General features: G+C 75.6%; 37 protein-coding genes and 2 rRNA genes. 12 read left to right on the plus strand and 27 right to left on the minus strand.

Going from position 1 to position 44288, the window contains the following annotated elements; translation table 11 throughout:
* Positions 1–118 precede the first annotated feature (118 nt).
* The 3 genes from K353_RS37365 to K353_RS31785 all read left to right on the plus strand — a co-directional run bounded on the left by K353_RS37365 (position 119) and on the right by K353_RS31785 (position 2352).
* Positions 119–304: an acyl-CoA carboxylase subunit epsilon gene (locus tag K353_RS37365; protein WP_111556978.1), complete on the plus strand. Its 186-nt coding sequence runs from the start codon at positions 119–121 to the stop codon at positions 302–304.
* A 389-nt stretch (positions 305–693) separates the two neighbouring features.
* Positions 694–1527 (plus strand): MBL fold metallo-hydrolase, encoded by an 834-nt coding sequence (locus K353_RS31780; protein WP_111556952.1) that lies wholly within the window; start codon positions 694–696, stop codon positions 1525–1527.
* A gap of 195 nt (positions 1528–1722) precedes the next feature.
* Positions 1723–2352 carry a DUF4865 family protein gene (locus tag K353_RS31785; protein WP_111556953.1) on the plus strand — a complete coding sequence of 210 codons (630 nt, stop codon included), beginning with the start codon at positions 1723–1725 and terminating at the stop codon, positions 2350–2352.
* Between the two features lie 60 nt (positions 2353–2412).
* Here the strand turns inward: K353_RS31785 and K353_RS37035 are convergent, their stop codons facing one another.
* Together K353_RS37035 and K353_RS37040 are read right to left on the minus strand one after the other, a co-directional pair.
* Positions 2413–2784: a transglycosylase family protein gene (locus K353_RS37035; RefSeq protein WP_158585552.1), complete on the minus strand. Its 372-nt coding sequence runs from the start codon at positions 2782–2784 to the stop codon at positions 2413–2415.
* Between the two features lie 199 nt (positions 2785–2983).
* On the minus strand, positions 2984–3751 hold the full coding sequence (locus K353_RS37040) for a transglycosylase family protein (RefSeq protein ID WP_111556954.1): 768 nt from the start codon (positions 3749–3751) through the stop codon (positions 2984–2986).
* 646 nt (positions 3752–4397) lie between these two features.
* On the opposite strand from K353_RS37040, the gene K353_RS31800 reads away from it, so the two are divergent.
* Positions 4398–5258, plus strand: a complete 861-nt coding sequence (locus tag K353_RS31800) for a hypothetical protein (RefSeq protein WP_199528311.1) — start codon at positions 4398–4400, stop codon at positions 5256–5258.
* A gap of 16 nt (positions 5259–5274) precedes the next feature.
* On the plus strand, positions 5275–5961 hold the full coding sequence (locus K353_RS31805; protein ID WP_111556956.1) for a hypothetical protein: 687 nt from the start codon (positions 5275–5277) through the stop codon (positions 5959–5961).
* Between the two features lie 111 nt (positions 5962–6072).
* Here the strand turns inward: K353_RS31805 and der are convergent, their stop codons facing one another.
* The 3 genes from der to K353_RS31820 form a co-directional block, all read right to left on the minus strand.
* On the minus strand, positions 6073–7524 hold the full coding sequence (gene der / locus K353_RS31810; protein ID WP_111556957.1) for a ribosome biogenesis GTPase Der: 1452 nt from the start codon (positions 7522–7524) through the stop codon (positions 6073–6075).
* A gap of 124 nt (positions 7525–7648) precedes the next feature.
* The gene (gene cmk / locus K353_RS31815) at positions 7649–8365 is read right to left on the minus strand and encodes a (d)CMP kinase (protein WP_111556958.1); all 717 of its coding nucleotides are present in this window, start codon (positions 8363–8365) and stop codon (positions 7649–7651) included.
* Positions 8366–8651: 286 nt separating this feature from the next.
* Positions 8652–9737: a prephenate dehydrogenase gene (locus K353_RS31820; RefSeq protein WP_111556959.1), complete on the minus strand. Its 1086-nt coding sequence runs from the start codon at positions 9735–9737 to the stop codon at positions 8652–8654.
* A 193-nt stretch (positions 9738–9930) separates the two neighbouring features.
* On the opposite strand from K353_RS31820, the gene K353_RS31825 reads away from it, so the two are divergent.
* The 3 genes from K353_RS31825 to K353_RS31835 are packed head-to-tail and all read left to right on the plus strand — an operon-like array spanning position 9931 to position 14037.
* Positions 9931–12024, plus strand: coding sequence for a DUF4139 domain-containing protein (locus K353_RS31825; RefSeq protein WP_233533959.1), 2094 nt, complete (start codon positions 9931–9933; stop codon positions 12022–12024).
* Positions 12025–12026: 2 nt separating this feature from the next.
* Complete coding sequence (locus K353_RS31830; protein WP_233533960.1) at positions 12027–13625, plus strand: DUF4139 domain-containing protein; 1599 nt, start codon at positions 12027–12029, stop codon at positions 13623–13625.
* 49 nt (positions 13626–13674) lie between these two features.
* The gene (locus K353_RS31835; RefSeq protein WP_111556960.1) at positions 13675–14037 is read left to right on the plus strand and encodes a DUF952 domain-containing protein; all 363 of its coding nucleotides are present in this window, start codon (positions 13675–13677) and stop codon (positions 14035–14037) included.
* A gap of 138 nt (positions 14038–14175) precedes the next feature.
* Here the strand turns inward: K353_RS31835 and K353_RS31840 are convergent, their stop codons facing one another.
* The 10 genes from K353_RS31840 to K353_RS31885 form a co-directional block, all read right to left on the minus strand.
* The gene (locus tag K353_RS31840; protein ID WP_100840101.1) at positions 14176–15153 is read right to left on the minus strand and encodes a helix-turn-helix domain-containing protein; all 978 of its coding nucleotides are present in this window, start codon (positions 15151–15153) and stop codon (positions 14176–14178) included.
* A 219-nt stretch (positions 15154–15372) separates the two neighbouring features.
* Complete coding sequence (locus K353_RS31845; RefSeq protein ID WP_111556961.1) at positions 15373–16719, minus strand: pseudouridine synthase; 1347 nt, start codon at positions 16717–16719, stop codon at positions 15373–15375.
* Positions 16719–17570 (minus strand): SMC-Scp complex subunit ScpB, encoded by an 852-nt coding sequence (gene scpB, locus K353_RS31850; RefSeq protein ID WP_111556962.1) that lies wholly within the window; start codon positions 17568–17570, stop codon positions 16719–16721. The genes K353_RS31845 and scpB overlap by 1 nt, the downstream gene beginning before the upstream one ends.
* Complete coding sequence (locus K353_RS31855) at positions 17567–18370, minus strand: ScpA family protein (RefSeq protein WP_111556963.1); 804 nt, start codon at positions 18368–18370, stop codon at positions 17567–17569. The genes scpB and K353_RS31855 overlap by 4 nt, the downstream gene beginning before the upstream one ends.
* Before the next feature lie 112 nt (positions 18371–18482).
* Complete coding sequence (locus tag K353_RS31860; protein WP_111556964.1) at positions 18483–18962, minus strand: hypothetical protein; 480 nt, start codon at positions 18960–18962, stop codon at positions 18483–18485.
* Positions 18963–19003: 41 nt separating this feature from the next.
* The gene (locus K353_RS31865) at positions 19004–20065 is read right to left on the minus strand and encodes a ParA family protein (protein ID WP_199528312.1); all 1062 of its coding nucleotides are present in this window, start codon (positions 20063–20065) and stop codon (positions 19004–19006) included.
* 447 nt (positions 20066–20512) lie between these two features.
* On the minus strand, positions 20513–21628 hold the full coding sequence (gene ald, locus K353_RS31870) for an alanine dehydrogenase (protein ID WP_111556965.1): 1116 nt from the start codon (positions 21626–21628) through the stop codon (positions 20513–20515).
* Positions 21629–21868: 240 nt separating this feature from the next.
* Positions 21869–23764, minus strand: coding sequence for a tetratricopeptide repeat protein (locus K353_RS31875; RefSeq protein WP_146616635.1), 1896 nt, complete (start codon positions 23762–23764; stop codon positions 21869–21871).
* 377 nt (positions 23765–24141) lie between these two features.
* On the minus strand, positions 24142–24765 hold the full coding sequence (locus K353_RS31880; RefSeq protein ID WP_111556967.1) for an NUDIX hydrolase: 624 nt from the start codon (positions 24763–24765) through the stop codon (positions 24142–24144).
* A 113-nt stretch (positions 24766–24878) separates the two neighbouring features.
* Entirely contained in the window at positions 24879–26549 is a 1671-nt protein-coding gene (locus tag K353_RS31885) for a CTP synthase (RefSeq protein ID WP_305000343.1), read from the minus strand.
* A 335-nt stretch (positions 26550–26884) separates the two neighbouring features.
* Here K353_RS31885 and K353_RS31890 point away from each other — a divergent pair, with 335 nt between their 5' ends.
* Complete coding sequence (locus K353_RS31890; RefSeq protein ID WP_111556968.1) at positions 26885–28813, plus strand: glycoside hydrolase family 15 protein; 1929 nt, start codon at positions 26885–26887, stop codon at positions 28811–28813.
* A 49-nt stretch (positions 28814–28862) separates the two neighbouring features.
* Here K353_RS31890 and K353_RS31895 read toward each other — a convergent pair whose 3' ends face one another.
* From K353_RS31895 to K353_RS31905, 3 genes are all read right to left on the minus strand, one after another.
* Positions 28863–30023, minus strand: a complete 1161-nt coding sequence (locus K353_RS31895; protein WP_111556969.1) for a glycosyltransferase family 4 protein — start codon at positions 30021–30023, stop codon at positions 28863–28865.
* A 124-nt stretch (positions 30024–30147) separates the two neighbouring features.
* Positions 30148–31881: a DNA repair protein RecN gene (recN, locus tag K353_RS31900; protein WP_111556983.1), complete on the minus strand. Its 1734-nt coding sequence runs from the start codon at positions 31879–31881 to the stop codon at positions 30148–30150.
* Positions 31882–31944: 63 nt separating this feature from the next.
* Entirely contained in the window at positions 31945–32682 is a 738-nt protein-coding gene (locus tag K353_RS31905) for a YitT family protein (protein ID WP_111556970.1), read from the minus strand.
* Between the two features lie 113 nt (positions 32683–32795).
* On the opposite strand from K353_RS31905, the gene K353_RS31910 reads away from it, so the two are divergent.
* Entirely contained in the window at positions 32796–34268 is a 1473-nt protein-coding gene (locus K353_RS31910; RefSeq protein ID WP_111556971.1) for a PLP-dependent aminotransferase family protein, read from the plus strand.
* A 43-nt stretch (positions 34269–34311) separates the two neighbouring features.
* On the opposite strand, the gene K353_RS31915 is transcribed toward K353_RS31910, so the two are convergent.
* From K353_RS31915 to K353_RS34090, 4 genes are all read right to left on the minus strand, one after another.
* Entirely contained in the window at positions 34312–35211 is a 900-nt protein-coding gene (locus K353_RS31915) for an NAD kinase (RefSeq protein WP_111556972.1), read from the minus strand.
* A gap of 91 nt (positions 35212–35302) precedes the next feature.
* Positions 35303–36109, minus strand: a complete 807-nt coding sequence (locus K353_RS31920) for a TlyA family RNA methyltransferase (protein ID WP_111556973.1) — start codon at positions 36107–36109, stop codon at positions 35303–35305.
* A gap of 36 nt (positions 36110–36145) precedes the next feature.
* The gene (locus K353_RS34675) at positions 36146–36301 is read right to left on the minus strand and encodes a hypothetical protein (RefSeq protein ID WP_158585553.1); all 156 of its coding nucleotides are present in this window, start codon (positions 36299–36301) and stop codon (positions 36146–36148) included.
* Entirely contained in the window at positions 36294–37430 is a 1137-nt protein-coding gene (locus K353_RS34090; protein ID WP_146616636.1) for a hypothetical protein, read from the minus strand. Before K353_RS34090 ends, K353_RS34675 begins: the two co-directional genes overlap by 8 nt.
* A gap of 124 nt (positions 37431–37554) precedes the next feature.
* Here K353_RS34090 and K353_RS31930 point away from each other — a divergent pair, with 124 nt between their 5' ends.
* On the plus strand, positions 37555–37902 hold the full coding sequence (locus K353_RS31930) for an alkyl sulfatase C-terminal domain-containing protein (protein WP_111556974.1): 348 nt from the start codon (positions 37555–37557) through the stop codon (positions 37900–37902).
* A gap of 109 nt (positions 37903–38011) precedes the next feature.
* Here K353_RS31930 and K353_RS31935 read toward each other — a convergent pair whose 3' ends face one another.
* Together K353_RS31935 and K353_RS31940 are read right to left on the minus strand one after the other, a co-directional pair.
* Positions 38012–39058, minus strand: coding sequence for an HAD-IIA family hydrolase (locus K353_RS31935; protein WP_111556975.1), 1047 nt, complete (start codon positions 39056–39058; stop codon positions 38012–38014).
* Positions 39059–39132: 74 nt separating this feature from the next.
* On the minus strand, positions 39133–39723 hold the full coding sequence (locus K353_RS31940) for a tetratricopeptide repeat protein (RefSeq protein WP_111556984.1): 591 nt from the start codon (positions 39721–39723) through the stop codon (positions 39133–39135).
* A gap of 105 nt (positions 39724–39828) precedes the next feature.
* Between K353_RS31940 and K353_RS31945 the strand changes: the two genes are divergently transcribed.
* Positions 39829–41184 carry a DUF1015 family protein gene (locus K353_RS31945; protein WP_233533961.1) on the plus strand — a complete coding sequence of 452 codons (1356 nt, stop codon included), beginning with the start codon at positions 39829–39831 and terminating at the stop codon, positions 41182–41184.
* A gap of 122 nt (positions 41185–41306) precedes the next feature.
* Here the strand turns inward: K353_RS31945 and K353_RS31950 are convergent, their stop codons facing one another.
* From K353_RS31950 to K353_RS31965, 3 genes are all read right to left on the minus strand, one after another.
* On the minus strand, positions 41307–42191 hold the full coding sequence (locus K353_RS31950; RefSeq protein ID WP_111556976.1) for a tetratricopeptide repeat protein: 885 nt from the start codon (positions 42189–42191) through the stop codon (positions 41307–41309).
* Between the two features lie 1552 nt (positions 42192–43743).
* Positions 43744–43860 (minus strand): 5S ribosomal RNA (gene rrf / locus K353_RS31960).
* A 136-nt stretch (positions 43861–43996) separates the two neighbouring features.
* Positions 43997–44288, minus strand: a 23S ribosomal RNA gene (locus K353_RS31965); the annotation flags it as partial.

The raw sequence follows: 44288 nt of genomic DNA on the forward strand, positions 1-44288 counted from the left end.
GGCCGAGACCCGCGCCGTACTCGCCTCCTCACTCGCCATGCTCCGCACCAAGCACGCCGACCTGCCCAGCCGCAAGCACGGCAACCCGCCGATGTGAAGCAGCACCGGAAGGCAAGTGATGACGGGATTCGCCGTTCGGATCGTCAGGGGCGAACTGTCCGATGACGAACTCGCCGCCCTGACCGCCGTTCTGATGACCCGCGCGGCAGAGCCTCGCTCCATCCGTGACCACCGCCGCCCCAGGGCGCACTGGTGCCGTCGCGAGTGCCGGGCCTGCTACCGCAGCCCCGTCAGCTGGCGTTGAAACCGACGCCCGATCCGCCGCACGCAGAGTGACTCGTCGGTGGCGTGGCCGAAGCCCGCGCCGACGCCAGGACCGATCGCGGCCGGGGGCCGGACCCGGCCGCTCTCTCGGCCCGGATCCGCGCACGCGGTCTCCGGCGCCCGTCCCTCGGCAGCACCACCGGCCGCATCCCTGTCGGCGAACGCACCCGCTGCGCGGCCCGCTGCAGGTGTCTCCGCCCCTTCCCCCCATGCGCCCGGCCCCGCCCCTCTCGCAACACGCCGCAGCCCGCCGCAGCCCGCCGCAGCCCGCCGCAGCCCGCCGCAGGCGCTCCTCCCCTCCCCACATGCGCCCGCCGCCGTCCCGTCGGACCCTGGTGTGGGGGCTTCCCCCCCGGAGGAGGTGGCGCGATGCAGCCGTTGGAGTTCCGCGTGGTGGACCTTCCCGAGGCCTCGCTGCACAAGACCGCCGTGCTGGTGCTCGGGCAGCACCGGGCGGTGCTGGTCGGTGCGGGGCTGCGGCTCTCGGACGGGCGGCGGCTGGCCCGGGAGGTCGAGGACTCGGGGCGGCGGCTGAGCGCCGTCCTGGTGCCGCACTACGCGCCGGACTGCTGGCTGGCGGCGGAGGTGCTGCGCGACGCCTTCCCCGAGGCGCGGATGCTCGCCCCCGACCCGGTCCGCGCCCGGATCGAGCGCGACTACCCGGCGGTGCGTGCCGCCTGGGCCGGGCTGGGGGCCGAACTCCCCTCCCGCCTGGTCGCGTTGGAGCCGCTGGAGGGCGACGCCGTCGAGCTGGAGGACCACCGGCTGGAGCTGCGCGGGGCGTCCCTGGGGCTGCCCGAGCACCACTACCTGTGGGAGCACCGGAGCCGGACGCTGCTCGGCGGCCCGCTGCTCTGGCTGAACGTGCACCCGTGGCTGGCCGACACCCCGGACGCCGCGCAGCGCGAGGCGTGGATCGGCCTGCTCGACGAGATGGCGGCGCTGGAACCGCTGCGCACCGTCCCGGGCCACCGCCACCCGACCGCCCCCGGCCCCGCCGCTCCCCCCGCCGACCCGACCGACCCGACCGACCCGATCGGCTGGACCGGCGACTACCTGCGCGCGTTCGCCACCGAACTCGGCAAGCCCGTCGCCGCGGACGCCGTCGTGGCCGCCCTGCTGCACCGCTACCCGTCCGCCGCGCTGCCCGCCTCCGTCGGCCCGGCCGTCCGGACCGCCCGGGAGCGGAGCGCCACCGCCTGAACCGGGCTGCCCCGCACCGCACCGTCAACCGGCCGCCGCCCACGCTCACCCCCGGCCCCGGGCGCGTTCCCGCGACCCCACCCCACAACCGCGACATATTGGACACCCAGCACCGCCGCACCGCTTCGCACCACCCCGCGCCACCGAACCACCGCGCCGCCGAACCGCCGCTCGACCGACGACAGGAACACCGCCGTGCTCGCCAAGCAGTACGAGATCACCCTGCCCGCCGACTACGACCTCGACATCATCCGCCGCCGGATCAAGGCCGGCGCCCCGCTGCTGGACGACCGGCCGGGGCTCGGCTTCAAGGCGTGGCTGATCCGCGAGCGCGGGACGGACGGCTCGCCGGTCAACCAGTACGCGCCGCTGTACGTGTGGCGCTCGGACGGGGAGGCGGCCCGGTTCCTGGTCGGCGGCGGGGGCTTCGAGAACATCGTCCGGGACTTCGGGCGCCCGACCGTCCGCCACTGGACCGTCCTCGCCCACTTCTCCGGCCCGGCCCGCACCGCCGTCGCCGAGCCCGGCACCGCCACCCGCCGGCTGACCACCGTCCCGGCCGGCCCGGACCCGCTGGCGCTCGCCGCGCACGTCGGGCAGGAGGTGGAGCAGCTGCGCGAACTGGCCCGCGACCCCGGCGTGCACACCGCCGTGCTGGCCCTCGACCCGTCCGGCTGGGAGCTGCTGCGCTTCGTCCTCCGCTCGGACGAACTCGCCGACGTCCCGTCCGCCGACCCCACGGCCGACCCGGCGACGACGCTCTTCCGGCTCCCCCACCTGTCCGCCCCGGAGCTGTCCGCCTTCCCCGAGGGCCGCGTCTGGTAGCCCCCGGCCCCGGCGACCCGCCCCGCTCCCGCCCGGCCGCCCGCCCGACCGCCCGACCGCCTACTCCAGCACCCCGATCTTCCGCGCGCACCAGCCCCAGGCGTTCCAGCCCTGGCGGCGCAGGATCTCCTCGCCCACGGTGATCTGCTGCCGCCGGCTCGCGCGGTCGGGGCGGTCGGCGTAGCGCAGGCCGCCCGCCTCCCGCCAGGTGGGCGGCCAGATCTGCAGGCCGCCGTAGTAGCCGTTGCCGGTGTCGGCCTGCCAGTCGCCGCTGCTCTCGCAGTCGGCGAGCCGGTCCCACACCGCGTCGGACACCGCCTGGCGGGCGGCGGCGGGCGTACCGGCCGTCGTGGCGGCAGCGGCGGGGAGCAGCAGGCCGAGCGCGATCAGCGCCCGGCCGGACGAGTAGGGCATCCGCAGAGGTATTCGCATCCCCCGACGCTACGCACCGCACCCGCCGCACCACTCTCCGGACACCGCCGAGCGGGTGGCCCCGCCCCGGACCCGGCCCCCGCCGCGCGCCCCGCGAACGGCGGAAGCCGCCACCCCCGGGGTACGGGGTGGCGGCTTCACGCCGACGGGGTGGGGCCGACGGGCGGCCCCGGAGGAAGCGGTGCTTCCACGGGGTGGGTCAGACGGACAGGACCTGGCCCGGGTAGATCAGGTCCGGGTTGCCGCCCACGACACCGGAGTTGCTGGTGTACAGGGTGTGCCAGTCGACGCCCAGGCTGTCCGCGATCTTGGACAGGGTGTCGCCGGCCTGCACGGTGTAGCTGTTGCCGGACTTGGCGGTGTTGGTGTCGGTGGTCGCCGCGGCGGACTTGTTCTTCCAGGTCTGCTTCGGGGCCTCCTGCGCGGCGGCCTTGGGGGCCTGGGCGCGGGACTCGGAGCGGGAGGCCTTGGCGGAGTCGCCCGAGGCGGCGCTGTTCGACTTCGCGGAGGAGGTCGACTTCGAGGACGAAGCGGACGAGGAGGAGCTGCCGGACGAGGTGTCGACCTGGGCCGGGGCGCCGCCCTTGGTCAGGCCGGCCTTCACCGAGCAGACGGGCCAGGCGCCCGGGCCCTGCGAGGCCAGGACCTTCTCGGCGACGGCGATCTGCTGCGCCTTGCTGGCCTGGTTGGCCTGCGGGGCGTAGGCGGTGCCGCCGAAGGCGGCCCAGGTGGAGGAGGTGAACTGCAGGCCGCCGTAGAAGCCGTTGCCGGTGTTGATCGACCAGTTGCCGGTCGACTCGCACTGCGCGACCTTGTCCCAGGTGGAGACGTCCGCGGCGGAGGCCGTGTTGGCCGTGACGAGGCCGGCCACCGGGGCGGCGAGCAGGGCGCCGCCGACGACCGCCGCGCGAACGCGGTTGCGCTTGGGGGCGGTGGTGGCAGCGGCGGTCTCGTTACGGAAGGTCATGAGATTCCTCTCAACATCCCCGGGATAGGGCAGGCGGAACCAGGCCCCGGCGGGGCCGTGCTCGCTCGCCAAGTCCGTTGGGCGACCGGTCACGTGTCGGACGTGCCGTTGCCGCCCCGGCCACCTGTCCGCATCCCCGGCGGCGGCTGGCTGCCGTCGCGCCGGTGGGCGCAGGGCCCGGGTTCCGGGGTGAGCCGGAGGGGGGCCGTGCGTCGGGGGTGAACCCGGGAGGTGCTCGTTGCACCGGGCAAAAACCTACGATTCGGACTCCGCGGTGCCAAACAGTTTCGGGTCGCCCCAGGTCAAAGCAGTGTTACCGGCGGTATCGATCATGGCCGTCGCGGGTAAATGTCCATTTCATCCGCTTTTTCCAAGATCAAACCATATGTGGATATGGCCCCGGTCACACCGGAACCCGTGTGAGGTCGAGCACAGCGTCGACGGAAGGTGGTCCTCCGCACACGCGGAGCGATCAGAAACCGTGCAAATTCCGTCGCCCGGCCGTCCACCCGTGACCCCAGCCACAACCTCCCGTTGGTAATGGCGGTCGGCGCTCCCCGCGCCGCGCGCCCGGGAGGTCCCGCCCGGGGCACCCGAACGAGCACCTGGAACGTCAGGGCGAACGAGGAGTCTGCTAGTGCCGCGCATGCTTGAGGTGAGCGAGGACGTACGCGCCGAGATCGGCGACGACGAGACCGAGAGCCTGCTCGCGGGCGCCCACGCCCCCGACGCGTACGACTGCACCTCCTGCCGACAACCGGGCGACTCGCTGTACGAGCCCACCAGCACCGTCCTGTTCGTCGGCGAGGAGACCGCGGTGCTGGCCTTCGCGCACGCCCGCTGCGTCCCGTCCCAGGTGGTGCCGGTGGACGAGCAGCAGCTGCGCGGCGCGGTCGAGTCGATCGGCCAGGGCGGCGCCGCCGCCGTCGACCCGGCGGCCCCGCCCGCCGGGCCCGCCGCGCCGCAGCCCGCGCTCCGGGTGGACATCCCGGAGCCGATCACCGCCCCGCCGACCGCGCCGCCCGGCCAGCCGCAGCCCGCGGTGCTCGGCGTGACCTGCGGCATCGTGCTGTGCGGCGACACCCAGCACGCCGCGCTGGTGGTCGAGCCGACCGGGCCGGTGGGCCGCCCGGGCAGCGTGCACGGCGAGGACGAGTTCCTCTCGCTGCTCACCGAGCACGGCTTCCAGATCGTCCAGGACGTCAACCAGGCGCCGGCCCGGCCGCGGGCCGGCTGGTCGGTGCTGATGGCGATGGGGCAGCTGCACGCGATCCTCCAGCCCTCGGCGAACGGCGGCTCGGCCGCCTGGTGGCAGGCCCACCAGCCGCTCCAGGTCACCCCGGGGTGGCGGGCCGCGGCGGCCCGCAAGTCCGAGGTGATCATGTACGCGGTGCCGGCCGGCACCATCGGCCGCCAGCCCCGCGAGGACCTGCTGCGGATCGCCATGGACCGGGCCGCCGCCGGCGGCCTGCTCGCCGCCGGCATGCTCCCGCTGGCCGGCACCTGAGAGCGGGGACGCGCCGATGACCGACCCCGTGAACGACCCGGCCACCACCCCGGACGGCCCCGACGCCCCGGCGGTCCCGGCCGCCCGGAGCGCCGTTGACCAGGGCACGGGCCCCCCGACCGGGCGAGGACCGGTGGCGGCGTCCCCGCATCCCAAGCCGGTCTCGCTCGTTGGCTCCTACGTGTACAGCTACGACCTCGCGTCCCCCGGCCGTCCCTCCGCCCAGTCCGGCCCCGGCGGCGCCGGCCGGTCGATCCCGAACATGCGCCCGTCGTACGACGCCGAGCACCCGGTGTCGGCCACCCCGATCTACGACACGCTGTACTCCGAGTACCGACGGATGTTCCGGGCACTGCCCGGCGACCGCTCCGGCGAGGAGGGGATGCGGTTCACCGGCTTCGCGGTCCGCGAACCGCAGCCCCAGCCCGCGTCCCCGTCCCCCGCGCACCCGCGCGAGGCCCCCGACCGGCCGGGCACCCTGGCGTACGCGCAGCAGCACCAGTCGTTCGACACGTACGCCGGGCAGGCCCCGGGCGCCCCGCAGTTCATGCCCGCGCAGACCTCCGCCGCGCAGGCCAACGGCCAGGGCTGGGTGGCCTCCGGCTACCTGGGCGCCCCGGGCGGCACCCCCGCCCCCGGCGGCGGCACCCCGGGCGGGCGGCACCGCTCGGTGCTCTCCCTGCCCCCGGGCCGGGACGCCTGACCCGGCACCGCGCCGGAGCGCAGCACGAGGACGCGCCGGAGCGCGCCACGAGAAGGGGAGAGGGCCGCGGACACCCGTCCGCGGCCCTCTCCCCCGTTTCGGCTACTCCCGCTACTTCTTCTTGCGCTTCTCCCGGACCCGGACCGAGATCGAGATCGGGGTGCCCTCGAAGCCGAACTCCTCGCGCAGCCGGCGCTCGACGAACCGGCGGTAGCCCGCCTCCAGGAAGCCGGACGCGAACAGCACGAACCGCGGCGGGCGGGTGCCCGCCTGGGTGCCGAACAGGATGCGCGGCTGCTTGCCGCCGCGGATCGGGTGCGGGTGCGCGGCGACCAGCTCGCCGAGGAAGGCGTTCAGCCGGGCGGTCGGGACGCGGGTCTCCCAGCCGGCCAGCGCGGTCTCGATCGCCGGGACGAGCTTCTCCATGTGGCGGCCGGTCTTGGCCGAGACGTTCACCCGGGGCGCCCACTGCACCTGCACCAGGTCGCGCTCGATCTCGCGCTCCAGGTAGAAGCGGCGCTCCTCGTCCAGCTGGTCCCACTTGTTGTAGGCGATGACCACGGCGCGCCCGGCCTCGACGGCCATCGAGATGATCCGGGTGTCCTGCTCGGCGAGCGTCTCGCTGGCGTCGACCAGGACGACCGCGACCTCGGCCTTGTCCAGCGCGGCGGAGGTGCGCAGCGAGGCGTAGAAGTCGGCGCCGGCGGTCTGGTGGACCCGGCGGCGGATACCGGCGGTGTCGATGAACTTCCAGGTCTTGCCGCCGAGTTCGATCAGCTCGTCGACCGGGTCGCGGGTGGTGCCGGCCAGCTCGTTGACGACCACCCGGTCCTCGCCGGCCACCTTGTTGAGCAGGCTGGACTTGCCGACGTTCGGCCGGCCGATCAGCGCGACCCGGCGCGGGCCGCCGGGCGCGTACCCGTCGCCGAACAGCTGCGGCGGGGCCTCCGGGAGGACGGCCAGGACGGCGTCCAGCAGGTCGCCGGAGCCGCGGCCGTGCAGCGCGGAGACGGGGTAGGGCTCGCCCAGGCCGAGCGACCACAGGTAGGCGGCCTCGGCCTCGGTGGACGGGCCGTCGACCTTGTTGGCGCACAGCACCACGGGCTTGCCGGAGCGGCGGATCAGCCGGACCAGGGCGTCGTCGGTGTCGGTGGCGCCGACCTTGGCGTCCACCACGAAGAGCACCGCGTCGGCCTGCTCGATGCCCAGCTCGGCCTGCGCGGCGACCATCGCGTCCAGGCCGAGGACGTCGATCTCCCAGCCGCCGGTGTCCAGGACCTTGAACCGGCGACCGGCCCACATGGCCTCGTAGCTGACCCGGTCGCGGGTGACGCCCGGGCGGTCCTCGACGACCGCCTCGCGGCGGCCGATGATGCGGTTGACCAGGGTGGACTTGCCGACGTTCGGCCGGCCGACGATGGCCAGCACCGGCAGCGGGCCGGTGCCGTCCAGGTCGGCCTCGACCTCCTCGCCGTCGAAGCCCTCCTCGGCGGCCAGCGCCATGAACTCGGCGTACTCGGCGTCACCGAGGCCGCCGTGCTGGGCGGTGGTGTCGTTGCTCATGTTCCGTTTTCCGTTTCCCGGCCCGGCCCTTCCCAGGGGCGTGCCGTGCGTACCTGCCCCGTGGGCAGCGCGGACCGCGCGGATCTCGCGCGGTCGGGATGGTGCTGTTCCGGCCCCGGTGCCGCTAGGCAGCGGTCAGGCCGGCCTTCTGCTCGACCAGGTCGGCGATCGTGTCGATCACCTGGTCGAGGGTGAGTTCGCTGGTGTCCACCAGCACCGCGTCGGCGGCCTGGGTCAGCGGGGCGGTCTCCCGGGAGGAGTCCGCGGCGTCCCGGCGGGCCAGGTCGGCGGCCATCGCGGTGATGATCGCCTCGTCCACGCCCTTCGCCCGCAGCTCCGCGGCCCGGCGCTCGGACCGGGCCCGCTCGGACGCGGTCAGGAACACCTTCACGGTGGCGTTCGGGAACACCACCGAGCCCATGTCCCGGCCCTCGGCGACGATCCCGCGCTCGGCGTGCGAGGCGCAGCCGCGCTGCAGCTCCACCAGCCGGGCCCGGACCGCCGGGACAGCCGCCACGGCGCTCACCTTGGCGGTCACCTCGGGGCCGCGGATCGGCCCGGACACGTCCTGCCCGTCCACGGTTATGGTCGGCCCGGCGGCGTCCGTCCCGGACACGATCACCGGCTTCCCGCAGGCGATCGCCACCGCCTCCGCGTCCTCGACGTCCACCTCGTTGGCGAGCATCCACCAGGTCATCGCCCGGTACATCGCGCCGGTGTCCAGGAAGCTCAGCCCCAGCCGCGCGGCCACCGCCCGCGACACGGTCGACTTCCCGGACCCCGAAGGTCCGTCGATGGCGACGACGACCGGGCCGCTCGACGCTCGGTCGACACTGTCCACGGGGCGAACCTCTCTCTCACGACACCAGAACTCACCCTCAAGGTTAATGGACACCCGCCCACCCCCGACCCGCCCGGCAAAACCCCCCGCCGGCCCCTCCCCACAGGCCGACCACCCACCACCCCACCCCCGGAGCCCCGCGCAGCGGACCGCCGACACCCGCACCACCGCCGGCGCGACGGTCAACCGCACGGGCCCGACCTGCCGGCCCTCTTCTCCCCCACCCCCCAGAGCCCCGCGCAGCGGCTCCCCCTCCCGCCCCCGGAGCCCCGCGCAGCGGACCCCCCTAGTCCCGCACCCCCCACCCCCGCTCGCGCAGCCCCGCCGCCAGCACCCGCACCATCGCCGGCGCGACGGCCAGCTGCACGTGGCCGACCTGCTGGCCCGTCGAGTGCTCGATCGTCACGTCCTCGATGTTCACGCCCAGCGCGCCGACCTCGCCGAAGAGGCGGCCGAGTTCGCCGGGCTGGTCGCCGAGGACGACCGTGACGGTCTCGTAGCGGGTGGGCGGCGCCCCGTGCTTGCCCGGGATGCGGGCCTGGCCGGTGTTGCCGCGGCGCATGACGGCCTCGATGCCGGCCGCGCCCGTGCGCCGCTCGCCCTCGTCGGCGGCCTGGAGGGCCCGCAGCGCGGTGACGGTGTCCGCGAGGTCGGCGGCGAGGTCGTCGAGGACGTCGGCGACCACGCCCGCGTTGGCGGAGAGGATGTCGATCCACATCGCGGGGTTGGAGGCGGCGATCCGGGTGACGTCGCGCACGCCCTGGCCGGAGAGCCGGACGGCGGTCTCGTCGGCGTGTTCGAGCCGGGCGGCGACCAGCGAGGAGAGCAGTTGCGGGGCGTGGGAGACGAGGGCGACGGCCCGGTCGTGGTCGGCGGCGTCCATCACGATCGGCATGGCCCCGCAGAGGGCGACGAGTTCGAGCGCGGCGTTGAGGGTCTCGGTGTCGGTGTCGGCGGTGGGCGTGAGCACCCAGGGGCGGCCCTCGAACAGGTCGGCGGTGGCGGCGAGCGGCCCGGAGCGTTCGCGGCCGGCCATCGGGTGCGAGCCGATGTAGTGGACGGTGTCGAGTCCGAGCGTGGCGATCTCGCCGCGCGGCCCGGCCTTGACGCTGGCGACGTCGGTGTAGCAGCGGGCCAGGCCGCGCCGCTGGCAGTCCGCGAGGACCTTGCCGACCAGGGCGGGCGGGACGGCGATGACGGCCAGGTCGACGGGCCCGTCGGGGAGTTCGGTGGTGCCCGCGCCGAGCGAGGCGGCCGTGCGGGCGGCGTCCTGGTCGGCGTCCTCCAGGTGGACGCTGATCCCCCGGCGGGTGAGGGCGAGCGCGGCGGAGGTGCCGATCAGTCCGGTGCCGATGACGGCGGCTGTGCGCATGGCGGCTTCTCGTCTCGCGGGTGCGGTCAAGGGGTGTCGGGCCCCATCCTCTCGTACGCCCCGGCGGCCGCGCATACCGCCCCGGCGGGGCCCGTGGGCCGACGCGCAGGGGAAATCCGGGTGTGGTGACGGGGGTTGGGTGCAGACTGGGCGCCCGGGTCCGGGGTGCGGGCCGACGGGCGAAGGGGGCCAGGTGGCGGGGAAACGGGCGGTGTGGGAGTCCGGGTTGGAGTCGGTGGTGGTGCACGCGGTGGGCGCGGTGTGCCGGCGCCGGGCGTCGGGGGTGGTGCCGGCGGACGGCCGGGTGCGGGTGGCGGGGCTGCCCCGGCTGGCCGCGGCGGGGTCGCTGCGGGTGCGGGTGCTGTCGGGTGACGGGCGGGTCGCCGAGGCCCGGCTGGAGTACCCGGCCCGGGTCCGCTCCGATGACGAACGGCCCGCCTGGGAGCAGGAGTTGAAGGAGCTCCGGGCCCGGGTCGAGCTGCTGGAGGAGCGCCGCGCGCGGCTGGAGGAGCGGATCGCCGAGGTCGCGGCGCTGCGCCCGGTGCCGCCGCAGCGGCGCCGGGACGAGGGGCACCGGCGGGCTCCGGCGGACGCGGTGCTGGCGCTGGCGGAGTTCGTGGACACCCGGCTGGAGGTGCTGCAGGAGCGGGCGGTGGAGCTGGCCCAGGAGGTCCGGCTGGCCGAGCACGCCCTGCTGGTGGCCGAGGAGCGCGCGGACGCCCGTTCGAGCGCCGAGCGGCCGGGCGGCGTGGCGGCGGGGGCGTGCGCCGAGCTGACGGTGCGCGGCGCGGGCCCGGTGGAGCTGGAGGTGGAGTACGCGGTGCCGGGCGCGGTGTGGGTGCCGACGTACCGGCTGGCGCACCGCCGGGGCGAGCGCACCGCGCGGCTGGTGCTGCGGGCGTCGGTGGCGCAGCGCACCGGCGAGGACTGGTCGGGGGTGCGGCTGGCGCTGTCGACGGCGAGCCTGGTGCGCTCGGGCGCGCTGCCGGAGCTGGCCTCGCTGCGGATCGGCCGCCGGCAGGCGGTGCCCGCGCCCTCGGGGTGGCGGGCCCAGCCGGCCGGCCTGGACGACCTGTTCGCGGGCTGGCAGGACGCGCAGCGCGCGAAGCCGGAGCCGGAGCCGTACGCGGCGTCGGCTCCGGTGGCGGTGGCGGTGGCGGGCGGCGGTCCGGTGCCCGCGCCGAAGCCCGCGCCCCGGCCGTCGGCCCGGCGGGCGTCGGCGGCCCGGGCCCGGGGTCCGGCGGGCGCCCCGGGGGCGCCGGGGTTCGTCCCGACGGCCCCGCCGGTGCCGGTGGCGCCGGTGATGCCGATGATGCCGGTGGCCGCGTCCGCTCCCCCGCCGCCCCCGGCCCCCGCGGGCGCGGCACCGCCGGGCCAGGCGTACGGCGGGGCGCCGCAGGGCTACGGCGGGGCGGCCCCCGAGCCGTTCGCGGACTTCGCGCCGGCCGCCGCGCCCGACCCGCGCCCGTCCGCCGACCAGCTGGACTACCCGGCGATGGTGCTGGCGGGCCCGGAGGAGGAGTCGTACCGCCGGGGCCGGCTGTTCCCGGAGCCCGCGCGGCCCGGGGCGGGCGGGGGCGCGCTGTACGAGGCGGAGGCGGTGGGGCGGCTGCCGCTGCCGCGTTTCGGGGCGCCGCCGCGCGAGTCGGCGGGCGCCTTCGACCACCGCTTCGACGCGCAGGCCCCGGCGCACGTCCCCGCGGACGGGGGGTGGCACACGGTGGCGGTGGCGGAGCTGCCGGTGGGGGTGCGCACCGGCTACGTGACGGTGCCCTCGGTGGAGGAGGCGGTGTACGCGGTGCTGGAGCTGACGAACGCGACGGCGCACGCGCTGCTGGCCGGGCCGGTGGAGGTGTCGGTGGACGGCGACTTCCTGCTGACGGCGGCGCTGCCGACGCTGGCGCCGGGCGGGGTGCGGGAGGTGGGCCTGGGCCGGGCGGAGGAGCTGCGGGTGGCCCGGCACACCGAGGTGCGGGAGTCGACGTCGGGGGTGCTGAACTCGACGACGGTGCTGGACCACGGGGTGCGGATCGAGCTGGTGAACCGGCTGCCGCACGAGGCGTCGGTGGAGGTCCGCGAGCGGGTCCCGGTCCCGGGCGACCCGGAGGTGCGGATCGAGGAGCGGCCGGGCTGGTCGCCGCCGGCCGAGCCGTCCGCCGAGGTGCCCGCCTCGGCGCGGATCCGCCGGGTGGTGGTGCCGCCCGGCGGTTCGGTGGAGCTGACGGGCGGTTATGTGGTCCGCATCCCGGCCGGCAAGGCCGTGGTCGGCGGGAACCGGAGGAGTTGAACGTGCCGGAGGAGTGGAACGTGGCCGAGGAGACGATCGCCCTTCCGGTGACGGCCGTGACCTGTCTGGAGGACCGGGCACAGCTGGAGCGGACGGCGGAACTGGAGCTGTCGCCGGGCGTGCACCGGCTGCGGCTGGGCCCGGTGACGGCGCTGGCGGTGGACCGCTCGCTGCACGCGGCGCTGCTGCACGCGGACGGCGCGGACGGCGCGGACGGCGGCGGGGCGAAGGTGCTGGACGTGCGGCTGGTGCGGTCCTGGCAGCCGCCGGTGCCGCTGCCGCCGGGGCCGGAGGACTCGGCGCTGCGCCGCCGGGTGCACGACCTGGAGCGCGAGCACCTGGCCGAGTCGCGTCGCCAGGAGCGGTTGCAGGCCCGGCTGGCGCTGCTCGGCCAGCTGGCGGCGGACCTGCTGCGGGAGATCGGCGAGGGCGCGGGCAGCGGCGAGCTGGAGCAGGCCCGCTGGTCGCGCGAGCTGGACCGGGTGGACGCGGAGCGGGAGTCGTACGGCGAGCGGCTGCGGGCCTCGCGGCTGCGCTCGGTGGAGCTGGCGACCGAGCTGGCCCGGGCCGAGGAGGCGCTGGACCTCGCCGAGCGGGAGCCGGCCGAGCTGCTGGCGTTCGTGGAGCTGTCGGTGGAGTGCGCCGCGCCGGGCCGATTCCTGGCCCGGGTGGGGCACCTGGTGGCGTGCGCGCTGTGGCGTCCGGCGTACCGGGCGGAGCTGGTGGACGGCCGGCTGCGGCTGGAGAGCGACGCGGTGGTGTGGCAGCGCACCGGCGAGGACTGGTCGGACGTGCGGCTGACGCTGTCGACGGCGCGGTCGGCGTCGGCGGGCGAGCCGCCGGCGCTGGCCGAGGACCGGCTGGTGCTGCGGGAGCGCTCGGCGCAGGAGAAGAAGACCGTCGAGGTGGAGCTGCGGGAGCAGGCCGTCCCGGACGCCGGCCCGCTGGAGCCGGGCCTGCCGGGGGTGGACGACGGCGGCGAGGTGCGGGTGCTGCGGGTGGACGGCCCGGTGTCGGTGCCCGCGGACGGGCGGGCGCACCGGGTGCCGGTGAGCGTGTTCGAGGCGGCGGCGCGCAGCGAGTACGCGGCGGCGCCGGAGCTGTCGGACGCGGTGACGGAGGTGGTGTCGTTCCGCAACGCGGCGGGGCACGCGCTGCTGGCCGGCCCGGTGGACCTGGTGCGCGGCTCGGGCTACACCGGCCGGGGCGCGCTGGAGTTCACCGCGCCGGGCGCGCCGGTGCGGCTGGCGTTCGGCTCCTCGGACGGCCTGCGGGTGGTCCGGGAGGCGGACGAGCGCCGGGAGGGCGCGGGCCTGGGCGGCCAGCGCACCCTGGTGACCCGCACGGTGCGGCTGCACCTGTCGCGCTTCTCCGGCCCGGACGAGCACGGCGAGCGGGTGGTGGTGCTGCGCGAGCGCATCCCGGTCTCGGAGGTGTCGGCGGTGCAGGTGCGGCTGCGCAAGGAGCACTGCTCGCCGCCGCCGGACGAGCTGGACGCCGAGGGCATCGTCCGCTGGGAGATGCCGCTGCCGCCGGGCGGGCGGTGCACGGTGACGCTGGTGTACGAGATCGCGGCGACGGCGAAGGTGGCGGGGCTGTGAGCCGCGCCCCCGGCCCGGCGGCCCGGCCCGGGAGGGGTACAACAGAGGCATGATCTACCACCTCGCCCCGCTGGACGACTGGCTGCGCGACCCGGGCCGGCCGTACACCGCCGCGTCGCTGCTGACCGAGGGCTTCCTGCACTGCTCGCCGGACGAGCCCACCGCGCTGGCGGTGGCCAACGCGTTCTTCCGGGACGCCCCGGAGCCGCTGATGGCGCTGCTGATCGAGGAGGCGCTGGTCGAGCCGATGGTGAAGTGGGAGGCGGCCACCGGCGGGCCGCCGCCGGGCACCGCCGAGGGGGTGCTGTTCCCGCACGTGTACGGGCGGCTGAACCGGACGGCGGTGCTGGGCCTGGAGAAGCTGGAGCGCGGCCCGGACGGGCGCTGGGCGGCGCTGCGGCCCTGGAGCTGACCCCCGGGACCCCCGGCGGCCGGGGCGGTGCCCGGGGCCCGCACGGGGCCGCCGGCGGGCGTTGACGGGCGTTCACGGGAGTCGGCGGGCGTCGGCGGGCGTTGACGGCCCGTCACCGGCCGTCGGCGGGCCCGGCGCTCAGAGCCAGCCGCGCTCCCGGGCCGCCATGCCCGCCTGGAAGCGGGTGGTGGCGCCCAGCTCCCGCATCAGGCCCTGGAGGCGGCGCTGGGTGGTGCGGGCGCTCCAGCCCAGCGAGCGGGCGATCGACTCGTCGGTGAGGCCGGCCGCGAGCAGGCCCAGCAGCTTGAGGTGGTCGGCCTCCGGCCCGGGGCCCTCGCCGTCGCCGAGCACGGTCTGCAGCGGCACCGCGCGCTCCCACTCGGCCTCGAACAGCGCGTCCAGGGCCTGGAGCAGCGCGGAGGGGTGGATCACGTACGCGGCGTCCAGCACGCTGTCGCCGACGCTGATCGGGATGATCGCCATCTTGTCGTCGGCCATCATCATCTTCATCGGCAGCACCGGCCGGACCCTGGCCTCCTCGCCGTCCTCGACGCCGGTGAGGATCTCCTGCTCCAGGCGCCCGGGCCAGGCGATCGCCTCCTTGTCGAAGACGGTGCGGATCCGCACCCCGGACTTGAGCTTGGCCCGCTGCCGGGGCTGCTCGACCGTCGGGTCCTGCACGTACGGCGGGCAGTCGAAGCCGCGGATCTGGTACTGGCTGGACTCGATCAGGTGCTCCAGCCGCTGGGCGATCGCCTCGCCGCCGGTGAGCACCTCCACCGAGTGCGCCGGGTCGGTGTACCGGGAGGCCTCCCGGAAGGCGTCCATCAGCCGGTGCATCTCGGCCCGGGCGGAGCGCAGCTCGGCCTCGCGGTGGCCGATCAGGGTGCCGATGGCGACGTCGGGGGCGACCGACAGGTAGCGCTCCCGGTCGACCGGGGCGCGGGTGGCCATGCCCTGCTCGGCGAGCCGGTCCAGGGCCGCCCGGCACTGCTCCAGGGTCAGGCCGCAGTGCTCCGCCAGCTCCTGGGCGGTGGACTGCGGCGCGACGACCAGCGCGGCGTACACCTGGCCGTCGGTCAGGCCGAGGCCCAGCACGGTGAATGCGTCCAGCATGGTGGTGCTTCCTTCCCCCGCCGCCCTGGTGGCCTGACGCGGTGGCGCACTTCCGCCATGCGCCGGGGCGAACTTCGGTGGCAATCTTCTGCCACCGGGCGGAACGATGGCAAGGCCGTGCGGTGCGCCTCACATGTCAAGACCCGGCAAAGCCGGTCCGCGCACGCGCCGGAGCCCGTCCGCCGTGGCACGGCGGACGGGCTCCGGTGGCGGTCTCGGCTACAGGCCGACCTCGCGCATCAGGGTGCCGACCTCGGGGTTGGTCAGGCGGCGCAGCCAGCCGGACTTCTGGTCGCCCAGCGAGATCGGGCCGAACGCGGTGCGCACCAGCTTCTCGACCGGGAAGCCGACCTCGGCCATCAGCCGGCGCACGATGTGCTTGCGGCCCTCGTGCAGGGTCACCTCGACCAGGTAGTTCTTGCCGAGGTTGGAGACCACCTTGAAGCTGTCGGCGCGGGCCCAGCCGTCCTCCAGCTCGACGCCCTTGGCGAGCGTCTTGCCCAGGTCGCGCGGCAGCGGGCCCTGGATCGCCGCCAGGTAGGTCTTGGTGACGCCGTACCGGGGGTGGGTGAGGCGGTGGGCCAGCTCGCCGTGGTTGGTGAGCAGGATGATGCCCTCGGTCTCGGTGTCCAGTCGGCCGACGTGGAACAGCCGGGTCTCCCGGTTGGTCACGTAGTCGCCCAGGCACTGCCGGCCCTCCGGGTCCTCCATGGTGGAGACCACGCCGGCCGGCTTGTTGAGCGCGAAGAACAGGTAGGACTGGGTGGCGACGGTCAGGCCGTCCACCTTGATCTCGTCCTTCACCGGGTCGACCCGGCGGCCCTGCTCCAGCACCGGCTCGCCGTTGACCTCGACCCGGCCCTGCGCGATCAGCTCCTCGCAGGCCCGGCGGCTGCCCATGCCGGCCCGCGCGAGCACCTTCTGCAGGCGCTCGCCGTCCTCGCCGACCTCCTTGCCGGGGCCCTCGTGCCGGGCCAGCACCCGGTCCTCGATCCGGCCCTGGAGCTCCCGGGAGCGCTGCGGCTGGCGCCGCGGGTCGCCGGGCGCGCCCTGCCCCTCCCGGCGCGGCCGGGGCGCGGCCCCGGGCTTGCGGGAGTCGTACGCGCCGCGGCCGGGCGTCGCGTTCGGCCCGCCGCCGTACTCGGGGCGGTCGTACCGGCGCTCCTCCGGGCGCAGCGGGCGGTCCGGGTAGCGCCGCTCCTCGCCCCGCCCGCCGCCACTGCCGCCGCGCGAGCCCGCGCCGTACGAGCCGGAGCCCGAACCGCCGCGCGCGGACTGCCCGCCGCCGTACGAGCCCGAACCGCCCCGGGTGCCGCTCCCGCCGCCGTACGAGCCGGAGCCCGAACCGCCGCGGGCGCCGCCACCGCCGTACGAGCCCGCGCCCGAACCGCCGCGGCCGCCCTGCCCGCCGCGGCCCTGGCCGCCACCGCTGCCGCCGCCGTAGGACGACGATCCGCCCCGGCCCCCGCCCTGCTGGCCGCCGCGGCCGCCCTGCCCGCCCCGGCCCTGGCCGCCGCCACCGCCGCCGCTGTTCCTGCCGTTGCCACCGTTGCCACTGCTACGCATCAAAATGTCCGTACGTCGATATCCGTCTGGTCGGCCTGGTTCGGCCTCGGCCCTTCCTGTGCGGCGGCGACCGCCTGCGCGATCATCGTGCCCTCCAGGGACTCCGCTTCCACGTCGTCGACCTCGGGCAGGAAGGGCGCGAGCTCCGGCAGCTCGTCCAGGCCGCGCAGCCCCATCCGTTCCAGGAAGTAGTTCGTCGTCCGATACAGGATCGCTCCGGTCTCGGGCTCGGTGCCGGCTTCTTCGACCAGTCCTCGCTGTACCAGGGTACGCATCACGCCGTCGCAGTTCACACCACGGACCGCGGAAACCCGCCCGCGCGACACCGGCTGCCGGTACGCGACCACCGCCAGCGTCTCCAGGGCGGCCTGCGTCAGCCGGGCCTGCTGCCCGTCCAGCACGAACCGCTCGACCGCCTCGGCGCACTCCGCGCGGCTGTAGAACCGCCACCCGCCGGCCACCTGCCGCAGCTCGAAACCGCGCCCCTGCGCCGTGTACTCGTCGGCCAACTCCCGCAGCACAGCGGCCACTTCGCCCTTCGGCGCGTCCAGCACGGCGGCCAGCCTGCCCTCCGCCACCGGCTCGTCGGCGACCATCAGCACCGCCTCCAGCGCCGCCCGCAGCGGGACGCCCCCCGGCTCCGGCGCCGCCACCGCTCCGGGGGCCGGCTCCGGTCCCGGTTCCGGCTCCGGTCCCCGTTCCGATCCCGGTTCCGGTTCCGGTTCCGGCAGCGCCAGGACGCGCTCCACCGGTTCGGTCCGGGCGCCGTCCGGGTACGCCGACTCCTGCCACTCCCCGGGCCGGTGCGCGCCCGGCAGTCCCAGGGACCGGCGTGCGGGCCGCTCCGTCATGCCGTACCGCCTTCCTCGCCGCCGCCCGCCGGGCGGTCGAACTCGTCGGTGACCTCGACCGCCCGGCCGTCCGCGGCGACCCAGCGGACCAGCAGTTCCTCCAGGGCCAGCGGCTGCTCGAAGGCCAGCGCCCGCTCCCGGTACAGCTCCAGCAGCGCCAGGAACCGGGCCACCACCACCAGGGTGCCGTCCGCGTCGGCCGCCAGCTGCCCGAAGGTGGCCGTGCCGAGCGCGCGCAGCCGCTCCACCACCAGCGCGGCCTGTTCGCGCACGCTCACCGGCGGCACGTGGATGTGGTCGACGTACACCACCGGCCGCGGCCTGGGCGCGAACGCCTTCGCCGCCAGCCGGGCGAAGCGCTCCGGGCCGATCGACAGCACCACCTCGGGCAGCAGCAGCGCGTACTGCGGCTCCAGCGCGACCGTCCGCGGCCGGCGCAGCGCCTCGCCCTCCCAGCGCTCCGCGAACAGCGCCGCGACCTTCTTGTACGCCCGGTACTGCAGCAGCCGCGCGAACAGCAGGTCGCGCGCCTCCAGCAGCGCCAGGTCCTCCTCGTCCTCGACCTCGGCGGCGGGCAGCAGCCGGGCCGCCTTGAGGTCCAGCAGGGTCGCCGCGACCACCAGGAACTCGGTCGCCGCGTCCAGGTCCCACTCCGGGCCCATCGCCCTGATGTGCGCGACGAACTCGTCGGTGACCTTCGACAGCGCCACCTCGGTGACGTCCAGCCGGTGCTTGGCGATCAGTCCGAGCAGCAGGTCGAACGGCCCCTCGAAGTTCTCCAATCGGACCTGGAACGCCATAACGGACCATTCTGGCAGACGCCCCGGGGCGCGGGGCGGACGCGGCACCGGGGCGCGGGGAGACCGCGCGCCCGGCCGGGCGGCCCGCCCGCGCGGCGTCCCGCGGCGGCCCTCAGCGTCCGCGCAGCCGGCGCACCAGGATCGACGCCTCGCCGCGCTGCTCCAGGTCCGCCAGGACCACCGCGACGGCCTCGCGGACGACCCGTCCGCGGTCCACGGCCAGGCCGTGCTCACCGCGCAGCACCAGGCGGGCGTGCTCCAGGTCCATCAGTTCCTCGGCGGACACGTACACGGTGATCTTCTCGTCGTGCCGCTCCCGCCCGGAGGGCCGCCGGGCCCGTCCGCGTCCGCGCACCGTGGCCGGGGCCGTCCGGCGGGCCTCTGCGGGGTCCTCCGCGCGCCCCGCAGGGGCCGCCGGGGCAGCCTCCGGTCTGGCGGCCGGCACCTCGACGGCGCGCGGTGCGGGAGCGGCGCCCTCGCCGCTCCCGGGGGGTTCCTGCCCGGCGGGGGCCGCGCCGTTCACCGGAACGGTGCCGTTCGCGGGGCCGGAGCCGTTGCCGTTGTTGCGCGCGAGCGAGGGCGACAGGGCCATTCCGCCGGTTGACCGGAACAGTTCGTCGGCCCCCGGGAGGCTCACTCGGCGGGGCGGCACCGGTCGAGCACCTCCCTGGCGAGCTGGCGGTAGGCGGCCGCGCCGACCGAGTTGGTGGCGTAGGTGGTGATCGGCTCGCCGGCCACGGTGGTCTCCGGGAACCTGACGGTCCGCCCGATGACGGTGTGGAAGACGTGCTCGCCGAACGCCTCGACGACCCGGGCCAGCACCTCGCGCGAGTGCACGGTGCGCGAGTCGTACATGGTGGCCAGGATGCCGTCCAGCCGCAGCTCGGGGTTGAGCCGCTCGCAGACCTTCTCGATGGTCTCGGTGAGCAGCGCGACACCGCGCAGCGCGAAGAACTCGCACTCCAGCGGGACGATGACGCTGTGCGCGGCGGTCAGGGCGTTGACGGTGAGCAGGCCCAGCGAGGGCTGGCAGTCGATGATGACGTAGTCGTAGTCGGGCAGCAGCGGCTTGAGCGCGCGGGCCAGCGCCGACTCCCGGGCGACCTCGCTGACCAGCTGCACCTCGGCGGCCGACAGGTCGATGTTGGACGGCAGCAGGTCCATGCCGGGGATGGCGGTCTTCAGCAGGACCTCGTCGGCCGTCAGGCCCCGCTCCATGAGCAGGTTGTAGACGGTGACGTCGAGTTCCATCGGGTTGACGCCGAGGCCGACCGAGAGCGCGCCCTGCGGGTCGAAGTCCACCAGCAGGACCCGGCGGCCGTACTCGGCGAGCGCCGCGCCCAGGTTGATGGTGGAGGTGGTCTTGCCGACGCCGCCCTTCTGGTTGCACATCGCGATGATCTGCGCGGGGCCGTGCTCGGCGAGCGGCGCGGGGATCGGGAAGTACGGCAGCGGGCGGCCGGTCGGGCCGACCCGCTCGCGGCGCTGGCGGGCCGCGTCGGGGGCCAGGGTGGCGGCGTACTCGGGGTCGGGCTCGTACTCGGCGTCCGGGTCGTCGTAGGGCCCGTAGCCGAGTTCGCTGTAGGCCAGGCCGTACGCGGCGAAGTCGGCGTCGTAGTCGGTGGCGGCTGCCGCCGCGCTCTGGCGGGCCTCGAAGGTGCGGACCGCGACCGAGCCGACCTCCTGCGCCCCCACCGTGGCCTGCCGGGCTTCCTCGTTCGGCTGCCCGGCGGAGAGCTCCGCCAGTCCTGGCTGACCACCCCCGGGAGCAAATGTCGACTCATTCACAAGTCGTCTTACCTCCTTGGACATCCAGGACTCTATGTCGATTCGTCAGCGTGGCAGCATGCCAACGTTTTGCGACTCTAGGCCGTTTCGGGCATTCGCAGCAACACAATCCACGGTAGTGGGCCGCGTGTGTCGGCCTTTCACCCACCCCGTGTCAAGACACGAGCCTAACGTTTCCGCCCCCGCGGCGGGCCGTGAGGGCCTGTCAGGTGTCCTTGTCGACAGAGCGGGTGACAAACCGCACCGGAATTGACCGCCGGCGGTCACCACCGGGCCGCCGACCGCCCCCGGGCACGCCAAAGCCCCCGGCGCGAAGGGGAAGGACGGCCGGGGGCGACAGCGGGTGAGGGGGCGTCAGGCGAGCACGCTCTCCAGGGAGACCGACTCCAGGCCGAAGGCCTCGGCGACGGCCGGGAAGGTGATCTGGCCCTCGTGCACGTTCAGGCCCTGGGCGAGCGCGGCGTCCCGGCGCAGCGCCTCCTTCCAGCCGCGGTTGGCCAGCTCGACCACGTACGGCAGGGTCGCGTTGGTGAGCGCGTAGGTGGAGGTGTTGGGGACGGCGCCCGGCATGTTGGCCACGCAGTAGAAGACCGAGTCGTGGACCTGGAAGGTCGGCTCGGCGTGCGTGGTGGGGTGCGAGTCCTCGAAGCAGCCGCCCTGGTCGATGGCGATGTCGACGAGCACGGAGCCCGGCTTCATCTTGGCGACCAGTTCGTTGGTGACCAGCTTGGGGGCCTTGGCGCCCGGGATCAGCACGGCGCCGATCACCAGGTCGGCCTCGACGACGGCCTTCTCCAGCTCGAAGGAGTTGGAGACGATCGCCTTGACCTTGGTGCCGAAGACCTTGTCGGCCTCGCGCAGCTTGTTGATGTCGCGGTCGAGCAGGGTCACCTCGTAGCCCATGCCGATGGCGATGGTGGCCGCGTGCCAGCCGGAGACGCCGCCGCCGATGACGACCGCCTTGGCCGGGTGGGTGCCGGGCACGCCGCCGGGCAGCACGCCGCGGCCGCCGGCCGGGCGCATCAGGTGGTAGGAGCCGACCTGCGGGGCCAGCCGGCCCGCGACCTCGGACATCGGGGCGAGCAGCGGCAGCGCGCCGTTGGGCAGCTGCACCGTCTCGTAGGCGATCGCGGTGGTGCCGGAGGCGACCAGCGCGTCGGTGCCGGCCCGGTCGGCGGCCAGGTGGAGGTAGGTGAAGAGGGTCTGGCCCTTGCGCAGGCGGTGGTACTCCTGCGCGATGGGCTCCTTCACCTTGAGGATCATGTCGGCCGCGGCCCACACCTCGTCGGCGGTGGGGAGGATGGTGGCACCGGCGGCCACGTACTCCTCGTTGGGGATCGAGGAGCCGACGCCGGCGTTGTCCTCGATGACGACCTCGTGGCCGTTGCGGACCAGCTCATGCACACCGGCAGGCGTGATGGCCACGCGGTACTCGTGGTTCTTGACCTCGCGGGGGATGCCGACCTTCACGGCTAACACGTCCTCTTGCCATGGGGGATACCTGCCGGGGAAGCCCGGCGGGCGACGCACATGAAGGGCACAACGGACAGGCCGGTGCATGGACCTATGCGCGACTGAGTTCGAGTGTAATGAAGCCCAGTCGGCGTGTCAGCCTTCCAAAGTGACCAAATCAGCCGGACCGATTGGCAGGTTCGTAGGCTTGCATGCCTTCCGGGGCCACATTGCGGGGCGAACCCCGCATCTACGACATTACTCCGGAAGCGGGTGCCGGCCCTCCTGGCCGAGGTGCCGCTGGAGCCGCGCGGCCAGCGCCGCGACCTCCCGCTCGCCCCGCCCGTCGCCGGTGCGGCGCAGCACCGCGGCCGCCGAGCGGTACTCGCGCAGCGCCTCCTCGAAGCGCCGCAGCCCGGTGTGCGCCTCCGCCAGGCGCACCAGCAGCCGGGCCTCGGCCGGCTGGTCGCCCAGCGCCTGCCGCAGCACCAGGGCCCGCCCGTACGCGTCGGCGGCGCGCAGCGGGTCGCCGAGCGCCCGGTGGCCGTGGCCCACGCCCTCCAGCGCGCGGGCGCAGCCCGCCTCGTCGCCCGCCCCGCGGGCCAGCTCGACGGCCCGGCGGTAGCGCTCGCCCGCCTGCTCCCAGCGCCCGGCGGCGGCCTGCAGGTCGCCCAGGTTCAGCAGCGCGGCGGCGGCCCGGCGCGGGTTGCCCTGCCGCTCGGCGACCTTCAGCACCGACTCGTGCAGGGCGTGCAGGTCGGCGGGGGCGGCCTCGCCGGTCAGCGGCAGGGCCCGCAGCAGGGCGGTGACCAGGCGGCCCGCGGAGCCGTCCAGGTCGCCCTGGCCGACCGCGTCGGCGACGGCCGTCAGCAGGAGCTCGCGCTCCCCCAGCAGCCAGCCCTCGGCGTGCGCGGCGGTGCGCAGCCGCAGCGGGCCGGGCAGCGGGTCCGGGTTGGGGCCGGCCGCCGGGTCCAGCAGCAGGCGGGCCGAGTCCACCAGCCGCACCAGCCGTTCCAGCAGCCGGGCCCGGGCCAGCTCCACCTCGGACGGGCGGTCGGCCTCCCCGCGCAGCTCCACCAGCCGCCCGTGGAGCCGGCCCGGCACCCGGTGGCGCGCGGTGCCGTCCGCCGCGTCCGGCTCGCGCTCCAGCAGCTCCAGCTGCTCCAGCTCGGCCAGCGCCGCCCCCGCCTCCGGCGCCGGGCAGCCCACCAGCGCGGACGCCGTGCGCAGGTCGACCCGCTGGCCGGGCGCCAGCGTGCACAGCCGCAGCAGCCGGGCCCGGGCCGCGGGCAGCCGCCGGTACGCCAGCTCGAACGCCCCGCGCAGCGGGTCGCCCTCCACCACCGGCACCGTCTCCCGCTCCGGGTCCGCGGGCCGCTGCGGCCCCTCCACCGCCGCCGGGACGGGCCCCGGGACGGTGCGCAGCCGGGCGGCGGCGTCGGTGACCGCCAGCCGGGGCTCGGTGCGCAGCCAGCCCGCCGCCAGGCGCAGCGCGGCCGGGCGGTTGGCGCACGCCTCGGCCAGGTCGGCGGCGCCCACCGGGTCGCAGGAGATCCTGGTCCCGCCGACCAGCTCACCCAGCAGGTCCACCGCGGCCCGGTGGTCCAGTCCGCCGAGGATCACCGGGTCGATGCCGTCGATGCCCGTCAGCGGCCCCGAGGTGGTGGCCAGCAGCAGCGACTCGGTCTTCTCCGCCAGCAGCGGCCACACCTGCCCGGCGTCCCGGACGTCGTCCAGCAGCACCAGCGCCCGGCGCTGCCCGAGCGCCTCGCGCAGCGCCTCGCAGGCCGGGTCCTCCTCGGCCGCGCCGGGCAGCAGCGCCGCGCCGGGCCGCTCGCCCAGCTGGTCCAGCAGCATCCGGGCGGCCCGCCCGGCCCCCACCCGGCTGCCGTCCGGCGCGGACAGCCGCGCGTACAGCAGCCCGTCCGGGTGGTCGCCGGCCACCGACCTCGCCCACCGCACCGCGAGCGCGCTGCGCCCCGAACCGGGCCGCCCCGCCAGCACCAGCAGCCGCCCGCGCCCCTGCGCGGGCCGCCCCGCGGCGAGCGTCAGCGCCGCCAGCTCCGCCCCCCGCCCGGCGAACGGCCGGGCCCCCGCGGGCAACGCGTCGAAGATCCCGGCCGCCTCGGCCACCGCCGCCGTCTTCCTCGCCACCCGCGCCACTCCCGACCCGTCGCCCAGCGAACCCGACCCGCGCACCGGGCCCTGTCCGCGAAGCGTAGTTCGGTCACCCCGCCCCGCCGAGACGCCCCGGTATGACCAACGGCCGAATCACCTCGCTGGAGCAAAGCGAAGCCGGAACCGGGGGCGCGGGGAGACCCGCGCGACAAGGCGGAACCGGGGGCGCGGGGAACTGCGCGGGGAACTGCGCGGCCCACCGTGCACCCGCGGCCGGACCGCGACGCGGCACGACGGGTCGCCCTGTCCCGCGATCCCGCCGACGTTCACCCGGCCGGTCGCGCAGTCCCCCGCGCCCCCGGTTTCGCACCGTCCGGCACGGCGGTTCTCCCCGCGCCCCCGGTCGTTCGCCCTCAGTACGGCCGGGCCGGCCACTGCGCGTCGGCGGGCCGCAGCGCGTCGAGGCCCTCGCCCGCCAGGGCCGCGCCGAGCGCCAGGACCCCGGTGACCAGGGTCGGGTTGTGGAGTTCGCCCGCCAGGACCAGCCGGACGAGTTCCTCCAGCGGCACCCGGGCCGCCTCCAGTTCCAGCTCCTCGCCGTGCGCCTCGTAGCGCTCGCCGTCCGCGTCCGACAGGTCGGTCGCGAGGAAGAGCCGGACCGCCTCGTCGCTGCCGCCGGGCGAGGTGAAGAAGTCGACCAGGACGCGCCAGTGCCCGGCCTTGGTGTGGGCCTCCTCGAAGAGCTCCCGCTGCGCCGCGTGCAGCGGGTTCTCGCCGGGGACGTCGAGCAGCCCCGCCGGGAGTTCCCAGAGCCGGTGCCGGACGGGGTGCCGGTACTGGCGCAGGGTCAGCACCCGCCCGTCCCCGTCGAGCGCGAGCACCGCGACCGACCCGGGGTGCAGCTGGTAGTCGCGCTGCGCCCACGTCCCGTCGGGCATCCGGACCTGCTCGCTGCGCACGCCGGTCACCTTGCCCCGGAAGGGCGTGCTCCCGTCCCGGACGTCCCACTCCTCGGCCACGTCGTGAATCCCGGCCACCGGGCACCACCCCTTCTCGTCAGATAGACACAATCTACCGGACGCCGCCCCGCGACACGCCGGAGCGCCCGCCGGGAGGATCCCGGCGGGCGCTCCGGCGTGTCGCGGGGCGTTCAGCCGATCTTGCGGTCGATCGCCGCCGCGACCAGCCCCGCGAACAGCGGGTGCGGGCGGGTCGGGCGGGACTTCAGCTCGGGGTGGGCCTGGGTGGCGACCAGGTAGGGGTGCACCTCGCGCGGGTACTCGACGTACTCGACCAGGTCGCCCTTCGGGGAGAGCCCGGAGAACTGCAGGCCGGTCTTCTCCAGGTCGGCGCGGTAGGCGTTGTTGACCTCGTAGCGGTGGCGGTGGCGCTCCTCGACGTACTGCTCGCCGCCGTACACCTCGCGCACGATCGAGCCCTCGGCGAGCTTCGCCGGGTACAGGCCCAGGCGCATGGTGCCGCCCAGGTCGCCCTTGCCGTCGACGATGGCCAGCTGCTCGGCCATGGTCGAGATCACCGGGTACTTCGCGGCGGCGTCGAACTCGGTGGAGTTGGCCTCCGGCAGGCCGGCCAGGTTGCGGGCGGCCTCGATGACCACGCACTGGAGGCCCAGGCACAGGCCCAGCAGCGGCACCTTGTTCTCGCGGGCGTAGGTGATCGCGGCGACCTTGCCGTCCACGCCGCGGTCGCCGAAGCCGCCGGGGATGCAGACCGCGTCCACGTCGCCGAGCTGCTCCTGCGCGCCCTCGGGGGTCTCGCAGTCGTCCGAGGCGACCCACTTGATCTGCACCCGGGCGTTGTTGGCGAAGCCGCCGGCCCGCAGCGCCTCGGTGACCGACAGGTAGGCGTCCGGCAGGTCGATGTACTTGCCGACCAGCGCGACCCTGACCTCGTGCTGCGGCTCGTGGACGCGGCGCAGCAGGTCGTCCCAGACCGTCCAGTCCACGTCGCGGAAGGCCAGGTCCAGGCGGCGCACCACGTACGCGTCCAGGCCCTCGCCGTGCAGCACCTTGGGGATGTCGTAGATCGACTTGGCGTCGATCGCGGCGACCACGGCCTCCTCGTCGACGTCGCACATCAGCGAGATCTTGCGCTTGATGGCCTGCGGCACCTCGCGGTCGGCGCGCAGCACGATCGCGTCGGGCTGGATGCCGATGTTGCGCAGCGCGGCCACCGAGTGCTGGGTGGGCTTGGTCTTCAGCTCGCCGGACGGGCCGATGTACGGCAGCAGCGAGACGTGCACGAAGAAGACGTTGTCCCGGCCGACCTCGTGGCGGACCTGGCGGACCGCCTCCAGGAACGGCAGCGACTCGATGTCGCCGACGGTGCCGCCGACCTCGGTGATCACCACGTCGACGTCCTCGGTCGCCATCCGGCGGATCCGGGACTTGATCTCGTTGGTGATGTGCGGGATGACCTGGACGGTGTCGCCGAGGTACTCGCCGCGCCGCTCCTTGGCGATCACGGTGGAGTAGACCTGGCCGGTGGTGACGTTCGCCGAGCCGTGCAGGTTGGTGTCGAGGAAGCGCTCGTAGTGGCCGATGTCGAGGTCGGTCTCGGCGCCGTCGTCGGTGACGAAGACCTCACCGTGCTGGAACGGGTTCATGGTGCCCGGGTCCACGTTGAGGTACGGGTCGAGCTTCTGCATCGTCACCCGCAGGCCGCGGGCCTTGAGCAGGGCGCCGAGGCTGGAGGCGGTGAGGCCCTTGCCGAGCGAAGAGGCGACACCCCCGGTGACGAAGAGGTGCTTGGTCGTCACGGCGCGGCCGTTGGCCGACTTGCCGGAATGGGGCTGTGCCAAGAGGGGGCTCCCGTGGGTCGCGTGTCGGAGGGTGACGCCGGTGGAGGGGCTCCCGGCCCTCGTTCCCACCAGTTCCACGGGATACCAGCGTATCAGTGCCCCGGCGAGTGGTCGTCCGCGTCCGGGTGCGGCGGCCCGGCGCGGATCGGCCGGACGGCGCATCGGCGCAGCTCGGACGCGGTGGCCCGGCATGGGCCCCGGCGCGCGCGGGCAGGTGGTGGGGGCGCGTGGGGGCGGCCGAACCACCCGAATCCACGTATTCTGCTCAAACGTCGACATCCTCGCCCGACCCTGTGCGCACCGTCCGCCGCGGGGCCCGCACGGAACGGAGAACCATGGCCGGTCGCATCGAGGACTACGCGCTGATCGGGGACATGCAGACCGCGGCGCTGGTCAGCCGGGACGGCGCGGTCGACTGGCTGTGCCTGCCCCGGTTCGACTCCCCCGCGGTGTTCGCCGGGCTGCTGGGCACCGACGAGCACGGCTTCTGGCGGATCGGCCCGGCCACCCCGGTCGAGCCGCCGCCCGCCGCGCCCGAGCCCCGTTCGGCCCTGCTGGACAGCGGCGAGCTGCGCGTCCCGCCGGTCACCGCCGCCGCCCCCGCGGTGCCGTGCGACCGGCGCCGCTACCGGGGCGACTCGCTGATCCTGGAGCAGGAGTGGGACACCGGGGACGGCACCGTCCGGGTGATCGACTTCATGCCGCCCCGCCACCTGCTCGGGACGCCCGACGTGCCGCAGATGATCCGGATCGTCGAGGGCCTGGCCGGCACCGTCCGGATGCGCTCGGCGGTGCGGATGCGCTTCAGCTACGGCCGGATCGTGCCCTGGGTGCACCGGGTCGAGCACCCCGAGGTCGGGCAGCGCACCGTCGCCGTGGCCGGGCCCGACTCGGTGTGGCTGGACGGCCACGCCGAGACCTACGGGCGCGACCTGACCACGTACGCGGACTTCACCGTCACCGCCGGCGAGCGGATCGCCTTCGGCCTGACCTGGAAGGCCTCGCACGAGCCGGCCCCCGCCCCGCCGGACGCCGAGGGCGCGCTGGCCTCCACCGAGCGGTTCTGGCGCGACTGGGTCGACCAGTGCACCTACCGGGGCCCCTACCGGGAGGCCGTGGTCCGCTCGCTGATCACCCTCAAGGCGCTCACCTACGCCCCCACCGGCGGCATCGTCGCCGCCCCCACCACCTCGCTGCCCGAGGACCTCGGCGGCGAGCGCAACTGGGACTACCGCTACACCTGGCTGCGCGACGCCGCGATCACCCTGTCCTCGCTGCTGCGCACCGGCTACCGCGAGGAGGCCCGGGCCTGGCGCGAGTGGCTGCTGCGCGCGGTGGCCGGCGACCCGGAGAACCTGCAGATCATGTACGGCATCGCCGGGGAGCGCGAACTCACCGAGTCCGAACTCGACTGGCTGCCCGGCTACGAGGACTCCCGCCCGGTCCGGGTCGGCAACGGCGCCGCCGGGCAGCTCCAGCTCGACGTGTACGGCGAGGTGGTCGAGGCCCTGCACCTGGCCACCATGTCCGGCCTGTCCCGGCACGACCACGCCCACCAGCTGCAACTGCGCCTGATCGAGTACCTGGAGGACCACTGGCGCAACCCGGACGAGGGCATCTGGGAGGTCCGCGGCCCGCGCCGGCACTTCGTGCACTCCAAGGTGATGGCCTGGGTCGCCGTCGACCGCACCCTCAAGCTGCTGGCCCAGGCCGACGAGCAGCCGCCCGGCCTGACCGAGCGCTGGACGGCCCTGCGCGAGGAGATCCACGCCGACGTGTGCGCCCGCGGCTACGACCCGCAGCGCAACACCTTCACCCAGTACTACGGCGGCCGGGAGCTGGACGCCTCGCTGCTGCTGATCCCGCAGGTCGGCTTCCTGCCGCCGGACGACAAGCGGGTCATCGGCACCATCGAGGCGATCCAGCGCGAACTGTCCACCGAGGACGGCTTCGTGCTGCGCTACCCGACCCACGACGACGACGGCAACAACGTCGACGGGCTGTCCGGGCACGAGGGCGCGTTCCTGGCCTGCTCGTTCTGGCTGGCCGACGACCTGGCGATGATCGGCCGGGTCGGCGAGGCCCGCGAGCTGTTCGACCGGCTGCTGGCGCTCCGCAACGACCTGGGCCTGCTCGCCGAGGAGTGGGACCCGCGGGCCCGCCGCCAGGTCGGCAACTTCCCGCAGGCGTTCAGCCACGTCCCGCTGATCGACACCGCCCTGCGGCTGACCGCGGCGGGCGGGCTCAACCTGTCCAACGGCTGACCGCCCGCCGGCCGGGCCGGTGCCGGGCGGCCGGGCCGTCGACGGGGGGTCAGGGGCGGCGCTGCGCCAGCTCGTCGTAGATGGACAGCACCTGGGCGACGGTGGCCGCCTCGTCCGGCCAGGTCGCGGCCTGGGCCCGGCCGGCGGCGCAGAGCGCGGCGCGGCGGCCGGGGTCGGCGAGCAGGTCGCGGACGGCGGCGCCCAGCGCCCGGGGGTCGGCGAACGGGACCAGGACGGCGGCGTCGCCGACCAGTTCGGGGACGCCGCCGACGGCGGTGGCGACCACCGGGACGCCTGCCCGCATGGCCTCCTGGGCGACCAGCGAGCGGGCCTCCCAGCGGGAGGAGAGCACCACCAGGTCGGCGGCGGCCAGCAGGTCGGGGATGTCGGTGCGGTAGCCGAGCAGTTCGACGGGCAGCTGCTCGGCGGCGATCCGCTCGCGCAGGTCCTGCCGCTCGGGGCCGTCCCCGGCCAGCAGCACGCGCGGGGCGGGGGCGCCGGGCGCGGCGAAGTGCCCGGCGGCGTCGAGCAGCAGCCCGAAGCACTTCTGCGGGACGAGCCGGCCGATCGCCAGCACCACGGGGCGGCCGTCGTCGCCGCCGGGCAGCGCCTTGCGGGCGTCGTCCCGGTCCAGGGTGCCGGGCGGCATCGGCGGGGCGGCGACCGGGCCCAGCCGGGCGTCGGTGGCGCCGAGTTCGCGGGCCCGGGCGACCAGGTCGGAGGAGGCGCCGAGGACCAGGTCGGCGGCCCGCACCACCCGGCGCTCCATCAGGCGCTGGAGGCGGCGGTCGAGTCCGGTGGTGAGCAGAGCGTGGTGCGAGGTGACCACCAGCGGGGTCTCCGGGCGGAGACCGGGGAAGCGGCCGGCGGTGCGCAGCGCCAGGTCGGACAGCAGGCCGGCCCGCAGGCCGTGGGCGTGCACGATGCCGGCGCCGGTGAAGGCGCGGCGCAGTTCGCCGATCGCGGTGGCGTCGCTGCGGGCCCCGGAGGTCGGGGTGATGTCGACGGTGTGCAGGCGGGCGCCGGCCCGGGAGAAGCCGAAGAGCCGGTCGGTGCCCTCGGGCGCGCAGACCGTGACGGTGACGCCGTGGGCGACCAGGCCCCGGGTCAGGGAGCGCACGTGGGCGCCGATTCCGCCGGTCGCGGCGGCCAGGACCAGCACCACGTGCAACTGGTGGGCCGCGGCGGCCCGGGCGGCGGAAGGGTCCACGTCTGTCTCGCTCCGACTCGTTGTCAGCTGGTGTCCGCTCGCCACCATGCCAGGTCGGTCCGCCTCTTGGACAGTCGGCACCGCCGCTGGCGCGTCGCCCGCGGCGGTGCCGGCCGGTCCCGGGTCAGCGGGCGCGGGCCGTGCGGGCCGCCTCCAGCAGCTCCTCGGCGTGCGCCCGGCCGAGTTCGGAGTCCTCCAATCCGGCCAGCATCCGGGAGAGTTCGCGCACCCGCTCCTCGTCGTCGAGCGTCTTGACGCCGCTGCGGGTGACGACGCCGTCGTTGGTCTTCTCCACCACCAGGTGCCGGTCGGCGAACGCGGCGACCTGCGGGAGGTGGGTGACCACCACGACCTGCGCGCTGCGGGCGAGTTTGGCCAGCCGGCGGCCGATCTCGACGGCGGCCTTGCCGCCGACGCCCGCGTCGACCTCGTCGAACAGGTAGGTGGGGACGGGGTCGGCGCCCGCGAAGACCACCTCGACGGCCAGCATGACGCGCGACAGCTCGCCGCCGGAGGCGCCCTTGGCGATCGGGCGGGGCTGGGCGCCGGGGTGCGGGGCGAGCAGCACCTCGACCTCGTCGACGCCGTGCGGGCCGTAGGCGACGCTGCGGCCCTCCAGCTCGATCCCGGCCAGGTCGTCCAGCCGGCTGATCGCGAAGGTCACCCGGGCGTGCGGCATGGCGAGTTCGGCGAGCTCGTCGGAGACCGCGGCGGCGAACTTGTCGGCGGCGGCGTGCCGGGCCCGCGAGACCTCGGCCGCCAGGTCGGCCAGCCGGGTGCGCAACTCGGTCTCCCGCGCGCCGAGTTCGTCGATCCGCTCGTCGTCGCCGTCGAGTTCGAGCAGCCGCACCGAGCCGGTCTCGGCCCAGGCGACCACCTCGGCCAGGGTGCCCTCGGCGCCCGCGTACTTGCGCACCAGGTGGGTCAGCACGGCCCGGCGGTCCTCGACGGCGGCCAGCCGGACCGGGTCGGCGTCCAGGTCGTCGGCGTACCCGGCGAGGTCGCCGGCCACGTCGGCGAGCAGGTAGCCGCACTCGCCGAGCCGCTCGGCCAGCGCGGCCAGCCGCTCGTCGTGGTGGCGCACCGCGTCGACGGCGCGGCGGGCCTGGGCCAGCAGGGTGCCCGCGTCGACGGCCTCCGGGTCGGCCGGGTCGCCCGCGAGGGCGGCGTGCGCGAGCGTGGCGGCGGAGGAGAGCGCGTCGGCGTGTCCCAGCCGCTCGGCCTCCACGGCCAGCTCGGCGTCCTCCCCGGCGACCGGTTCGGCGGCGGCGATCTCCTCCAGCCCGAAGCGCAGCAGGTCGGCCTCCTGGGCGCGCTCCCGGGCCCGGGTGGTCAGCTCCTCCAGGGTCGCGGAGACCTGGCGCAGCTCCCGGTACACCTCGCGGTAGCGGGCCAGCGGCTCGGCGACGGCCTCGCCCGCGTACCGGTCCAGCGCGCCGCGCTGCCGGGAGGGGCGCAGCAGCCGCTGCTGGTCGGTCTGGCCGTGCACCGCGATCAGGTCCTCGCCGAGCTCGGCGAGCAGCCCGACGGGCACCGAGCGGCCGCCGACGTGCGCCCGGGAGCGGCCCTCGGCGGAGACGGTGCGGCTGACCAGCAGCTCGCCGTCGTCCAGCTCGGCCCCGGCCTCCAGGGCGCGGGCCACCACCGGCGAGTCCGGGTCGAGGGTCAACCGCCCCTCCACCACCGCCCGTTCGGAGCCGTTGCGCACCAGCGCCGGATCGGCCCGGCCGCCGAGCAGCAGACCGAGGCTGGTCACCACCATGGTCTTGCCCGCGCCGGTCTCGCCCGTGACGGCGGTGAAGCCGGGGGCGAGTTCGACCACGGCGTCGTCGATGACACCCAGATCCCGTATCCGCATCTCGTCCAACACGGAGACGACCTTACGAGGTTCCACCGTCGCTTTGCGACGACCGCCCCCGGTTCACCCCTGAGTGGCGGCACCGGCGGGCGCCGCCGGGCCCTGCTCGGGGACGGTCAGCCGGGGCAGGAAGAACTGCACCAGCGGGCCGATCGCCAGGGCGTAGGCGAGGGTCCCGAGGCCGAAGGTGCCGCCGAGGAGGACGCCGGCGGCCAGCACGGTCAGCTCGATGCCGGTGCGGATCAGCCGGACGGAGCGGCCGGTGCGCCGGTGCAGGCCGGTCATCAGGCCGTCGCGGGGGCCGGGGCCGAGCCGGGCGCCGATGTACAGGCCGGAGGCGAGGCCGTTGAGGACGATGCCGGCGGCCAGCAGCGGGACGCGCACGGCGAGGGCGTGCGGGTGCGGGACGAGGGAGAGGGTGGCGTCCATGGCCACGCCGAGGACGGCGACGTTGCCGAGGGTGCCGACGCCGGGCTTCTGCCGCAGCGGTATCCACAGCAGCAGCACCAGCGCGCCCACCACCGTCACCCAGGTGCCCACGCTCAGCCCGACGTGCCGGGCCAGGCCCTGGTGGAAGACGTCCCACGGGTTGCCGCCGAGCGCGGAGCGCAGCACCAGGCCCATCGAGACGCCGTACAGCACCAGGCCGACGGCGAGCTGGGCGAGCCGGCGGGGCAGGCGGCGGGCCGGGTTGCGGACCGGGTTGCGGGCCGGGGCGGTGCCGGGCGGGTCGGTGGGTGACGGGCCGGCACCGGACGACGCGTCGGTGCGGGACGGGGGCGGGGTCAGGGAGACCGCCATCGGTGGACCTCTTCTCGGTGCGGTGCTTGCCGTTCTCCGGCGCTGCACGCCACTATGGGCAGTCCAAAACCCGACCCGACAGGGCCAATCCGAACCGAGTGGACTGATCGACGATGGCCGAGTGGCACAGCACGCTCACCCCGCACGCCCTCGCCCGCCAACTGCCCGCCCCGAACGGCCGCCGCCCCGCCTACCGGGCGCTGGCCGCGCAGGTCTCCCGGCTGGTCGCCGACGGCCGCCTCCCGGTCGGCACCCGGCTGCCCGCCGAACGCGAGCTCGCCGCCGAACTGCACCTGTCCCGCACCACCGTGGCCGCCGCGTACGAGGCGCTGCGCGCCGACGGCTACCTGCGCTCGCGGCGCGGCGCCGGCTCCTGGACGGCCCTGCCGGAGGGCACCGCGCCGCCCGCCGACGCGCTGCACCCCGTCTCCCCCGACCAGGGCGGCGTCCTCGACCTGGGCCTGGCCGCGCCCACCGCCCCGCCGCAGCTCGCCGAGGCCGCCGCGCACGCCGTCGCCCGGCTGCCCGCGTACACCGCCGGGCACGGCAACTACCCGACCGGACTGCCGGTGCTGCGCGAGGCCGTCGCCCGCCGCTACACCGAGCGCGGCCTGCCCACCGGCCCCGAGCAGGTGCTGGTCACCACCGGCGCGATGAGCGCCCTGCACCTGGCCCACCAGGCGCTGCTGTCGCGCGGCGACCGGGTCGCCGTCGAGGCCCCCAGCTACGCCAACACGCTGCGCGCCCTGGAGCGGGCCGGGGCCCGCCTGGTGCCCGTCCCGCTGACCGGCGACGGGGCCGGGCCCGCCGACTGGGACCTCGCGCAGTGGCAGCGGGTGCTGCGCGGCGCCGCGCCCCGGCTGGCCTCCGTCATCCCCGACTTCCAGAACCCCACCGGCGCGCTGGTCGACGAGGAGCGGCGCCGCGCCCTGCTGGCCCACGCCCGGGCCGCCGGCACCGCCGTGATCGCCGACGAGACCTGCGCCGAACTCGGCTGGGGCGTCGCCGACTCCGACCTGCCCCGCCCGCTGGCCGCGCTCGACCGGGACGCCCAGGTGATCACCGTCGGCTCGGCCGGCAAGATCCTCTGGCCCGGCCTGCGGATCGGCTGGCTGCGCGCCCAGCCGTCCCTGGTCCGCAAGCTGGCCGCCGACCGGGCGCTGTACGACCTGGGCACGCCCGTGCTGGAGCAGCTGGTCGCGGCCCGGCTGCTGACCGAGCACCTGCCGGCGATCCGGGCCGAGCGGCACGCGCAGCTGCGGGCCACCGCCGAGGCGTTCGCCCGCGAGCTGCCCCGGCACTTCCCCGCCTGGCGCTTCGCCCTGCCGCCCGGCGGCCTCGCGCTGTGGGCCGCCACCCCCGGGCTGCCCGCCACCGCGCTGGCCCGGGCCGGCGAGCGGACCGGCGTCCGGATCGCCTCCGGGGCCCGGTTCGGCGTCGACGGCGCGTTCGAGGAGCACCTGCGGCTGCCGCTCACCCTGCCCGCCGCGCACGTCCCCGACGCGCTGCGGCGGATCGCCGGGGCCGCCGCGCTGGCCCGCACCGAGCGCCTCTCCGGCGCCGACCCGGCCCCCGCCGCGCTCTGACCCGCCCTCCCCCGCCGCCCCGTCAACCCGCCGCCCCGGGCGGTCAGTTCTCCGACCGGCCGCGCCAACCCGTCACCGGAAGGGCGAACTTGGCGACCAGCCGGTCCGTGAACGGGGCCCGGTGCAGCCGGGCCAGCCGCACCGGGATCTTGCCCCGGCGGACCTCCACCCGCGCCCCGGCCGGGAGTTCGACCGAACGGCGGCCGTCGCACCACAGCACCCCGTGCGGGGTCCGCGGCTGCACCTCCACCGCCAGCACCGAGTCCGGCGAGGTCACCAGCGGCCGGGCGAACAGCGCGTGCGCGCTGATCGGCACCATCAGCAGCGCCTCCACCTCCGGCCACACCACCGGCCCGCCGCCGGAGAACGCGTACGCCGTGGAGCCGGTCGGCGTGGACAGCACCACCCCGTCGCAGCCGAAGTTCGACACCGGGCGGCCGTCCACCTCGGTGACCACCTCCAGCACCCGCTCCCGGGACGCCTTCTCCACCGACGCCTCGTTCAGCGCCCAGTCCTCGTGCAGCACGTTCCCGTCGGCGCGCACCAGCACGTCGACGGTCATCCGCTCCTCGACCTCGTAGTCGGCGGCCACCACCCGCTCCACCACCGTCGCCAGGTCGTCGCGCTCGGCCTCGGCGAGGAACCCCACCCGGCCCAGGTTGATGCCCAGCATCGGCAGCCCCGACTCCCGGGCCAGCTCCGCCCCGCGCAGCAGCGTGCCGTCCCCGCCCGCGACCAGGATCAGCTCGCAGCCGTCCGCCGCGCCGTGCCCGCCGGGCACCAGCTCCACCCCGTCCGGCAGGTCCAGGTCCGGCGCCTCGGACTCCAGCAGCCGGATTCGCATCCCCGCCCGCAGCAGGCCGTCCACCACGCCCTCCACGCTGCGCAGGGCCGCCTCCCGGCCGGTGTGCGCGATCAGGAAGACCGTACGACGATCGCTCATTCCCCGCTGCCCTCTCCCTACGCCCGCCGGGCCGTTGCGGCCCGGCCACGACCTGCCAGTCTGCGCAACGCCCGGACGCCTGCCAAGTACCCTACTGGGGCCCCTCGGCCACGGCCCGGTCCGCCGCCGCCGGATCCAGCGGCTCCGCGTCCCGGCGCAGCCACAGGAAGTACTCGACGTTCCCCGACGGCCCCGGCAGCGGCGACGCCGCCACCGCCCGCACCCCCAGCCCCGACTCCCACGCCTGCCCGGCCACCCGCCGGATCGTCTCGGCCCGCAGCTCCGGCGAACGCACCACGCCGCCCGAGCCCAGCCGCTCCTTGCCGATCTCGAACTGCGGCTTCACCATCAGCACCAGGTCCGCGTCCGGCGCCGCGCAGCGGGCCAGCGCCGGCAGCACCAGGCCCAGCGAGATGAACGACAGGTCGCCCACCACCAGGTCCACCGGCTCCCCGCCGATCAGCTCCGGCGTCAGCTCCCGCACGTTGGTGCGGTCCATCACCGTCACCCGCCCGTCGCTCTGCAACGACCAGGCCAGCTGCCCGTAGCCGACGTCCACCGCCAGCACGTGCGCCGCGCCCGCGCGCAGCAGCACGTCCGTGAACCCGCCCGTGGACGCGCCCGCGTCCAGCGCCCGCCGGCCCGCCACCACCAGGCCCCGCGGCACGAACGCCGCGAACGCGCCCGCCAGCTTGTGCCCGCCGCGCGAGACGTAGTCCGGGTCCGCGTCGTCCTTCGCGACCACCACCGCCGCCGCGGTCTCCACCTGCGTCGCCGGCTTCGTCGCCACCGCGCCGCCCACCGACACCCGGCCCGCCGCGATCAACTCGCTCGCGTGCTCCCGCGAACGGGCCAGCTTGCGGCGCACCAGCTCCGCGTCCAGACGGCGTCGTGCCACTGCCACTGCTACGTCAGCTCCCACATCGGACGGTCCTCACCCGCGGTCCAGCGCCGCGAGGGTCGCGGCGAGCCGCGCATGGACATCTTCGTACACCTCGACGCACCGCTCCGCCCCCGCCCCGTCCAGCTCCCCCAGCAGGGCCAGCGCCACGTCCACCTCGGACTCCCCCGTCCGGTCCCCCTCACTCACCACCGGCCCCCTCGCCCCCGGCTCCGGTCCCGGTCCCGGTCCCGGCCCGCCGCCCGGGGGCAGGAGGCGTCCGCTTCGCGGGGGTGCTCTTCGCGGGGGTCCGCTTCCTGGTGGCCTGCTTCGCGGCGCGCTCGCTCGCGGGGGTCACGTTCGGCACGGCCTTCTTCGCGGCGGTCTTCTTCGCCGGGCCCTCGTCGTCGGCGGTCCCGCTCGCGGCGGTCTTCCCGGCCGCGCCGCGCTTCGCCGGGGCCTTCTTCGCGGGCAACGGCGCGCTCGGGAACGCCCCCCGCGCCGACGCGCCGTCGGCCGCCGGGACGGACGGGACCGTCCGCTTGACCGCGGTCTTCCCTGCCGCGGCCTTCTCCGCCACCTCCGCGGGCGTCCCGACCACCGAGGCCGCCGGAGCCGCGGGGGCCGCCTTGCGCGGCACCGAGCGCTGCGCCGACGCCTGCTTCGCGGCCGCCCCCTTGCGGGCCGCCGCCTTCCGCGCCGGAGCCCGGCGCGGTCCCGCCGGCGCGCCGTCCGCCGTCCCGGCAGCCTCCCCGGGGGCCCGGCGCGCCGCGGCCTTCCTGACGCCCGACGCCGAACCCGCCGCCTGCTTGCGGGCCGCCGCCTTCCGCGCCGCCGCCTTCCGGTCACCGGCCACCGCCACGTTCTCCGCCGGGGTCTCCATCGGGGTCTCCACCGGGGTCTCCGGCTCCGCGTCCCAACCCGCGTCGAACAGGCCCTGGGCCCGCGCGGCCGGGCGCACCACCGGCGCCACCGGCTCCTCGGGCCCGGGCTCCTCGTCCGGCGGCTCCTGCCCCGCGACCGGCTCCTCCTCGACCTCCCGCAGCTTCGACTCCAGGAAGCTCAGCACCACGCCGACCTTCACCACCTGGTCGCCGACCTTCTCGAACACCCGTTCCGCCTCGCCCCGGGCCACCCCGGCCACCAGGTCGACCCCGGCCCGGCCGGCCGTCACCGCCTCCTCGGCGAGCACCCGCAACTGCTCCACCCCGGGGGGCAGTTCACCCCTGGGCTTGAGCAGTTCCCCGGCCGTGTCCAGCACCCGGCGGCCCGCCTCCTCGGCCAGCTCCGCCGCCACCACCAGCACGCCCCGCACACCCCGCACCGCGTCCTGCAGCATCCGTCCGCCTCCTCGCCGCCGCCACCGACTACCGCCACCGACGCTACCCTCTCCGGGCCGCCGCCGTACGGCGCTGCGCTAGCGTGGAACGCCGAACGACCACCGACGGGAGCAAGCCGCAGACATGGCCACCACCGAGGAGTGCCGCACCGCGCTGGAGCAGCTCAGCCGCAACCTCACCGCCGCCGGCGGCGACATCCGCAAGGCCGCCGCCCTCGACCGCTCCCTCAGCTGCCACCTCACCGACCTCGACCTGACCTTCACCGGCCGCCTCACCGACGGACGGCTCACCGGCATCACCGAGGCCCCCGGCCCGCCCGCCACCAAGGCCGACATCAAGCTCACCACCACCGGGGACGACCTGGTCGCCCTGGTCGCCGGCGAGCTCCCCTTCCCCACCGCCTGGGCCACCGGCCGCCTCAAGCTGGACGCGAGCCTCCGCGACCTGCTGCGCCTGCGCACCCTGCTCTGACCCCCCGCGCCGCCGACCGACCGGCACGGACCGACCGGCACCGGCCACCCGTCCCCCGAACGGATGGCCGCACCACGGCCCGGACCGGCCCGGACCGGCCACGGACCCGTCAGTCCGCCGCGGGCAGCCCCGCCAGGGCCTTCGCCGACTCCGGCGCCGCGCCGTCGTGCCCGTCCGCCCACGTCCAGGCCGCCGCGCACAGCGCCCGCACCGCGTCGATCCGGCCGCCCGTGCCGTCCAGCGCCAGCACGCCGCCGTCCGCGCCCGCCGTCCAGCCGCCGCAGCCGAACCGGCCGCCGTCCAGCGCCGACACCTCCGGCTGCGCCTCCAGCAGGCCCCGCAGGTCCTCGGCCAGGTAGGTCGGGCGGTGCTTCGGCGGCGCGGCCAGCACCTGCTCCGGCGTGGCGATGCCGGTGAACACCAGCAGCGAGTCCACCCCGCCGTTGAACGCGCCCTCGATGTCGGTGTCCAGCCGGTCACCGACCACCAGCGGACGCTTCGCCCCCGTCCGCAGCACCGTCTCCCGGTGCATCGGCGGCAGCGGCTTGCCCGCCACCTCCGGCTCCACGCCGGTCGCCGCCCGCACCGCCGCCACCAGCGTCCCGTTGCCCGGCGCGATGCCCCGGGCCGTCGGGATCGACAGGTCGGTGTTCGAGGCCACCCACGGCAGGCCCCGGCCCACCGCGTACGAAGCCTCCGCCAGGTCCTTCCAGCCGACCGACGGGTCGTAGCCCTGCACCACCGCCGCCGGGTCGTCCTCCAGCGAGCGCACCGGCACCAGCCCGCGCTCCTCCAGCGCCTCCAGCAGCCCCGCCCCGCCGATCACCAGCACCCGCGACCCCGCCGGCACCTTCTCCGCCACCAGCCGGGCCGCCGCCTGCGCCGAGTTGATCACGTCCGCGGGCTCGGCCGGGACGCCCAGCTCCGTCAGGTGCTCCGCCACCGCGCGCGGCGGCCGCGACGCGTTGTTGGTGACGTACGCCAGCCGCATCCCGGCCGCCCGGGCCCGCTCCAGCGACTCCACGGCGTGGACGACCGCGTGCGGCCCGGCGTACACCACCCCGTCCAGGTCCAGCAGCGCCGTGTCGTACGCCTCCGTCAGCGCCTCCGCACTGGACCCCGGCACGCTCCGCACCGCCGCGGCGTTCTCCGTCATCGCTGCTCCACCCTCGTCACCTCGAACCGAACGGACACCCGCCAGCCTAGGCCGCGCCCGCCACCGCACCCCGGTCAGCCCTCACCAGGGTCCTCCGGGCCCTCCGGCCTCCCCGGACCGTCCGAACCCTCCGAGCCACCCGAACCCTCCGGGCCGCTCGAACCCTCCGGGCCGTCCAGCGGTGCCGGGTACCCGGGCGCCCCCGGCAGCAGCGGCCCGTACGCCCCCGCCCGGGCCGCCAGCGTCGCCCTGGTCTGCCGCAGCGCCGCCTGGTAGTGGCGGTTGCCCGGCTGCATCGCCACCGCCAGCGCCAGGTGCTCCGCCGAGACCTCGAAGTCGCCCAGCCGGGCCGCCGACACCCCCCACCCGAACTGCGCGTAGTCGTCCGACGGATCGGCCTCCGCCACCGCCCGGAAACTCTCCAGCGCCCGCGCGTACTGCCCCGCGTCGAACTGGGCCCGCGCCAGCGCCTCCCGGATCGACCCCGACCCCGGCTCCGCCTCCGCCGCCCGCGCCAGCAGCTGCACCGCCGCCGCCGGGTGCCGCTCCTCCAACAGCCGCACCCCGCGCCGGAACCAGTCGTACACCCCGCCGCCGGGCGCCCCGTTCCCGCCGGCCCCCGGAACCGCCGCCCCGCCGTCGCCCTCGTGCTCCCGGTGACCCATCCGCACCTACCCCGCTTCCCGTCCGCCCGCCCACGTCCCGGATGACCTGGACGTCCACCCGCATCGCGATCTCCCAACAAGGACTACCCGACTAACATGCCCAGAATGAGCGCCCCTCGTGCCGAAACCGGCAACGAGCCCTCGGGCGGCCCCGGAGACCCCGGGCACGTCGCCACCGCAGGGCTGTCCCTGTCCCCGTTCCGCGGCCTGCGCTACGACCCGCACCGGGTCGGCGACCTGGCCGCGGTCACCTCACCGCCGTACGACGTGGTCGACCCCGGACGGCGCCTGGACCTGGAGACCGCGGACCCGCACAACATCGTCCGCCTGATCCTGCCCCGCCCCGAACCCGAGGACGCCGGCGACCGCCCCGACCGCGACACCCGCTACCGGCACGCCGCCCGCCTGCTCAGCGACTGGCGCCACCGGGGCGTCCTGACCGCCGACCCCAACCCCGCCCTGTACGTCTACGAGCAGCGCACCCCCTCCGGCACCCTCCAGCGCGGCCTGATCGGCGCCCTCGCCGTCAGCGGCCCCGAAGCCGGCGTCGTCCTGCCGCACGAGGACGTCATGCCCAAGCCCGTCGCCGACCGGGTCGGCCTGATGCGCACCACCCGCGCCAACCTCGAACCGCTGCTGCTCACCTACCGCGGCCACGGCCGCGCCGCCGACGTCATCGAACGCGCCGCCGCCACCGAACCGCTGCTCGCCACCACCACCAGCGACGGCACCCACCACCGCCTGTGGGCCGTCACCGACCCCGCCGAACTGGCCGCCGTCACCCGCGACCTGGCCGGCTGCCGCGCCCTGATCGCCGACGGCCACCACCGCTGGGAGATGTACCTGCGGCTCCAGCGCGAACACCGCCACCTGCCGCGCAGTCCCTGGGACCGCGGCCTGGTCCTGCTCGTCGACACCGACCGCTACCCGCTGCGGGTCCGCGCCATCCACCGCGTCCTGCACCGCCTCCCGCCGGACGCCGCGCTCGCCGCCCTCGACCCGGCCGCCTGGCGCACCACCGAGCTGCCCGGCGCGCTCCCCGACGCCCTCGCCGCCCTCGCCGAGGCCCACCGCTCCCCCGGCAACTCCTTCGTCCTCACCGCCGGCGACGGCCGCTTCCAGCTCCTCACCGGCCCCGACGAAGCCACCCTCGCCGCCACCGTCCGCACCGACCGCCCCGAGGAGTGGCGCCGCCTGGACGCCACCGTCCTGCACGCCGTCCTGCTCGACCGCACCTGGCACGTCCCCGACAGCCCCGAGCACATCGGCTACCTGCACTCCGCCGAGGCCGCCGTCCGCGAGGCCGCCCGCACCGGCGGCACCGCCGTCCTGCTCCACCCCGTCGAGGAACGCGTCGTGCGCCGCCTCGCCGAACAGGGCGTCACCATGCCCCGCAAGTCCACCTCCTTCGGCCCCAAGCCGGCCACCGGACTGGTCCTGCGCTCCCTCGAACTCGGCTGATCCGCGGCTGCCCCGCCACCGGCTCGCCGCAGACCCGCCACCGACCCCGCCACCGACCCGCCCGCGCGGAACGCGGAGAGGCCCCCGCTCCTACCCGGAACGGGGGCCTCTCCACACGCCGGTCAGCCCTTCTTCGGCTGCTCCTCGAACGAGTCCTCGTCGTAGTCCTCGTCGATCTCCTCGTCGTCCTCGTCGTAGAACTCCTCGACGTCCTCTTCGTCCTCGAAGATCATCCGGTCGTCGCCGACGTCGTCCTTGTCGATCTGACGGCGCACCGGCTCCACGGCCTCCGCGCCCTCGTCCTCGACCTCGGCGTCCTCGTCCAGCGCGTCGGTGAACTCGATGCCGTCGATCTCCGCCAGCCGCTCGGCCGCGTTGGTCGACCCGTCCGTGTCGGCCTCCACGGCCTTCACGAACCACTCCCGGGCCTCGTCCGCCCGACCCGCCGCGATCAGCGCGTCCGCGTACCCGTAGCGCAGCCGCGCCGTCCACGGGTGGATCGCCGAGGACGCCAGCTCCGGGCTCTGCAGCGTCACGACGGCCGCGTCGAACTGCTCCAGGTCCGCCCGGGCACCCGCCGCGACCAGCCGCATCTCGACCTGACCGGCCTTGTCCAGCTGCTTCACCTCGGGCTCGCCGGCCATCGCCAGCGCCCGCTCCGGCCGGCCCAGACCGCGCTCGCAGTCCGCCATCACCGGCCACAGGTCGACCCGCCCGGTCATCCGCTTCGCCGCCCGGAACTCGGTCAGCGCCTCCGCGTACCGCTGCGTCATGTACGAGGCAAACCCGGCCGCCTCGCGCACGCTCGCCACCCGCGAAGCCAGCCGCAGCGCGACCCGCGAGTAGTTGTAGGCCTCCTCCGGCTCGCTGTCGAGCAGCCGCGCCACCATCACCAGGTTGCGCGCCACGTCCTCGGCCAGCGTCTTCGGCAGGCTCTTCAGGTCCTGCTTGACGTCCGCGTCGATCTCGAACCCGGTCACGTCGTCCGGGATCGGCAGCCGCTTCACCGGCTCCTGACGCCGCTCGTCGTACCCGCCGCCCCGCTCGTCCCGCCCACCGCGGTACCCACCACGGTCGTCACGCCCGCCCCGGTACCCGCCCCGGTCGTCCCGACGCTCATACCCGCCACTGCGCTGCGGACGGTCGTCCCGGCCACGGAAGCCGCCACGGTCACCGCCACCCTGCGGGCGGTCGTAGCCGCCGCTGCGCTGCGGGCGGTCGTCCCGGCCCCGGAAGCCGCCGCCCTGCGGGCGGTCGTAGCCGCCGCTGCGCTGCGGGCGGTCGTCACGGTCACGCCCGTACGAGGGGCGGTCCTCACGCGGACGGAACCCACCACGGTCGCCACCACCCTGCGGACGGTCGTAGCCGCCGCTGCGCTGCGGACGGTCGTCCCGGCGCTCGTACCCGCCACTGCGCTGCGGGCGGTCGTCGAACGAACGCTCCTCACGCGGCCGGAAGCCACCACCCTGCGGGCGGTCGTAGCCGCCGCTGCGCTGCGGGCGGTCGTCACGGTCACGCCCGTACGAGGGGCGATCCTCACGCGGACGGAACCCACCACGGTCACCACCACCCTGCGGACGGTCGTAGCCACCACTGCGCTGCGGACGGTCGTCCCGGCGCTCGTAGCCACCACTGCGCTGCGGGCGGTCGTCGAACGAACGCTCCTCACGCGGCCGGAACCCACCACCCTGCGGGCGGTCGTAGCCACCGCTGCGCTGCGGCCGGTCGTCGCGGCCCCGGAAGCCGCCGCCCTGCGGGCGGTCGTAACCGCCACTGCGCTGGGGGCGGTCGTCGCGGTCCCGCCCGTACGAGGGACGGTCCTCACGCGGACGGAACCCACCACGGTCGCCACCGCCCTGCGGACGGTCGTCCCGGCCACGGTAGCCACCGCCACCGCCGCCGCCCTGCGGACGGTCGTCCCGGCCACGGAACCCGCCACGGTCGCCGCCGCCCTGCTGCGGGCGGTCGTCACGGGAGCGGTAACCGCCACCGCCCCCACCGCCGCCGTACGAAGGCCGGTCGTCACGCGAACGGTAGCCACCGCCGGCGCCACCGCCCTGCGGACGGTCGTCACGGGAGCGGTAACCACCGCCACCGCCGCCACCGCCGTACGAAGGCCGGTCGTCACGCGAGCGGAAGCCCCCGCGGTCACCGCGGTCGTCACGACCCCGGTAGCCGCCGCCTTCGCCACGGTCGTCACGACGCGGGCCGCGGTCGTTCGACCAGCCCCCTCGCGACCTGGGCTCGTACCCCCGGCCGCCGTCGTTACGGCGCTCGGGCCGGTCCTGGGGCGGGTTCGACATGCTGGTGACTCCTGTCTGCACACTGCGAGTTCGAGAGGCGCCACTGCCGATCCACCGACACCAGCGCGAGATCCGGACGCCCTCCGCACCCCACCAGGGCCCGGAACGTCCACCTTGTCCATTGTCCGGCATCCGGCGGAACACCGCGTCCGGGTGCCCGACCACCGTCCGCCGGCCGTCCACGTGTCCGGCCGATGCCCAACAAAAAAGGCCGAGGCCCCAGCGAATCGCTGGGGCCTCGGCCTATTGAAGAATTGTTCGGCGGCGTCCTACTCTCCCACAGGGTCCCCCCTGCAGTACCATCGGCGCTGTGAGGCTTAGCTTCCGGGTTCGGAATGTAACCGGGCGTTTCCCTCACGCTATGACCACCGAAACCCTATCGGGTATTCAGCGAACACACTTTTCAGTTGAAAAATGGTGTTGCTTCTTGTGGCGGGGTCGAAAGAATCGACTCCCTACCGGCGATAGCTGTTCGCTACCCGGGAACCACACAGTGAACGCGAGCGTCTGAGGACAAGCCCTCGGCCTATTAGTACCGGTCAACTCCACCCCTCACAGGGCTTCCATATCCGGCCTATCAACCCAGTCGTCTACTGGGAGCCTTACCCTCTCAAGGAGGTGGGAGTGCTCATCTCGAAGCAGGCTTCCCGCTTAGATGCTTTCAGCGGTTATCCCTCCCGAACGTAGCCAACCAGCCATGCCCTTGGCAGGACAACTGGCACACCAGAGGTTCGTCCGTCCCGGTCCTCTCGTACTAGGGACAGCCCTTCTCAACACTCCTACGCGCACAGCGGATAGGGA

It is taken from the genome of Kitasatospora sp. SolWspMP-SS2h, assembly GCF_003259315.1.
GTDB classification, from domain to species: Bacteria; Actinomycetota; Actinomycetes; order Streptomycetales; family Streptomycetaceae; genus Kitasatospora; species Kitasatospora fiedleri.

What these genes read in the sequence shown, in the direction of transcription:
- K353_RS37365 (WP_111556978.1), top strand. Translation starts at nt 119, where the DNA reads ATGACGGGATTCGCCGTTCGGATCGTCAGGGGCGAACTGTCCGATGAC.
- K353_RS31780 (WP_111556952.1), top strand. Translation starts at nt 694, where the DNA reads ATGCAGCCGTTGGAGTTCCGCGTGGTGGACCTTCCCGAGGCCTCGCTG.
- K353_RS37035 (WP_158585552.1), bottom strand. Translation starts at nt 2,784, where the DNA reads ATGCGAATACCTCTGCGGATGCCCTACTCGTCCGGCCGGGCGCTGATC.
- K353_RS37040 (WP_111556954.1), bottom strand. Translation starts at nt 3,751, where the DNA reads ATGACCTTCCGTAACGAGACCGCCGCTGCCACCACCGCCCCCAAGCGC.
- K353_RS31800 (WP_199528311.1), top strand. Translation starts at nt 4,398, where the DNA reads ATGCTTGAGGTGAGCGAGGACGTACGCGCCGAGATCGGCGACGACGAG.
- K353_RS31805 (WP_111556956.1), top strand. Translation starts at nt 5,275, where the DNA reads ATGACCGACCCCGTGAACGACCCGGCCACCACCCCGGACGGCCCCGAC.
- der (WP_111556957.1), bottom strand. Translation starts at nt 7,524, where the DNA reads ATGAGCAACGACACCACCGCCCAGCACGGCGGCCTCGGTGACGCCGAG.
- K353_RS31820 (WP_111556959.1), bottom strand. Translation starts at nt 9,737, where the DNA reads ATGCGCACAGCCGCCGTCATCGGCACCGGACTGATCGGCACCTCCGCC.
- K353_RS31835 (WP_111556960.1), top strand. Translation starts at nt 13,675, where the DNA reads ATGATCTACCACCTCGCCCCGCTGGACGACTGGCTGCGCGACCCGGGC.
- K353_RS31840 (WP_100840101.1), bottom strand. Translation starts at nt 15,153, where the DNA reads ATGCTGGACGCATTCACCGTGCTGGGCCTCGGCCTGACCGACGGCCAG.
- K353_RS31845 (WP_111556961.1), bottom strand. Translation starts at nt 16,719, where the DNA reads ATGCGTAGCAGTGGCAACGGTGGCAACGGCAGGAACAGCGGCGGCGGT.
- scpB (WP_111556962.1), bottom strand. Translation starts at nt 17,570, where the DNA reads ATGACGGAGCGGCCCGCACGCCGGTCCCTGGGACTGCCGGGCGCGCAC.
- K353_RS31855 (WP_111556963.1), bottom strand. Translation starts at nt 18,370, where the DNA reads ATGGCGTTCCAGGTCCGATTGGAGAACTTCGAGGGGCCGTTCGACCTG.
- K353_RS31860 (WP_111556964.1), bottom strand. Translation starts at nt 18,962, where the DNA reads ATGGCCCTGTCGCCCTCGCTCGCGCGCAACAACGGCAACGGCTCCGGC.
- K353_RS31890 (WP_111556968.1), top strand. Translation starts at nt 26,885, where the DNA reads ATGGCCGGTCGCATCGAGGACTACGCGCTGATCGGGGACATGCAGACC.
- recN (WP_111556983.1), bottom strand. Translation starts at nt 31,881, where the DNA reads ATGCGGATACGGGATCTGGGTGTCATCGACGACGCCGTGGTCGAACTC.
- K353_RS31905 (WP_111556970.1), bottom strand. Translation starts at nt 32,682, where the DNA reads ATGGCGGTCTCCCTGACCCCGCCCCCGTCCCGCACCGACGCGTCGTCC.
- K353_RS31910 (WP_111556971.1), top strand. Translation starts at nt 32,796, where the DNA reads ATGGCCGAGTGGCACAGCACGCTCACCCCGCACGCCCTCGCCCGCCAA.
- K353_RS31915 (WP_111556972.1), bottom strand. Translation starts at nt 35,211, where the DNA reads ATGAGCGATCGTCGTACGGTCTTCCTGATCGCGCACACCGGCCGGGAG.
- K353_RS34090 (WP_146616636.1), bottom strand. Translation starts at nt 37,430, where the DNA reads ATGCTGCAGGACGCGGTGCGGGGTGTGCGGGGCGTGCTGGTGGTGGCG.
- K353_RS31930 (WP_111556974.1), top strand. Translation starts at nt 37,555, where the DNA reads ATGGCCACCACCGAGGAGTGCCGCACCGCGCTGGAGCAGCTCAGCCGC.
- K353_RS31935 (WP_111556975.1), bottom strand. Translation starts at nt 39,058, where the DNA reads ATGACGGAGAACGCCGCGGCGGTGCGGAGCGTGCCGGGGTCCAGTGCG.
- K353_RS31940 (WP_111556984.1), bottom strand. Translation starts at nt 39,723, where the DNA reads ATGGGTCACCGGGAGCACGAGGGCGACGGCGGGGCGGCGGTTCCGGGG.
- K353_RS31945 (WP_233533961.1), top strand. Translation starts at nt 39,829, where the DNA reads ATGAGCGCCCCTCGTGCCGAAACCGGCAACGAGCCCTCGGGCGGCCCC.